This is a genomic window from Streptomyces sp. NPDC090445 (assembly GCF_044769385.1).
GTDB lineage: Bacteria > Actinomycetota > Actinomycetes > Streptomycetales > Streptomycetaceae > Streptomyces.
In genome coordinates this window covers 1-41,295 of record NZ_JBIVXV010000018.1, presented here as the reverse complement: position 1 = coordinate 41,295, position 41,295 = coordinate 1, and the positions used below count along the sequence as shown (strand labels likewise).

Sequence of the window (41,295 nt, the reverse complement as noted above, 5' to 3'; positions counted from 1 at the left end):
CGGCCCCCCCCCCCCCCCCCCCCCGCGCGCCCCCCCCCCCCCCGGGGCGGGGGGGGGGGGCCCGCCCCCCGGGGGGGGGGGGGGGGGGGCGGGGGCGCCGGCCCCCCCCCCCTGCCCGGCGGAGCCGGGTTTCTTGGGGCGCCGCCCCAGACCCTGCGCCTCAAACGCCGGCGGGGCTGAGAACACCTGCCCGGAGGCGGAGGCGGAGGCGGAGCCGGGTTTTCTGGGGCGTCGCCCCAGACCCCGCGCCTCAAACGCCGGCGGGGCTGGATTTTGCCGGACCCCGGCTTCGAAAGTGCGGAGCCCCGGTTGGGCAGACCCGGGCGGCCGGGTGGGGCAGGCCCGGGCGGCCGGGGCGGCCCGGCCCGGTCCCGGCGGCTGGGGCAGGCGGAGCCGACCCGGCGGCCGGGTCAGGTGGTCAGGGTCGGCGGGAGGGGGGCGGCGTGGAGGGCGGTCAGGCCGGAGACGGCACGGGTGAGGCACACGTACAGGCGGCGCAGCCCGGTCCGCTCGTCCGGTTCGCCCGCGACGATCGCGGCGGGCTCGTCCAGCACGACGTAGTCGTACTCCAGGCCCTTCGCGAGCGACGCCGGAACCAGCGTCAGCCGGGTCCGGGCGGTGGTCTCCTCGCCCGGTGACAGCCAGGCCAGCCCGGCCGCCTCCAGGGCCGAGGCGAGGTCCGGGATCCGGGCGTCGGCTGCGATCAGGCCGATCGATCCCTCCCGCTCCAGCGAGTCCCGGCAGGCGGCCACCACCGCGCCGGTCAGCTCCGCGGCCTCCGGCACCGGCGTCACCGCCAGCGACCCCGGGGTCTCGCGGACCGAGGAGACCGCCGCCAGCCCGGGGGAGATGGCCGGCAGCAGCCGGGAGGCGTACGCGATCACCTCGCGCGGCACGCGGAAGCCCGCCGTCAGCTCCTCCAGCGCCGCCTCCGGCTTGCCCAGGTGCCCGAGGGCCTCGGCCCAGTCGCGGGTCGCCCACGGCGTGGTGCCCTGTGCGAGGTCGCCCAGGACGGTCGCGGAGCCGGTGGTGCAGCGGCGGCCGACGGCCCGGTACTGCATGGGGGACAGGTCCTGGGCCTCGTCGAGGACGACATGGCCCAGCGAGGGCGTGCGCTCCACCAGGTCCGCGGCCTCGTCGATCAGGACCAGGTCGGCCGGCGACCACTTCGCCGACTTCGTGCTCCGCGCCGGCTTGGCCCACAGCAGGAGCTCCTGCTCCTCCGCCGAGAGGATCCCGTCCGCGTGCGCGGCGAGGAACTCCGCGTCGGACAGCAGCCGCAGTACCAGCTTCGCCGGGTCCACGGCCGGCCACACGGCCTTGACCAGGGCCTTCACGGCGGTGTTCCGTGCGACCGCGTCCTGCACCCGGTCGTCGGGCGCCTCGCCCGCCTGTTCCATCCGTACGAGCACGGCGTGCGCGACGCGCTGTGGCAGCGCGTCGCGGGCGGCCCCGTAGCGCATGTCCCGCTGCTGCAGCTCCGCCACGATCTCCTGGAGCTCGTACGCCGGGACCCGCCAGCGGCGCGAGCCGCGGACCACCATCAGGGGCTCGGCGGGCTCGCTGACGTGCGAGCGGACCGCGCGGCGCAGCACCTCGGCCATGCGGGCGTCGCCCTTGACGACGGCGGTGGCGGCGTCGTCGGCGCCGCGGACCTCCAGGCCGTCGCGGGTGACCAGGTCCTCGACGGTGGCCTGCTTGACCTCCAGCTCGCCCAGGGCGGGCAGGACCTGCTCGATGTACTGGAGGAAGGACCGGTTCGGGCCGATGACGAGGGTGCCGGTGCGGGCGAGCCGCTCGCGGTGCGCGTACAGCAGGTAGGCGACGCGGTGCAGGCCGACGGCGGTCTTCCCGGTGCCGGGGCCGCCCTGGACACAGACGGAACCGGACAGCCCGGAGCGGACGATCTCGTCCTGCTCGGGCTGGATCGTGGCCACGATGTCGCGCATCGGGCCGACGCGCGGCCGCTCGATCTCCTGCTGGAGCAGCTTGCTGACGGCGGCGGTCTCGGCGGGGTCGGAGAGGTGCTCGTCCTCGTACGCGGTGAGCTCGCCGCCGGTGTAGCCGAAGCGGCGGCGCAGGGCGACGTCCTGCGGGTCCTTCTTGGAGGCGCGGTAGAAGGGCTGGGAGACGGGGGCGCGCCAGTCGATGACCATGGGGTCGCCGTCGGCGTCGTGGACGTGGCGGCGGCCGATGTAGAACTGCTCGCCCTCGGCGCCCTCGGCGAGCTCCGCGCCGGGGGCGTGCAGGTAGTCGAGGCGGCCGAAGAAGAGGGGCGTGTGGGCGAGGTCGGCGAGGGCCTTGATGCGGTCGTCGATCTGGGCCTGGAGGACGATCGCGTTGACCCAGTTCGCGGTGACGTCGCGGATGTCGAGGGCCTCGACGTCCGCGCGCATGGCGCGCAGGGCGGCGCGGGAGGAGGCGAGGTGGGCCTGCTCGCGGGCGAGGGGGTGGCTTGCCTCGGCGGCCGGGGCGGGGGCCGACATCGGGGCGGGGGTTGACACCGTGGCGGGGGACGGGGCGGGGGCCGGTACCGGGGCGGCGGGGGCGGCGGGCTCGGGGGCGTGCGCGGGCACGGGACTGCCTCCAGCGGCTGGTCTGCGGGGTCGGTGGCGTGATCGGTTGCGCGGCCGGCGGGGCCACGCGTGCCCGCCGGTTCCGGCCGGTGGGCGCTCTCCCCGATACGGCGGCGGGAGGCGGCAAGAGCGGAGATTGTAGTCAGGGGTCCCGGGCGGCGCGAACGGTTTTCCCTGGCCTGCGGTTCCGGGCGGGAGGTTCCGGGTGGGCCGTCCGCCGTCCGGGTGTCGTACCCGGGGGTGTCAGACCTCAGGGTGGGCCGCGGGGGGCGGCATGGGACGTCAGTCGTAGGCGGGGGCCCTCGGGATTCCGCCCCGGGAGCGATGCGCGGGACGGGGTTGTGAACGCACCATGGAGACATGAGCACCGCAACCTTCATCCCGGTCCACGGTGGCCGCCCGAGCGGCGCCACTGCCACTTCCGACAACCGCCGCCACCACCACGTCGTCGGCAACGTCCTGCATGCCGTGAAGGTCTTCGTCGCGGCGGCCGTGAGCGTCGTCGTCCTCGGCGAGTACGGCGAGGACGCGGGCGTCATACGCCGCTGACCGGACGGCGGCGGCCGGCCCGGGCGCCGCCTCCGGAGCGCCGTCCGCCGCATCCGCCGTCCGAGCCGGTTCCGCTTCGGCGCATCCCGGCCCTCCGGCCCGGCAGCCTGCCGGGGCCGGCCCGCTGGCCGGATACCGGTGGGGCCCCGACGTTGATCCATTAGGGTCACGCCCGTGATCCGGCGTCTCCACCCCCTCCACCCTCTCCATCACCCGGCCTCGCCGTCGCCCCTGGCCGGCGTGCTGGTCACGGGCTCGCTGCTCGCCCTGGGCGTGCTGTGCATCGTGCTGCGCATTCCGGTTGCCGATGCGCTGGTCGAGGCCGTCACCGGGGTTTCGGGAACCGAGTGGCGTCCGCCCGCCGCCTACCCGCCCTTCGCCGGGATCCTGTTCACGCCGGCCGCGTGGCTGCCGCCCGGTGTCCTCAAGGCCGTCTTCGTGCTCGGCAACGCCGGCCTGCTCTCCCTGCTGATCCTGCTGTCCTGCCGCCTCGCGGGCCTGCGGCCGCGGCCCGGCCCGGTCCTGGCCGCCACCATTGCCGGGCTGTGGGTCGAGCCGCTGTTCCAGGGGCTGCTGCCGGGGCAGGTCAGCCTGGCGCTCGCCTGCCTGGTCCTGTGGGACCTGGGCCGCCGCGAGGCCGCCCTCGGCAAGGGGTTCGCCCTGGGCACGGCCGCCGGGATCACCCTGACCCCGGCGGTGTTCATCCCGTACCTGCTGCTGACCGGGCGGGTCCGGGCGGGGCTGACGGCGCTGGCCGCGTTCACCGGGACCGGGCTGCTGGGGCTGCTGGTGCTGCCGCGGGAATCCGCCGAGTTCTGGGATCACCTGCTGGGCGTGGCCGGCCCGGGCCTGCTGCTGTACTGGCCGCACCTGTGGGTCTGGGCCGTGCCCCTGCTCGCCTTCCTGACCCGGGCGATCCGCGCGCTCGTACCCGTACCGGCGGCCGCACGCGTACCGGCGGGCGGGCCCGTACAGGCGGGCGGGTCCGGCCGGGCGGGCGGGACCGCGCCCCGCGGCGTCCGCCCGCCCGCCCCGCCGCCGGTGCAGCCGGTGCCGGTGCAGCCGGTGCAGCCGCAGCCGGTTCAGTCGGCGGCGAGGAGCTCGTCGGCGTCCATGATCCGGTAGGCGTAGCCCTGCTCGGCCAGGAACCGCTGGCGGTGCGCGGCGAAGTCCTGGTCGATGGTGTCGCGTGCGACGACCGAGTAGAAGCGGGCCTCGTGGCCGTCCGCCTTCGGGCGCAGCACGCGGCCGAGGCGCTGGGCCTCCTCCTGGCGGGAGCCGAAGGTGCCGGACACCTGGATGGCGACGGTCGCCTCGGGCAGGTCGATGGAGAAGTTCGCCACCTTCGACACCACCAGCACGCTGATCTCGCCCTCGCGGAAGGCGTCGAAGAGCTTCTCCCGCTGCGCGTTGGAGGTCTCGCCCTTGATGACGGGCGCGTCCAGGTGCGCTCCGAGCTCGTCGAGCTGGTCGATGTACTGCCCGATGACGAGGGTCTGCTCGCCCAGGTGCTTGCGCACCAGGGCCTCGGTCACCTTCCGCTTGGTCGCCGTCGTCGCGCAGAAGCGGTACTTCTCCTCCGTCTCGGCGGTCGCGTACGCGAGCCGCTCCGACTCGGTGAGGTTCACCCGGACCTCGACGCAGTCCGCCGGGGCGATGTAGCCCTGCGCCTCGATCTCCTTCCACGGCGCGTCGAACCGCTTCGGCCCGATCAGCGAGAACACGTCGGACTCCCGGCCGTCCTCGCGGACCAGGGTGGCGGTCAGGCCGAGCCGGCGGCGGGCCTGCAGGTCGGCGGTGAACTTGAACACCGGCGCCGGCAGCAGGTGCACCTCGTCGTAGAGGATCAGGCCCCAGTCGCGGGAGTCGAAGAGCTCCAGGTGCGGGTAGACGCCCTTCCGCTTGGTGGTGAGGACCTGGTAGGTGGCGATGGTGACGGGCCGGATCTCCTTGCGGGTGCCGGAGTACTCGCCGATCTCGTCCTCGGTGAGCGAGGTCCGGCGGACCAGCTCGTGCTTCCACTGGCGGGCCGAGACCGTGTTGGTGACCAGGATCAGCGTGGTCGCCTTGGCCTTGGCCATGGCTCCCGCGCCGACGAGCGTCTTGCCGGCGCCGCAGGGCAGCACGACCACGCCCGAACCGCCGTGCCAGAAGCCCTCCACGGCCTGCTGCTGGTAGGGGCGCAGGGCCCAGCCGTCCTCCTCCAGCTCGATGGGGTGCGCCTCGCCGTCGACGTACCCGGCGAGGTCCTCGGCGGGCCAGCCCAGCTTGAGGAGGGTCTGCTTGATCTGGCCGCGCTCGGAGGGGTGCACGGCGACGGTGTCGGCGTCGATGCGGGCTCCGACGAGCGGGGCGATCCGCTTGGACTTCAGGACCTCCTCCAGCACCGGCCGGTCGGTGCTGGTCAGTACCAGGCCGTGCACGGGGTGCTTGGAGAGGGTGAGGCGGCCGTAGCGCGCCATGGTCTCGGCGACGTCGACGAGCAGGGCGTGCGGGACGGGGTAGCGGGAGTACTCGACGAGCGCGTCGACGACCTGCTCGGCGTCGTGCCCCGCGGCCCGGGCGTTCCACAGGCCGAGCGGGGTGATCCGGTAGGTGTGGATGTGCTCGGGCGCCCGCTCCAGCTCGGCGAAGGGCGCGATGGCGCGCCGCGCCGCCCCGGCGAGCTCGTGGTCGACCTCAAGGAGGAGGGTTTTGTCGCTCTGGACGATGAGAGGCCCGTTCACAGACGTCCCTTTCCGGCGTCGGGTGGCCGCCCGGTCGCGGACGGCCAAACCTCCAGTCTGCCGTATCGCTGCGCGGCCTGGGTGTGTCGCGGGCGGACGGGGGCGTGGGACACCCCGCCGGGCGCTCGTGGAATCCCGGGGGATTCGGTGGCGGCGAGTTCGGTCGTGGAACCGCGGGCCGGTGGGGGCTGGTCGCGCAGTTCCCCGCGCCCCTGCGGGGCGCGGTACCCGGCCCGTTTAGGGTCGGGGCATGAACGATCAAGGGGCTTTCGTACCCGATGACTTCGACGTGCCCCTGGAGCTGGCCGGGGAGGGATTCCGGCTGGAGCCGCTCGGGGAGCAGCACAACGAGCGGGACCTCGCCGCCTGGGGCGGCAGCATCGCGCACGTGCGGGCCACGCCCGGGTTCGAGGGGCGGGGGTGGCCGCCGCCGGAGGGGATGTCCGCCGAGGACAACCGGCGCGACCTGGCCCGGCACGCGCGGGACTTCGCGGCCCGGACCGGGTTCACGTACAGCGTCCTGGACGGGGACGACGTGATCGGCTGCGTGTACATCTACCCGGCGAAGGAGGGCGGCAGCCCGCGGCCGGTGCACGTCAGCTCCTGGGTGCGGGCGGACCGGGCGGCGCTGGACGGGCCGCTGTACGAGGCGGTGTCCCGCTGGCTCGCGGAGGTCTGGCCGTTCGAGCCGGAGCGGGTGGAGTACACGGCCCGCTGACCACGGGCGGGCGACGCGATACGGATGCAACGGCCGAAGGGGCCCGGCACGCTGTGGCGTGCCGGGCCCCTTCGGGGTGTCGTTGCGGTGCGGATCAGGCCTGGGAGACGGCCTTGCGGCGGCGGGCGCCGAGCCAGACCGCGGCGCCGCCCGTGGCGACCAGGGCCGCGGCGAGGGCGGAGTACAGGCCGGTGTTGGAGTTGGCGCCGGTGTTCGCGAGGGAGCCCGAGCCCGTGGTGGTGGTGCCGGTGGTGCCCCCGGCGGCCGCGGTCGTCGACGCGGAGGCCGACGGCGAGGCGGACGCGGAAGCGGAAGCCGAGGCGGACGGCGACGGGGAGGCGGACGTGGTCGGCGACGGCGACGGGGACGACGTGCCCTGCGCCGGGGCGAGGTCGATCTTCCCGCCCCGGATCCCGGTGAAGGGGTGGGTGTTGCCCTCGTTGAGGAAGACGTCCGTCGCCACGGTGAACGCGGTGGTCTTCGTCAGCTTCGACTTCGGGCCGAGCTTGATCTGGATGCGGGTGGAGCGCTCACCGGAGGCCGCGCCGAAGTTTTCCTTCGAGATGACCGGCAGGGTGAACTTGCCGGAGTCGGCCTTGGCGTCCTGCCACTTGCCGTCGACCTGAGCCCGCACCTGGAGGTCGGCCGAGTCGAGCTCCGGGGAGTCCAGCACCAGCCGGGAGCCAAGCGCGGTGTTGAACGTGCCCTCGCCGGTGGCGACGTACTTCACGTTCAGCTCGCGGCAGTCGGGCGCCGCGCTGCCCTCGCAGGTGCCGACGCTGGCGATCCAGGTCTTGAACTCGCCCACCTTGACGGCCGGGTCCTTCTTGAAGGTGAGGGAGGCCTTGCCGTCCTTCGCCAGCTCGGAGGCGGGCGCCGACGACGCGAGCAGTTCCAAGTCGCCGAGGTTGGTCGGGTAGCTCGCGCCGAGGCCGACGGTGACCTTCCAGGTCAGCTTACCGCCCGCCGGTACCTCGAAGCCGCCGGTCTTGCCCGTCGGGCGGAACACGCGCTCCCAGCTGCTGCCCTGCTGGACGGCGAAGGACTCCGATGCCGGGGTGTCGCCGACCGGCTCGACCTGGAAGGTCACGTCGTTCTGCTGGAGCGGGCTCGGGCCCTTGGGAATGCCGCTGATTGACGGGTGGAAGGCGCGGACCTTGTCCGAAGGGTTGTTCACCATCAGCTCGAAGGTCCCCGGCGTCCCGCCGGGCTTCAGCTGGCCGCTGGGCGTCGGGGCACTCATCGTGATCTTCAGAACGCCGTCGTCCTCGGCCGGGGCGGCGTACGCCGACAGCGGCATGAGGGCGGTGCCGGCGACGGCGGCGACCACGGCGGTGGCGGCAGCGGCGCGGACGGGGCGGCGGGCGGCGGTGCGAGCGGGCATGTGCGGATTTCCCCCAAGGAACCAAACGGGCAGGCGCTCCGTGCGGAACGGGCGCCGGCGGGAAGGCGACGGCGAAGTGCGCGCAACGGCCGCGGCAGAGTGCCGGGCCGGCCGGTGAGGCGGTGCGGGTGGTGCAGGTGGTGCGGGTGGTGCGCGGTCTCGTGTGCGGGCCGCTACTGCGAAGTACCGATCTTCACACAAGCTGTACAGGCGATGCATCCCTCATGTGTCACCGCTGTGCCACAGAACCCCGGGAGCCATTCCCCTCCCTCCCGACCTGCGCTAACAGGTATGAGAGGCTCCGCTTCCGGCCCGGCCCTGCGGCCGCCCGACGGCCGCCCGACTACGTCCCGAGGTGCGCCAACGAGCCCGCCGGATACGGCGTTTCCGCAGGCAGCAGGGCGCGCGCCGCGGCCTCGTCGCCGGCCCGCACCAGGGCGTGGATCTCCCGCGCCAGCGGCGTGACATCGCGGATGGAGACCGTCCACTCGTCGGCGTACGCCCGCGAGGCCGGCCCGGACAGGCCCAGCTGGAGCGAGCGGTACGGCAGCGGGTTCAGGTGCAGGTCCCGCTCGGGGTCCCACTGGACGCGGGCCGGGGAGTCGCGCAGGGACCGCTGCCAGCCCTCACGGTCGGCGTGCGTGCCCGGTTCGTAGTGCGACAGGCAGGCGCGGCGCAGGGCCTCGTCGAAGCCCTCGCGGGTGATCTCGACGGCGAGGACGGTTTCCTGGTCGGTCTTCGTGGCCCAGCCGCAGCGGTACATCATCCACAGGAACGACGGCTTGATCCAGGTCATGCGCTCCCGCTTCCAGGCGGGCGGGAACCGGCCGTCGCGTGCTGCCGGGAGGCCGAGGTGGGGTGCGTACGCCTGGTAGACGGTGATGGTGGTGTCGGTGTGGGCGGCGCGGATCTGCCGGTGGGGCGCCGTGTGCGCCTCCGGGGCCCGCGAGGGCGTGCTGTCGGACATGGAGTCAGCCTCTGTGAGGTGCAGCGCTGTTGGCCAGCGGATTTCGCGGGCCCGCGGTGCCACGGCGCTAGAGGTGCTCCTCCTCCAGCTCCGCGACGCCGGTGATCCGGTGCAGGGCGTACGTCCGCACCTCGTCGGCCGTGTGGTCGTAGCCGGTGACGAAGCCGCCCTCGACCCGCACCGGGGCGATGACCCGCTGGCTCGCCGCCCCCTCCGCGTTCACGTAGCCGATCCACACCGACGACCCCGTCAGCGCGGCCGCCTGCACCGTGGCCAGGGTCTCCGCGGCGCTGGTGCGCGGGAGTTCGCCCGGCGCGGGCGCCGCCGCGGACCCGCCCCCGGAGTCGCCCGCGGCCGCGCCCGCCGGCTCCTTGCGGACCGCCGTCGCCGCGTGGTCGCCCGCGCGGATCGCCCGTACGGCCGCCCCCAGCAGGGTTTCGTCCGGTACCGGCGGCCCCTCCGGCACCGGTACGGGCCTCGCGCGCGCCGGGGTGCGGTGGGCGTCGGCCCGGGCCACGAGCACGTCGCCGGTGTGGGATTCGGCGGCCGGGGCGTAGCCCATCGCCCGCAGCCCGTCGAGCAGGGCGGTCGGGTCGGCCTGCGCGGCCAGCACGGTCGGGGCGAGGCGGCGCAGGCCCAGCCCGGCGGACCGCTTGTCGGCCAGGATCTCGTTCAGCATGCCGTCGTCGTCGCAGCGCACGTACGAGGACGCGGCGCCGACCCGCAGGTGGCCGTGGCGCCGGGCCACGTCGTCGATCAGGTACGTCAGCGGCTGCGGGACCGGGGTGATGCTGTGCTCGCCGAGGAAGGCGTGCAGGTCGGCCGCGGTCCGCCCGGCGTCCAGGGCCCGCCGGACCGAGCCGGGCGTGAAGCGGTAGACGGTCGCCCCGCCCTTGGACTCGACCTCCGCCAGCACCGCCAGCACGTCGCCGAGCGGCCGGCGCAGCGGCCCGGGCGCCACCGCCGTCAGGTCGGCCTGCAGCAGCACGTGGTCGACGGGTTCGGGCAGCAGCGGGGCCAGCGGCGGCGCCGGGTCGCGGTGTTCGAGCAGGGCGCGGCCGGGCGCGGAGAGCGCGCCGCGGCCGGTGACGCCCAGCACCTCGGCCTCGGTGAGCGTGAACCGGGCCAGGCGGGCCCGCAGTTCGCTGGTGCCGCGGACGGGCCGCTCCCAGGCGAGCCGGTCGAGGAGGACCTCCGGGTCGGGGGCGCCGCCCTCGGGGAGCGCGGCGAGGAGTTCCAGGACCCGGCGGCGCACCTCGGGCGCGCCGGACCGGTCGAGGCCCGGGCCGAGGACGGCGAGGGTGCGGCCCTTCGGGTCCTGCTCGCCGACCGTGCCGGCGGTGCGGGTGGCCGGCAGCCAGGCGGTGGCGAGGGCCGACCAGCGTTCGGCGGGCGGGAGTTCGAGCCAGTCGTCGAAGGCGGGGGTGGGTGCGTACCGCTCGTCGGCCTCGCCGTCGCTGGCCAGCAGGCCGGCCGCGTAGGCGAGTTCGACCCAGAACGCGGCGGTCGGCTCGTCGGTGTCCAGGGCGGCCGCGGTCCGCTTGAGGTCGCGTACGGACAGTCCGCCCGCGCGCAGCACCGCAGGGCCGACGTGCTCCCAGGACTTCACCAGCTCCTCGACGGTGGCGAGGGCCGCCAGGGCCTGGCCGGCCGCGTTGGCGTCCACAAGCTGTGGACGGTGCTCGCGCTGTGCCGCCACCGGCGGAGCGAGCGGCTCCGGGGTGCGGTGCGCCAGACCGCCCCGCAGGTACAGGGCCACCTCGCGCGGCAGCACCACCGTCCGCGGCGACGCCGGCAGCAGCAGGCCGCGGTCCCGCAGCCAGCGCACGGGCGGCGCCGGGTCCGGGGTGACCTCCCCGTACGGCGGCCCCCACACCAGCCGGTCCAGCACCTGCCGGGCCTCCGGCGGAGCCGCCCCCAGCAGAGCCGCCATCCGCTCCGGATCGGTGAACAGGCCGGTCAGCGCGGCCACCGCCGACACCGGATCGTGGGTCGCGGGCAGCCCCGCCGCCGCGACGATCTCCTGGATCCGGGTCGGGGACATCCCGGCCGTGGCCTCGGCGACGGTCGGGCCCAGGCCGGTCGGCGAGGGGCGCGCGGCCGCCGGTGCCAGGAGCTCGCGGGCGGTGCGGACCAGGCGCAGCCGGTCGTCGTCGCCCCATACGAGGGCCTGGTCGCGCAGGGCGGTCACGGCGCGGGGGAGCTCGGCGCGGGTGCCGTTGTCCGCGGGGGCGGTCGGGGCTCCGGTGCCGCCCGGGTCGGGGGTGCCGGCCAGCAGGGACTCCAGCACCCCGTACGGGCACGGGTCGGGGGCCACCGCGAGGGCCTCCGCGGTCTGCAGCGCGAACCGGTCGAGCCGGTCCAGGGCGCGGACCACCGAAGCCCGTGTCCCGGCCCGGGTCGCCAGCTGCGTCACGTCCCCCGGCACGGGGCTCAGCAGATCCGGGCGGGCGTGCAGCAGGGCGGCGAGCGCCGCGTCGTCCCGGGCGCGCAGCGCCTCGGCGAGGGAGCGCGGGGCGCTGCTGCTTGCTGTGGCGCTGCTCGGCTCAGGCACGGTCGCCTCCTGGTCGTCGGCCGGTCCCCATCCGGCCAACGTTATCCGCTGCGCCCTCGGCGGCTCCACGGGCCGCACGCGCTACCTTTCGGGAGGGCGGTACGGGGCGGTACGGGAGGAGCCGGGCATGGGGATCGAGAGCGACCACCTCGTCTACGCATATCTGAGCCGTGTCGGCGACCTGGCGCAGCAGCGGCAGATGCCGTCCGGTGACCGGATGCGGCTGGTGGCGGGGCTGCGGGACGAGATCGACCGGCGGCGCGCCAAGTACGAGCCGGAGACGCCGGACGCGGTCCGCGGCATCCTGGAGCGGATCGGCACCCCGGAGGACGTCCTGGACGGCGCCGGCGCGCCCCCGGCGGAGACCGCGCAGCCGCAGGCGCAGGCGCAGGCGGGGGCGGGGGCGGGGGCGGTCCCGGCCCAGCGCGGCCCGCGCCGCCACCGGCCCGCGAAGGGCGCGGCGGGCGCGGACGAACCCGACTGGTGGCGGATCCCTGCGAGCCCGTACGGCGGCGGAGGGATGCGGGGCGGCGGGATGCGGGGCGGCGGGCCGCAGGTGGAGGGCTTCACGGGCGGCATCGAGATCCCGGAACTCCTCGCCCGCCCGGAGGACCTCGACGACGCGGCGACACCGAAAGCCCCGGGGGACACACCGGAGGCGGCCGCGAAGCAGCAGACCCTCGTCCGCTACCTGCGGGACCGCCGGCGCGCGCGGAGGCCCGACGCGGAAGCCCCGGCCGACGCCCCGGCGAAAGCTCCGGCGGCTGCGGCCCCCCGCGCGAGGCCGCACCTGTTCCTCCTCCTGGCCGCCGGCGTCCTGGTGGCCGGAGCCGTGGCCGGCTCGTGGCTGCTGCTGATCGGCGGCTGGGTGCTGGCGTACGCGTCCCGGGTGCTGGGGCCGACCGAGCGGAAGGCGGTCGTCTTCGGGGTGCCGGGGGCGGTGTTCGCCGGGGCCGTGGTCTGGCTGTGGGGCCGGCTGGACGGGCGCTGGGGCGCGCCGCTGACGGACGCGGGGCTGGGCGGCGTCTTCCAGGGCATGTGGCCCTGGCTGGCCCGAGCCGCGGCCCTGGCCTCGGCCGCCTACCTCGCCTGGCGCTCCCGCCGCCGCTGACCACCCCGCCGGGGCGGCCTGACGGGCACGAGGCGCGGGGCGGAGCCCCCGGAGCGGCGGGGAGTCCGAGTGCGGGGCGGGGGGATCCGGCCCCACGGGCGGGGCCGGGTGTTCGGCCGGGGTTCGGGGCGGGGTCGTGGGGGGTTCAGGTTCGGCGGGGGCGCGGTCGGCAGAATGGACGGTATGACCTTCGAGACCTCCGCGCCCGCTCCGGGCTCCGCCGCGCCGCTGACCGTCGGGTTCGATCTCGATATGACGCTCATCGACTCCCGTCCCGGCATCAAGGCCGCCTACCTGGCGCTGTCGGCGGAGACGGGGACGTTCATCGACGCCGACGAGGCGGTCACCCGGCTCGGGCCCCCGCTCGACCAGGAGCTCGCCCACTGGTTCCCGGAGTCGGAGATCGAGGCCATGGCCGACCGCTACCGGGCGCTCTACCCCGCGTACGCCATCGAGTCGACGCCGGCGATGCCCGGTGCCCGCGAGGCGATCGAGGCCGTCCAGGCGCTCGGCGGCCGGGCGATCGTCGTGACGGCCAAGCACGAGCCGAACGCCCGCCTCCACCTCGACCACCTCGGCATCCGCGCGGACGCGGTCGTCGGCTGGCTGTGGGCCGAGGCCAAGGCGGAGGCGCTGCGCGCGTACGGGGCGCAGGTCTACGTCGGGGACCACGTGGGCGACGTACGCGGCGCCCGGACCGCGGGCGCGCTGTCGGTGGCGGTGCCGACCGGTCCGTGCCCGGAGCCGCAGCTGCGGGAGGCGGGCGCGGACGTGGTGCTGCCGGACCTCACGGCCCTGCCGGACTGGCTGGCGGAGTACGTCCGGAGCGGGCGGACCACCGTGCCCGCGCAGGTGCGCTGACCCGGGCTCAGCGCTCCGACGGGGGTGTCGTCGCGCGGGCTGCCCTGCGCTGGGCGGCCGCGGAGCGGAGCACGCCGGCCGCGGAGATCGCGAAGCCGACGCCCATCAGCATGCACATGGCCCACGCGTACGACGGGAGCGGCTCGGTGTGGAGGAACAGCGGGGCCATGGTCGCCAGCGTGGCGACGGCGCCGAGGATGAAGACGATGCCACCGGCCCGCACGAGGCCGTCGCCGGCCCGCGGTTCGTCGGTGTGAGGAGTAACAGTCACCCGCCCAGGGTAGTTCCCTGGCCTGAGCAGCCGACAGCGAAGAACCGGCGAAGGACCGGGGATCGTCTTGTCGCCTGCCCACCGCCCACTAGCCTGGAGCCGGCGGGTCACCCATGACCCGCTGCGCTGTTGTCCGGAGCCGCTGCGGCGGCCGCCCGGACCCGACGAGCAAGGACAGAGGACAGACGTGCCCACCGGCAAGGTCAAGTGGTTCAACAGTGAGAAGGGCTTCGGCTTTCTCTCCCGAGACGACGGCGGCGACGTCTTCGTCCACTCGTCGGTACTCCCGGCGGGGGTCGACGCACTCAAGCCCGGCCAGCGCGTCGAATTCGGCGTCGTCGCAGGCCAGCGGGGGGACCAGGCCCTGTCGGTGACGGTGCTGGACCCGGCGCCGTCGGTGGCTGCCGCGCAGCGGCGCAAGCCGGACGAGCTGGCCTCGATCGTGCAGGACCTGACGACCCTGCTGGAGAACATCACCCCGATGCTGGAGCGCGGCCGCTACCCCGACAAGGTCCACGGCACGAAGATCGCCAACCTGCTGCGCGCGGTTGCCGACCAGCTCGACGTCTGACGTTCCGCAGCGTGTCACCGTGCCCCGCCGCTCTTCCGAGTCTTCCGAGTGGCGGGGCACCGTCGTTCCCGCGTCCGGTCTACGGGAAGGCCAGGGCGTCCGGTGCGATGGCCGGGACCAGGCCCTCCGCGGCCGCCCGCGTGAGCAGCCCGCGCACCGCCGCGTAGCCGTCGTCGCCGAGGTCGGCGGTGAACTCGTTCACGTACAGCCCGATGTGCTGGTCGGCGACGGCCGGGTCCAGCTCCTGCGCGTGCGCCCGTACGTACGGGCGGGAGGCCTCCGGGTCGTCCCAGGCCATCCGGACCGAGGTGCGGGCGGATTCGGCCAGCGCCCGCAGCGTCCCGGCGCCCAGCGACCGCCTGGCGATGATCGCGCCGAGCGGGATCGGCAGGCCGGTGGTGTCCTCCCAGTGCTCGCCCATGTCGGCGAGGCGGTGCAGCCCGTAGTCCCGGTAGGTGAACCGCGCCTCGTGGATGACGAGCCCCGCGTCCACCCGGCCGTCCCGCACCGCCGGCATGATCTCGTGGAACGGCAGCACGACGACCTTGCCGACGCCGTCCGGCAGCACGTCGGCGGCCCACAGCCGGAACAGCAGGTAGGCGGTGGAGCGCTCGCTGGGCACCGCGACCGTCCGCCCCGCCAGGTTCAGGCCCGGCTCCCGGGCGAGGACCAGCGGCCCGCAGCCCCGCCCCAGCGCCCCGCCGCAGGGCAGCAGCGCGTACTCCTCCAGCACCCACGGCAGGACCGCGTACGACACCTTCAGCACGTCCAGCTCGCCGCGCTCGGCCATGCCGTTGGTGAGGTCGATGTCGGCGAAGGTGACGTCGAGGGCGGGGGCCCCGGGCACTCGGCCGTGCGCCCACGCGTCGAAGACGAAGGTGTCGTTCGGGCAGGGCGAGTAGGCGATGGTGAGCGGGTGCTCCCCGTCAGGATGCGCGGCCGCGCTGCTCGGGTCGCTGCTCAGGTTGGTGCTCATGGCGTTCTCCCCAGTGGACGAGTACGGGCCCCAGCGCGCGGAATCCCGCGGTCAGGGCGGCCAGCGCGTCCCCGATGCGCCAGGCGGCCCGGTCCCGCGGCCCGACGGCATTGGACACGGCGCGGATCTCCAGGACGGGCAGCCCGTGCGCGGCGGCGGCCTCGGCGACCCCGAAGCCCTCCATGGCCTCGGCCCCGGCCTGCGGGTGCCGGGCGGCGAGCTCGGCGGCGCGGGCGGCGCTGCCGGTGACGGTGGAGACGGTCAGCACGGGCGCGAGCAGCGCCCCGGTGGCCTCGGCGGCGCGGGCGGCGAGCTCGGCCGGCGGCAGGTGGGCGGTACGGCCGAAGCCGAGCTCCTGCACGGTCCGGAAGCCGTCCGGGGTCTCGGCCCCGAGGTCGGCGGCGACGATCGCGTCGGCGATGACGAGGGAGCCGGGCGGGGCGGCGGGCTGGAAGCCCCCGCCGATGCCGGCGGAGACGACGAGCGTGTAGTCGGCCAGCGCGAGGGCGGTGGCCGTGGCGGCCGCGGCCGCGGCCGGGCCGACACCGGCGACGAGCACGTCGGCGGCGAGGCCGGGCAGATCACGGCGGGCGAGGAGGTAGCCCCCCGGGAGCGCGCGCGGCTCCGGCGTGGCGGGGTCCGGGTGGGGTATGAGTCCGGTGGCGACGGAGTCGGCCTCCGCCGCCACCGCGGTCACGATGAGCGCGCGCACGGTCGCCTGCGCGGGGTTACTTGAGCTTGACGTTGAAGGCCCAGACGGCGAGCGGCTTGCCGTCCGCGCTGACCTGGACGATGTTCAGCTTCTTCGAGGACGGGGCCTCGCCCTGGCCGCCGGTGGCGAAGATGTCGGCGCCGGGGAAGCTGCGGTAGGTGTTGGCGGACGGCTCGGTGATCGGCTGGCCGTCCAGGACCGCCTGCCAGCGGTTGCCGTCCTCGACGACCTCGGGCTCGACGCCCAGCCGCAGGGTGTCACCGCGGCCGTACTCGATGGTCTTGGCGTCCTTCGCCTCGGTCAGGCACTCCTGGACCTTTTCGATGGACAGCTCCGCGCTGTCCTGGCAGACGGCTTCGGCGGACACCGACGAGGTGCCGACCGTCACGGTCGCCAGCGGCGTCGGCTTGTCGCAGGCGGAGAGGACGAGGAGGCCGGCGGACACGGCTCCGAGGGCCGCGACGCGGCGGCGGCCCTTACCCGAGATAAGCGGTGCGGTCATGAGCCGAAGGCTATCGGGCCCATGGGCTCCCCCGCCGCACGGGGTCCCGCCGACCTGCGGCGCGCCGCCCCGCACCCACCCGCCCGACCCCCACCCGGCCCTCCGGGGTGCGACCCGCCCGGCTCCCGCCCCGCCTCGCGGTCGTGGCCCGCCCGGTCCCCGTCAGGCCACGCGGGGGCGGGGGGTGCCCGTGTGGTGGTGGCGGGGGGCCGACAGGAGGCCGCGTACGGCCATCGTCGTGCCCGCGGCGACGATCGCGGCGGCCACCGCCATCCCCAGCGCCCCGTCCAGCGGCAGCACGATGCCGATCGCGCCGCCCAGCACCCATGCCATCTGCAGCAGCGTCTCCGACCGGGCGAACGCCGAGGTCCGCACCGCCTCCGGCACGTCCCGCTGGATCATCGCGTCCAGCGACAGCTTCGCCAGCGCCTGGCAGAACCCGGCCGCGGTCCCCAGCACCGCCACCATCAGCCCGCTGAAGAACACCGCGGCGAGGATCGCGACCACGAGGGTCAGCGAGAGCACGGCCGCGATGATGCCCTCCGGGGCGCGCGCCTTCAACCACGCGCCCACCGCCGTTCCGCTTGCGTTCCCGATGCCCGCGCAGACGCCGACGATGCCCAGCGACACGGCGGCGCTCTGCCCGGCGAGCGGCTGCTCCCGCAGCAGGAACGCCAGGAAGAAGATCAGGAACCCGGACAGGCCGCGCATGGCCGCGTTGGCCAGCAGGCCGCACAGCACGGACCGGCTGACCGTGCGCAGCCCCGGCCGCTTCGAGTGCGGCTCGTGCGTGGACAGCCGGGCCCGCCGCTCGCCCTTGGCCTCGTCCACCTTGTGCGGCAGGGTGAACGCCGCGAACGTACCCCCGAGGAAGATCACGCAGGCCCCGTACAGCGGCCACTGCGGCCCGACCGTGTTCAGCCCGGCCGCGACCGGCGCCGCCGCACCCGTCGCGAGGAGTCCCGCCAGCGTGACCCGCGAGTTGGCCTTCACCAGGGAGAACGCCGGCGGCAGCAGCCGCGGCACCACCGCGCTGCGCACCACCCCGTACGCCTTGGACGCCACCAGCACGCCCAGCGCCTCCGGATACAGCTCGATGCCGCCCGTGGCCACCGCGCCCGACATCAGCAGCGCGAGCACCGCCCGCGCCAGCATCGCGGCGGCCATCGCGGCGCGCCGTCCGTGCGGCAGCCGGTCCAGCAGCGGCCCGATCACCGGCGCCAGCACGGCGAACGGGGCCATGGTGATGGCCAGGTAAAGGGCGACCCTGCCGCGTGCCTCGTCCGTGGGGACCGAGAAGAACACGGTGGACGCCAGCGCCACGGTGATCATCACATCGCCGGCGCCGTTGACGGCGTGCAGCTCGATCAGCTTGCCGAGGCCCGACTCGCCCGCCCCGTGCGCGTGCGTCGCCCGCCGGATCCCGCGCGCCGTACCCGTGACGGGAAGGTGCAGGGCACGCCCGACCGCCCGGCCGGCCCGTCTGGCCGGTCCCGAGCCGTCACGCGACGACCGTGCGGGTGCCACACTCGACATAGTGCCCCACACGCCTGCCCCGGTCCCGTCCCGGCGCGCTCCGGAACGCTCCCGGGACGGCCGTGACAGGAGCCCGGAACCGCGTTCCGGTTACGGTCGCGGCGCAGGGTTGTCCGCGAATCGGACCTTGCATGTGGGCGACGGGCGTCGGAGGAGGTAGCGTGCGTAGCGCGCCACCGGCGGTTGCTCTTGGCCGCGCGCCTCTTCGCGATCCCGCAGAATGGATTGCAGGTGGGTGTGCCCGAGGCCGATCGGGCGCGGACGTCGACGCGGCCCTCAGGTCCGCTCCGCTCGCGCCACGTACGGACAGGACCGACGGGTCGTTGTGGACGACAGTACGGACGGCGCACTCGTGAGACGGCGTAGGAGAGAACGAGACCTGTGAGTGCTGCGACGACGCGAAGCCGTACCCCCGACCGCCTGTGCGCCGAGGCGGTGGACCTCGCCCGCGAGGCGGCCGAGGAGCTTGCCGCGCCCGGAGCCGTGGGCGAGCACGTGGCCGTGATCACGGAGGGTGACCGCGTCGTCACGCACTTCTTCGAGTGCACCGACCTCGGCTACCGGGGCTGGCGGTGGGCCGTCACCGTCACCCGCGCCTCCCGCGCGAAGAACGTCACCCTCGACGAAACGGTGCTCCTGCCCGGCACCGACGCCCTCCTCGCCCCCGAGTGGGTGCCGTGGAGCGAGCGGCTGCGCCCCGGCGACCTCGGCCCCGGCGACCTGCTGCCCACCGACGCCGACGACCTGCGGCTGGAGCCCGGCTACTCCGGCGAGGACACCCCGCCGCCGAACTCCCCCGTCTCCCACGAGATGGCCGAGCTCGTCGAGGCCGAGGACGCCGACGTCACCGACCGCCGCACCGTCGTCCCCGCCCGCGGCTCGATCACCGCCGTCGCCGAGGAACTCGGCATGCGGCGCGCCCGCGTCCTGTCCCGCTACGGCCTCCACACCGCCGCCGACCGCTGGGACGAGGGGTACGGCGCCAAGACCCCGATGGCGCAGGCCGCGCCCGCCTCCTGCGTCTCCTGCGGCTTCCTCGTCGCGATCGGCGGCTCCCTCGGCCAGGCCTTCGGCATCTGCGCCAACGAGTTCGGCCCCGCCGACGGCCACCTGGTCTCCCTCTCGTACGGCTGCGGCGGCCACTCCGAGGCCGCGGTCATGCCGAAGCCGCTGCGGCCCGCACCGCCCGTCCTCGACTCCATGGCCGCGGACGAGTTCCCGCTGCGCCCCGCCCCCGACACCGGCTCGGTGCCCCCGGCAGACCTCCCCGCCGCGGACCTCGGACACTCGTAACCCCCGGCCCCGCCCGGGGCGCCCACGGCATCCCCTCTGGCGCACCGGCCCCCACGGCGTACCCTCGGCGCATGGGGGCATCGTGGGGAACGTGATCGTGGGGGACATGGCGGGGGACGAGGAACGCGGCATGGTCGGGCGCGAAGGCCGCGTCACCGGCACGGTCGGGCCCGGCCTCGTGGGCGAGGTCATCGTGCGGATCCGGGGCGGTGCCGAGCACTTCCTCGCGTACCCGGCACCCGGGACGCGCCGGCTGCCGGTCGGCACGATGGTCACGGTGGTCGAGTACCAGCCGCCGCGCACCGTGTACGTGATGGCGGCATACGGAAATTGAGCGCGCACCAGGGCAACGCCCTTTGCGGCTCTGTGTGACTCCGTATCAAGACGGCGACAACACCGCGCAGACCCCTTCTGCCCCGAGCCGGCGCGGGCGCACACTCGCACCCTCGGCAGTGCCGAACGGCACTGCGCCAAGGGGGGAGTTGCCGATGCACATCGGCGTCATCGCAGGAATCGCCCTCGCTGCCGTCCTTGCCCTGATCGGCCTGTTCAAGCTCATGTGGCGGGTGGCCGAACCCAACGAGGCACTGGTCATCTCCGGTTCGGCGCACAAGACCGAAGGCCTCGGCGACGGCATGGGGTTCCGGATCGTCACCGGGCGCGGAACACTGGTCGTTCCGGGCGTCCAGGCGGTGCGGAAACTGTCGCTCGACCTGAACGAGACGCAGCTGTCCGTGGACTGCGTCACCCACCAGGGCATCCCACTGCGGGTGAAAGGCGTGGTGATCTTCAAGATCGGCGACGACCTGGTGTCCATCGCCAACGCCGCACGCCGCTTCCTGGACCAGCAGAAGATCATGCCGGAGCGGGTCCACATCGTCTTCGCCGGCCATCTGCGCGCCATCGTCGGCGGGTTGACCGTCGAGGACATGATCCGCGACCGGGAGAAACTGACCGGGCAGACCCGGGCCGCCTGCGGAACGGAGATGGAGAAACTCGGCCTGATCGTCGACTCGCTGCAGATCCACGAGATCGAGGACCCGACCGGCTACATCAAGAACCTGGCCATGCCGCACGCCGCCGCCGTACAGCGGGACGCGCGCATCGCCCAGGCCGAGGCGAACCGGCTCGCGACCGAAGCCGAACAGACCGCCTCCGCGCGGATGGCAGAGGCCACCCGCGACAGCGAGATCCTGCAGGCCGGCTACCAGGCCGAACGGGACAAGGCCGCCGCCACCGCCCGGCAGGCCGGCCCGCTGTCGGAGGCAGCCGCCCGGCAGGAGGTCGTCGTCCAGGAGACACGCGTCGCAGAGCTGGAGGCGTACCGGCGCGAGCAGCAACTCCAGGCCGACGTCCGCAAGCCGGCCGACGCGGCGGCGTACGAGATGCGGACCCGCGCCGAAGCGGAACGCGACGCCCGCATCTCCGCGGCCCAGGCGCAGGCGCGGGAAACCGAACTGGCGGCGGCCGCGGAGGCCACACGGGTGACGACCGCGGCCAAGGCGGACGCGGCCGCGACCGAGGCGCGGGGCATGGCGGCGGCGAAGGCGACCCGGGTCACGGGTGAGGCGGAAGCCGCCGCGACGGAGGCGAAAGGCCTCGCGGAGGCGGCGTCCGCCCGGGCGAAAGGCCTCGCCGAGGCCGAGGGGATCAAGGCGCGGGCCGCCGCGCTGGCGGAGAACCAGGAGGCCGTCGTCGCCCAGCAGCTCGCCGAGAACTGGCCGGCGATCGTGCAGGCGGGCGCCGGAGCGTTCGAGAAGGTGGACCACATGGTCCTGCTGAACGGGGCCGAGGGCATGTCGGAGATGTTCACGAAGGCCCTGACCATGGGCGGCGCCGGGCTCGGCCTGGCCCGCCAGCTCCTGACCACGATGACCCCGCCCCCGCCGGCGGACCCGACCCCGCCGACCTCCGTCCCCATCGCCGACGCCTGACCCCGGGGCAGCCGCCCACCACTGCTCCGCCGCGGCCCGCAGCCGACCAGCGGCGGTCCGCGGGCAGAGCGGGACCGGCCCGGGCCGGGGCGGGGCCAACGGGCCGGGGCGGGGCCAACGGGCCGGGGCGGGGCCAACGGGCCGGGGCGGGGCCAACGGGGCCGCGGGCGGGCCCGGGGTGGGCCGGGCCGGCGGGACCCCCGGCGCGGGGGTGTGCCGGGGCGGTGGGGGTGTGTCTACGCTCAAGACATGAGGCTCTTCGCCGCCGTCATCCCACCCCCCACCGTCCTGGAAGAACTCCGCCGGGCCGTGGACCCCCTCCGCGACCGCCGCCTCCGCTGGACCGCGGAGCCGGCCTGGCACTTCACCCTCGCTTTCATGGGCGAGGTCCGCGACGAGCTCCTCCCGGACCTCCACGCCCGCCTGGCCCGCGCCGCGCACCGCACGGACGCGTTCCCGCTCCGCCTCCACGGCGTCGGCCATTTCGGCAACCGCACCCTGTGGACCGGCGCCGCCGGCGGGATCGACACGATGCGGCTGCTGGCCGAGCGGGCCGATGCGGCGGCCCGCCGGGCGGGCGTGCCGATGGAGGAGCACCGCCGGTACACCGCCCACCTCACGCTGGCCCGCGGCTACGGCACCACCCCGATGCGCCCGTATCTGGACGCCCTCGCCGGCTTCGAGGGCACGCCCTGGCAGGTCACGGAGCTCAGCCTGGTCCGCAGCAACCTGCCGGTGGGCGGGGTGCCGGGGGAGCGTCCCCGCTACGAGGTCGTCGGGGCCTGGCCCCTGGGCGGGGCTCCCGCCGACTGACCCCGCCGCCCGCTGCCGCCCCCTCCGTGCGGGGAGCGGCGGCGGTCGCGTTACGCTCGACGGGTGGATCCCAAGACCCGTAACCGTGTGATGGCCGGTGTGCTCGTGCTGATGTTCGTCGTCGTGGCCGTGGCGGCCGCCGTCGGTCAGTAGCCGGCGGCCCCGGCAGCGCCTCCGAGCGGCACGGGCGCGACGGTGCGCGCTGTCGTGTGAACGGGTGGCTTCGGGGGCGGCTCTTGCCTGGAGTGGGCTCGAAGCAGTTGGCTTGTGCCCCATGAAGTACACGCAGCTCGGACGCACCGGACTCAAGGTCAGCCGACTCGTCCTCGGCACGATGAACTTCGGTCCGCAGACAGACGAACCGACCAGTCACGCCATCCTGGATGCCGCGCTCGACGCAGGTCTGAACTTCGTGGACACGGCCAACGTGTATGGCTGGGGTGCGAACAAGGGCCGTACCGAGGAGATCATCGGTACCTGGTTCGCCCAGGGCGGCGGCCGGCGCGAGAAGACGGTCCTCGCCACCAAGGTCTACGCTTCCATGTCCCGTGAGGGCGACACCTGGCCCAACGAGGACCGGCTGTCGGCGCTGAACATCCGACGCGCCGTCGAGGCCAGCCTCAAGCGGCTCCAGACCGACTACATCGACCTCTACCAGTTCCACCACATCGACCGCCGGACCCCCTTCGAGGAGATCTGGCAGGCCGTCGACGTGCTGATCCAGCAGGGCAAGATCCTCTACGCGGGCTCGTCCAACTTCCCCGGCTACAAGATCGCCCAGGCCAACGAGACGGCCGCCCGCCGCGGCATGGTCGGCCTGGTCAGCGAGCAGTGCCTGTACAACCTCGCCGAGCGGCGCGCCGAGATGGAGGTCATCCCGGCGGCCCGGGAGTACGGCCTCGGGGTCATCCCCTGGTCCCCGCTCCACGGAGGCCTGCTCGGCGGCGTCATCAAGAAGGAGGTCGAGGGCGGCCGGCGCGCCGAGGGCCGCTCGGCGGACGCGCTGGCCAACAGCTCCGTACGGGCCCAGGTGCAGGCGTACGAGGACCTCCTCGACAAGCACGGCCTGGAGCCCGGCGAGACCGCCCTGGCCTGGCTGCTGACCCGGCCCGGCGTCACCGGCCCGATCGTCGGCCCGCGCACGGCCGGGCAGCTGGAGAGCGCGCTGCGCGCGCTGGAGCTGGAGCTGAGCGAGGAGGTGCTGGCCGGGCTGGACGAGGTCTTCCCCGGACCGGGGCCGTCCCCGGAGGCCTTCGCCTGGTGATCCGGCGGTGCATCGGCCGTCGCCCCTTCCCGTTCCCGTGGGGGCGGCGGCCCTCGCGTCACGTCACACAGGCGAAGGGCGTGCTGCGGGCGGGCCGTTAAGCCGGGCCCGCGGGGCGGTAGGGGCCGCCGATGCCCCAGGCCTGGTGCAGGACGGCCGCGAACTCCCCGGCCAGGCGGTGCTCGCCGGAGGCGTTGGGGTGGGTGCCGTCGTAGGTGTCGCGGTGGATGTCGTACGCGTCCGGGCGCGCTCCGAGCAGGATCGGCGAGGCGTCGGTGGACAGGTCGGCGACGGCCTTGGCGAGGAGCTCGTTGAACCGGGCGACCTCGGCGGCGAAGAACTCGTCCTCCTCGGCCCGGCTGTTCGGTATCACCGGCAGCAGGACCATCCGTATGCCGGGGCGGGCGGCGCGCGCCCCGGCGACGAAACGCCGCATGTTGGCGGCGGTTTCCTCGGCGCCGGTGTAGAAGCCGAGGTCGATGAGGCCGAGGGAGACGAGCAGGACGTCGGCCCGGTCGGCGGCGACGGCGGGGCCGATGACGGGCGCCATGTGCTGCCAGCCCTCGCCCCAGCCGGCGAGGTGGCGGCGGGCGCGTTCGGGGAAGCCGGGGTCGGCGTACGCGTGGCTGGTCGGCGTGTCCGTGTGGGTGTCGTACAGCTCGCAGCGCGGGCCGACGATCCGGTACGGGCCGCCGAGGGTGGCGTTGAGGTGCTGCCACATCCGGTAGCGCCAGGTGTAGTCGCCGGCGCGTCCGATGGTCATGGAGTCGCCGACGAACATGAAACGCATCCGGTCATCATCGCGGATCACACGCCGGACGCCCCTGTGACGCCGGACACGCGGGCCCCTTTGGCAGGCTGGGTGCATGCGCCTGTCGTTGCCGTCGTCATTCACTCCCGCTGCTGCCGCTGCTGCCGCCGTTCTCATCGCGCTGCTGCCGTCCGGCGCGGCTGCCGCGCCCACCCCCGCGCCGGCGCCCGCGCCCGCGCCGACCGGGTTCACCCTCACCGATCCGCGGATCAAGGAGTCGAGCGGGCTGGCGGCGAGCCGGAGCCATCCCGGCGTGTACTGGACGCACAACGACAGCGACGACGGCCCGTACGTGTACGCGGTGGACTCCGCGACCGGGAAGACCGTGGCGCGCTTGACGCTGACCGGCACCGGCAAACCGCGCGACGTCGAGGCGGTCTCGGTGGGGCCCGACGGGAAGGTGTACGTCGCCGACATCGGCGACAACCGCAACGGCACCTGGGACCACGTGTGGATCTACCGCTTCCCGGAGCCGAAGCAGCTGGCCGACGCCACGGTCGAGGCGGAGCAGTTCACGGTGAAGTACGCCGACGGGCCGCGCAACGCGGAGGCGCTGATGGTGCATCCGGTGACCGGCCGGGTGTACATCGCGAGCAAGAGCGAGGACAAGGGCGGGCTGTACGAGGGCCCGGAGCGGCTGACCGCGTCGGGGACGAACGTGTTCCGGCGGGTGGCGGACGTGCCGTGGGTGACGGACGGGGCGTTCTCGCCGGACGGCACCCGGCTCACGCTGCGCGGCTACTTCTTCGCGCGGACGTACCCGTGGAAGGACGGGCGGCCGGAAGGCGAGGGCGAGCGGGTGGACGCGCCCTGGCAGGGCCAGGCGGAGTCGGTGACGTACTCGCCGGACGGGTCGACGCTGCTGTTCGGGGCGGAGGGGGAGGGGAGCCGGGTGGTCGCGGTGCCGGTGAAGCCGGCGGCGGGGGGCCCGGCCGGGTCCCCCGGGCCGGCGGCCCCGAGCCCTCCGGCGGGTGCGGTGGCTGCCCCGCCGGGTGAGGGGGGCGGCGGTTTCACCAAGGGAGCGGCGGTCCTGGTGCTGGGCACGCTCGTGGTCCTGGCGGCCAAGCGTCTGCTCCGCCGCCGCCCTTCCTCCTGACGGCCCCGGGGCCGCCCGCCGACACCCGCCCGCGCAGTTCCCCGCGCCCCTGGAGGGGGCCGCCCCCCTCGGCGCGACGGGTGCGGGTCGCCTGTGGCTGTTCGCGCAGTTCCCCGCGCCCCTGGCGGGGCCGTCTCCCCGGCGCGACATGTGCGGGTCGCTTGTGGTTGGTCGCGCAGTTCCCCGCGCTACTGGGGGCATTGGCCGGCCCGAGGTGCGGAGGCCCCGGCTCTGTTGTGAGCTGCCGGGCCGGGGGCTCCCGCTCAGGGGCGCGGGGAACTGCGCGAGGCCGGAGTGGTGGCTAGGCGGCCCTGACCAGGGCGGGGCTGCCCGGCCGGGACGGGACGAAGGTCACTCCGTGGCGGCTGACGCTCAGCCGGAGGTTGCCGACCCGGGACAGGACCACCGCGATACCGGCTGCCGCGGCCAGCGACACGGCCCCGCCGGCGGCCATGCCGATCCGCGGTCCGTACGTGTCGGTGACCCAGCCGACCAGCGGTGCGCCGATCGGGGTGCCGCCGGTGAACACCATCATGTACAGGGCCATCACCCGGCCCCGCATCTCGGGGTCGGTGGCGGTCTGGACGCTCGCGTTGGAGGTGACGTTGACCGTCAGCCCGAACATCCCGATCGGCACGAGCAGCGCGGCGAACAGCCAGAAGCCGGGCGTGAACGCGGCCACGACCTCCAGGACGGAGAACAGGACCGCCGCCGCGACCAGCAGCCGCAGCCGCGAGGCCCCGCGCCGCGCCGCGAGCAGGGCTCCGGCCAGGGAGCCGGCCGCGAGCAGGGTGTTGAGGAACCCGTACGTGCCCGCGCCCCCGTGGAAGACGTCGCCGACGAAGGCCGACAGCCAGATCGGGAAGTTGAAGCCGAAGGTCCCGATGAACCCGACGAGCACGATCGGCCAGACCAGCTCGGGGCGTCCGGCGACGTAGCGCAGGCCCTCCCGCAGCTGGCCCTTGGCGCGCGGCTGCGGCCGGACCGGGTGCAGTTCGGCGGTCCGCATGAGCAGCAGGCCGGCGACGGGGGCGGCGAAGGACAGCCCGTTCAGCAGGAACGCCCAGCCGGAGCCGACGGCGGTGATCAGCACACCGGCGAGGGCCGGGCCGACCAGCCGCGCGGACTGGAAGTTGGCGGAGTTCAGGCTGACGGCGTTGGCGAGCTGTGCGGGGCCGACCATCTCGGAGACGAAGGTCTGCCGGGCGGGGTTGTCGACGACCGTGATGAGGCCGAGCAGGAGCGCGGCCACGTACACGTGCCAGACCTGGACGTGTCCGGCGAGGGTGAGCGCGGCCAGTGCGACGCCGGTCAGGCCCATCAGGCTCTGGGTGGCGATCAGCAGCGGCCGCTTCGGCAGCCGGTCGGCGAGGACGCCTCCGTAGAGGCCGAGGACCAGCATCGGCAGGAACTGCAGCGCGATGGTGATGCCGACGGCGGAGGCCGAGCCGGTGAGGGACAGGACCAGCCAGTCCTGGGCGATGCGCTGCATCCAGGTGCCGGTGTTCGAGACGGCCTGTCCCGTGGCGAAGAGCCGGTAGTTCCGGATCTTCAGCGAGCCGAACATCGAGTTCCGTGAGGTTCTCGGGGCCCGGCCCGCGGCGCGAGCGGTGCGAGCGGTGCCCGCAGTGCGCGTGGTGCTCGCGGTGCGCGTGGTAGGGGTGGGTGTATGGCCGGGTGCGGAGGATGCTCCGTTTCCCGTACTCAAGGGCGTTCGCCTCCTGGCGTGGTTCCTATAGGTGGGCGAGCTTTTCGAGGACGGGCGCGGCTGCGCGCAGCTTGGCCCATTCGTCCTCGGTGAGCCCGGCCGCGAGCCCGGCCAGGAAGGCGTTGCGCTTGCGGCGGCTCTCTTCGAGCATCGCCTCGGCTTCTTCCGTCTGGCTGACCACCTTCTGGCGGCGGTCGTCGGGGTGCGGTTCCAGCTTGACCAGTCCCTTTGCCTCCAGCAACGCGACGATGCGCGTCATGGACGGCGGCTGGACGTGCTCACGGCGGGCGAGTTCGCCCGGGGTGGCCCGGCCGCACCGGGCGAGGGTGCCGAGGACCGACATCTCGGTCGGGCTCAGCGATTCGTCGACGCGCTGGTGCTTCAGGCGTCGGCCCAGCCGCATGACGGCGGAGCGCAGGTCGTTCACGGCGGCGGCATCGTCGCCATGGGTGAGGTCAAGCATGTCTTTAGAATAACTCATTACTCTGGCTAAGTAACAACGGTTTATCGTCGGGCCCCGTCGCGGCCGCGTCGTGTCCCTGTCACGCCCGCATTGCGCCCGCATCGTGCTCGCGTCGCGCCGGCGTCACGCACGCGTCTCCCGACACTCGTACGCGTCACCCGACCATCACTCGTACGGGTGAGGAAGCCGGGAAAAGCGACACGCGGCCACGCCCTGTGCCAGGACTCTGTCCGCATGGGGACACAGGTGCTCAGCATGCGCATAGACGGGGAGCTGCTCGACCGCCTCCGTATCCACGCCGCCAAACGCGGAATGAGCGTCCAGGACTATGTCGTCCGGACGCTCATTCGCAGTGACTTCGACGAGCGCTTCAAGGCGGCCGTCGACGAGACGGAGAAGTTTTACGGGGTCACATGAGGCCCAGGGCGGGCATCGCGTAGTAGAAGAGGAACACCGCCGAGACCGCGTACATGGCCGCGGGGACCTCCCGGCCCCGGCCGGTCGCCAGCCGCAGCGCGCTGAAGGCGATGAAGCCGATGCCGATGCCGTTGGTGATCGAGTAGGTGAACGGCATCATCACCATGGCCAGGAAGGCCGGGACGGCGATGGTGAAGTCGCTCCAGTCGATGTCCTTCACCGAGCCCGCGAGGATCAGGAAGCCGACCGCCACCAGGGCGGGGGTGGCCGCCTGGGACGGGACCATCGTGGCGAGCGGGGTGAGGAACAGGGCCACGGCGAAGAGGCCGCCCGTGACCACGTTGGCCAGGCCCGTGCGGGCGCCCTCGCCGACGCCGGCCGTGGACTCCACGAAGCAGGTGGTGGCGGAGGAGGAGGTCGCGCCGCCGGAGGCGACGGCCAGGCCGTCCACGAGCAGGACCTTGTTGATGCCGGGGAAGGTGCCGTCCTTCTCGATCAGCTTGGCCTCGTCGCCGACGCCGAGGATCGTGCCCATCGCGTCGAAGAAGCAGGACAGCAGCACGGTGAAGACGAACAGGCAGCCGGTCAGCAGGCCGACCTTGCCGAAGCCGCCGAACAGGCTGACCTGGCCGACGAGCCCGAAGTCGGGAGCGGCCACCGGGTTGCCGGGCCACTCCGGGACGGTCAGGCCCCAGCCGGCGGCGGGCAGCTTCAGCACGGCCTGGACGACGGCGGCGACCACGGTCATGGCCACGATGGAGATCAGGATCGCGCCGGGCACCTTGCGGATCAGCAGGGCGAGGGTCAGCAGCACGCCGACGGCGAAGACCAGCACGGGCCAGCCGTGCAGCTGGCCGCCGGTGCCGAGCTGGAGCGGCACGGTGGTGTGTGCGGCGTCCGGGATGCGGGTGACGAAGCCCGAGTCGACCAGGCCGATCAGCATGATGAACAGGCCGATGCCGATCGCGATGCCCTTGCGCAGGCCGAGCGGGACGGCGTTCATGACCCGCTCGCGCAGGCCGGTCGCGACCAGCAGCATCACGACGAAGCCGGCCAGGACCACCATGCCCATGGCGTCGGGCCAGCTCATGCGCGGGGCCAGCTGGAGGGCGACGACGGTGTTGACGCCGAGGCCGGCCGCCAGGGCGATCGGGACGTTGCCGATGACACCCATGAGGAGGGTGGTGAAGGCGGCCGTCAGGACGGTGGCGGTCACCAGCTGGCCGCCGTCGAGCTGGTGGCCGTACATGTCCTTCGCGCTGCCCAGGATGATCGGGTTCAGCACGATGATGTAGGCCATCGCGAAGAACGTGGCGAAACCGCCGCGGACCTCGCGGGCGACGGTCGAGCCGCGCTCGGTGATCTTGAAGAAGCGGTCCAGGCCCGACTGGGGGCCGGGGGCCGGGGGCTGCGCGGCCGGCGTGGTGGCCGGGGCGGGGGCCGACGTGCTCATGCGGTCCTCGGAAGCGGGAGCATTGGGATGTGGGAGTGCGGTTCGTATGATCGAACGATCAAAATGGGTCTGGCCCAGAACCGTTTCAGTATGAACACATGAACGAAAGCCCGTCCATCTCCGCGCGTAGACCTTGAATTCCGCCGCCTAGACTTGTGGGCATGGCGAAATGGACTGCGCAACACGAGGCTCCCGAGCCCTTGGAGGGCCCGGTCGTCGCGACCATCACCGGTGGCACGATCGTGTGGTTCGCCCTGTTCCTCGTCCAGCTCCCCTTCTACGGGTGGTTCGCCGACCGGGACCTGCTGTGGTGGGTCTGGTGCTGCGCCGCCGGCGGCGGCCTCGGCCTGATCGGCATCTGGTACGTCCGCGGCCGCGACGCCGCACTCAAGCGCCACGCCGCCGAGGCGGCCGGGCAGGCCGAGGCCGCACCGCACGCCGGATAGGGCACCCCGCACGCCGGATAGGGCGTGCCGCACGCCGGATAGGCATGTCGACCAGAGGACGATTTCCCTCATCCCGAAGTCGGATCTTCCCCCTTCTCGGCGGGTGAATGGCAGATTCCGCCTTTACCGTCGAAAACATGACGCAGCGGGCGAAGATCGATTCGAACGGTCCCGAGCCGGGCGCCGGACAGGCCCCCGGACCCCCGGCCGGCCATCCGCCCGCACCCCCGTTCAGGCCCGGCGGGCTGACCACCGCCGAGGTGGCCGAGCGCGTCGCGCGCGGAGCCGTCAACGACGTCCCCGTCCGCTCGTCCCGCTCCACCGCCGACATCGTCCGCGCGAACGTCTTCACCCGCTTCAACGCGATCATCGGCGTCCTGTGGGTCGTCATGCTGATCGTCGCACCGCTCCAGGACAGCCTCTTCGGCTACGTGATCCTTGCGAACACCGGCATCGGCATCATCCAGGAGCTCCGCGCCAAGAAGACCCTCGACAGCCTCGCCGTCATCGGCGAGGCCAGACCCAGCGTCCGCCGCGACGGACGCACCGCCGAGGTCTCCACCTCCGAGATCGTCCTGGACGACGTCATCGAGCTCGGTCCGGGCGACAAGGTCGTCGTCGACGGGGTCGTCGGCGAGGCCGACGGCCTGGAGATCGACGAGTCCCTGCTGACCGGCGAGGCCGACCCGGTCCTCAAGAAGCCCGGCGACCCGGTGATGTCCGGGTCCTTCGTCGTCGCCGGCGGCGGCGCCTTCACCGCCACCAAGGTCGGCCGCGAGGCCTACGCCGCACAGCTCGCCGAGGAGGCCACCCGCTTCACGCTGGTCCACTCGGAGCTGCGCTCCGGCATCTCCACCATCCTCAAGTACGTCACCTGGATGATGATCCCGACCTCCATCGGCCTCATCGTCAGCCAGCTGGTCGTCAAGGACAACAACCTCAAGGACTCCATCGCCCGGACCGTCGGCGGCATCGTCCCGATGATCCCCGAGGGCCTCGTCCTGCTGACCTCCGTGGCCTTCGCGATCGGCGTGATCCGGCTCGGCCGCCAGCAGTGCCTCGTGCAGGAGCTGCCCGCCATCGAGGGCCTCGCCCGCGTCGACGTCGTCTGCCTCGACAAGACCGGCACTCTCACCGAGGGCGGCATGGACGTCACCGAGCTGCGCCCGCTCGGCGGCGCGGAGCCCCCGTACGTCCGGCAGGTCCTCGGCGCGCTCGGCGAGTCCGACCCGCGCCCCAACGCCAGCCTCCAGGCGATCATCGACGCCTACCCGGACAGCGCGGACTGGCGCTGCACCGAGTCGCTGCCGTTCTCCTCCGCCCGCAAGTACAGCGGGGCCAGCTTCAGCGAGGGCGACGGGGAGAGCTCCACCTGGCTGCTCGGCGCCCCCGACGTGCTCCTGCCGACCGGCGACCCGGCCCTCGACGAGATCAACGAGCTGAACGAGCAGGGCCTGCGCGTCCTGCTGCTCGCCCGCGCCGCCCGCGAGCTCGACGACGACGCCGTCGCCGCCGGCGCCCGGCCGACCGCGCTGGTCGTCCTGGAGCAGCGGCTGCGCGCCGACGCCGCGGACACCCTGCGCTACTTCGAGGAGCAGAACGTCCGCGCGAAGGTGATCTCCGGCGACAACGCGGTGTCGGTCGGCGCGGTCGCCGGCAAGCTGGGCCTGCCCGGCGCGGAGGAGACCGTCGACGCGCGCCGGCTGCCCGCCGAGCAGGACGGGATGGCCGAGGAACTCGTCCGGAGCACGGTCTTCGGGCGGGTCACCCCGCAGCAGAAGCGGGACATGGTCGGCGCGCTGCAGTCCCGCGGCCACACGGTCGCCATGACCGGGGACGGCGTCAACGACGTGCTCGCCCTGAAGGACGCCGACATCGGCGTCGCCATGGGCTCGGGCTCCGAGGCCACCCGGGCCGTCGCCCAGATCGTCCTGCTCGACAACAGCTTCGCCACCCTGCCGTCGGTGGTCGCCGAGGGCCGCCGCGTCATCGGCAACATCACGCGCGTCGCCACCCTCTTCCTGACCAAGACCGTGTACTCGGTGCTGCTGGCGATCCTGGTGGTCTGCTGGCAGGTGGAGTACCCGTTCCTGCCGCGGCACCTGACGCTGCTGTCGACGCTCACCATCGGCGTCCCGGCGTTCTTCCTGGCCCTCGCCCCGAACAAGGAGCGGGCCAGGCCGCACTTCGTGCGCCGCGTGATGCGGTACGCGATCCCGGGCGGGGTGGTCGCGGCGGTCGCCACCTTCGCCACGTACCTGGTCGCCCGCCACCACTACACGGGCGCGGACGCCCTGAACGCCGAGACGAGCGCGGCGACGCTGACGCTGTTCCTGACCTCCATGTGGGTCCTGGCGATCATCGCCCGCCCGTACACGTGGTGGCGGCTCGCCCTGGTCGCGACGATGGGCGGGGCCTTCCTGCTGGTCCTGGTCGTCCCCTGGCTGCAGGACTTCTTCCAGCTGAAGCTGGTGGGCGCGCAGATGCCGTGGGCGGCGGTCGGCATCGCCGTGGCGGCGGCCGCCCTGATCGAAGTCACCTTCCGCTGGGTGGACCGCCGCTTCCCGGCGTGACCGGGCCCTGGCCGGGGCCGGACCGGGGTCCGGCCGGCCGCGGCACGAAACCGCGGGCCGGTGGGGGCCGGTCGCGCAGTTCCCCGCGCCCCTGAGAGCCGGGCCCGCTCAGTCGAACCAGCGGTCCCGTGCGAGTTCCGCCGTGCGGGAGGGGTCCTCCAGGAGGGCCGCGACCTCGAAGCGGCGCGGCCACTGGCCCGCCGACCAGGCCAGGCCCGCCGCCACGCCCTCCAGGGTGGAGGCGTGCAGCACCCCGTCCCGGGTGAGCCGCCAGTCGAGCTCGACGCCGCCCGCCACCAGCTCCTCGTGCTCCAGGTACGTGTGCGGGGTCGCCGGGCCCAGCAGGATCCGTACGGCCTCCGGGACCTCGTGCTCCTCGCCCGGCGTGGTGACCTCCGCCGGGACCGTTTCCGACAGCCGGCGTACCTGCAGCAGGTCGGCCAGGTCGGCCGCGCGGGCCGGGGCCACCGGCAGCAGCGGCAGGCCGGCCGTCAGCGGCAGCAGGTCCGGGGCGTCGGCGATCACCGCGTCGGGGGCGTCGACGACGACGAGCTCCCCGTCCGCTACGGCGCGCAGCTCGTCCGGGAGCGTGACCTGCTCGGGGTCCAGGTAGGCCAGGGCCCCGTACAGGGCGTGCAGCTGCCGGTCGGTGACCGGCCGCTCGGGGTCGGCGAGCCGGCCCAGCAGCTCCGCGGCGCCGCCGGGCTCGTCGAGGAGCGCGGCCACGGAGGTGCGGACGCCGAGGGCCCGCAGGACCTGCTCGTCCTGGAAGCCGGTGGCGTCCGCCGAGGTGTACAGGCCGGCGAGCAGCGGGTCGGTGCCCGCCGCGCGCAGCCCGGCGGGGCGGCGGCCGTCGAGCACGGGGTGGTCGCGCAGCCACCAGGCGGTGTACGGGCGCACGGACCGGGTGGTGCCGTCGGGCAGCAGGATCCGCACCGGCTGGGTGAGGGCGTCCCGCAGCGGCGGCTGGGCCAGCATGGCCAGGGCCTGCGGCCAGCAGTCGTCGTCGACGAGGTCGAGGTCGCGGACGGCGACGATCTCGGTGGCGACGGGCGGCAGCGGGGTGTCGGGGAGCTGGTCCAGGACGTCCTCGCACCACACGTCGACGGCGTCGAGGAGGCCCACGTCGTCGGGCTCGGCGTAGTCGCCGTCGCGGGGTTCGAGCTCGTCCGGGTCGAGGACGACGTCGGTGGCGCGGACCAGCTGGAAGCCGGCGAGGACCCCGCAGGCGGTCAGCGGCTGGGCGCCCCACCGGGCGGCGAGGTCGGCGTCGACGTACGGCACCTCGTCCTCGCGGATCACGGCGGCCAGCGGGGAGCCGGGCAGCAGCAGCTCGCCGGCCGGGGCGAGCTCCCCGTCCTCGTCGGGCAGGGCCAGCGCGCCCAGCCACGGCTCCTCGCCCGGGGCCAGGTCGGCGTCGCGGACCAGGCCCAGGACGACCTCGGCGAGCTCGTCGGCGTCCAGGGCGGCCTCGTCCTCGTCCCAGACCTCGCCCGCGTCGAGGGAGGCCGCCACCGCGGCCCGTACCTGCGGGGTCGTCAGGATCGCGCGGGGCGTGGCCGGGAGGGCGCCGAGCTTCTCCAGCAGCGGGTGCGCCGCGTCGGGGTGGGCCACCTTCAGGCCCAGCCGGGCCAGGTCCTTCGGGGTGTCCGCCTCGGGCAGCAGCACGTGGCGGGGGCCGATGGTGGTGCGGCCGTCGGCGAGCGGCACGGGCAGGCCGGAGAGCCGGTCCGGGTCGACGCCGGCCAGGGTGTCGTAGAGCCGGTGCCACCACTCGGGGGTGCGCTCGATGCCGGCGATCCGCTCGATGGCGTCACCCAGCGGCAGCCGGCCCACCCCGAGGGTGCGCAGCTCGGGGCGGCGCTCCAGCCCGGCGGGCAGCAGGGTCGGGAGCACCTCGGCGAGGACGCGTACGGTGTCGGCACCCGCGCCCTCGACGACCTCGGCCTCGAAGGGGCGCAGCGCGGCCCGCTCCCCGGGCTCGGCGGTGTCCCCGGCGGGGGCGGCGGGGGCGAGGAAGGCGGTGCGGGGGAGCCGCTGGAGGACGGCGGTGCGCAGGGCCCCGTCGAGCAGGCCCTTGCCGAGCGGCCCGGGGACGAGGTCCACGAGCGCGGGGGCCACGGGCTCCCAGGCGGCCAGCAGTTCGGCGTACGCGTCGGCGGCGCGCTCGACGAGGAAGTCGGTCAGCGGCCCGGGCGCGGGGTGCCGGCGGGCGGTGTCCAGCGGCAGGGTCGCGATGAGCAGGGCGGGGATGCCGAGGGGTTCGTCGGTCGGGGTCGGGGCGTGGACGACGGGGGCGGTGGCGGGGCGTACGGGCGCGCCCGCGGTGTCGACGGGCACGGCCCAGGACACGGTCCAGGAGGGCCGCAGCCGCTCCTCGACGGGCCGGTCGGCGAGCAGGGCGGGCTCGATGGGGCCGGTGTGGCGGACGGTGCGCCAGCGGCGGGTCTGCCCGGCGGTGCCGGCGGTGCCGGGGGCGCCGGGGGCGGCGACGGTGCCGGGAGCGGCGAGCGTGTCGGCGGCGTCGCGGGAGTCCTCGATGACGGTGTACGGGCCCTCGGCGGTGCGGCGCAGCGTACGGGTGCCCCCGGCCGGGGTGTCGACGGTGATCTCGTGCAGGCCGGGCAGGGTGAGCAGCAGCGCGTCGTCGATGCCGGCCAGCAGCCGCTGCACCAGGTCCTCGGCGGCGGGGTCGCGCAGCGGGAGGACGACGACGGTGTCGTACCCCTCGGGCGCGGTGCCCTCGGCGGGCAGCGGCAGGCGCAGCAGGGGGACGTGGCCGTCGCGGCGGCGCAGTTCGTCGCCGAGGCCGGGGCTGAAGGCGGCGGCCTCCCGGGCCAGCTCGCGGGCCTCGGCGAGGGACCAGCGCACGCCGCCGTGCCGGCCGAGGACGGCGGGCTCGTCGGACACGGCGAGGACGGCGGCGAAGCCGACGCCGAAGCGGCCGACGGTGTCGCCGGAGGCGGTGGACTCCCGCTTGGCGGAGGCGCGCAGGGTGCTCAGCGACTCGACGCCGGTGGCGTCGAGCGGGGCGCCGGTGTTGGCGGCGGCGAGGACCGGCGGTTCGCCGTTCCCGGCGTGCAGGGTCAGCCGGAGCCGGCCGGGCACGCCCGCGCGGGCGGCGGCGTCGGCGGCGTTCTGGGCGAGTTCGACGACGAGCCGGTCGCGGTAGCCGCCGAGGGCCAGATCCTCCTCGGCGTTGGCGTCCTCGCGGAAGCGGGAAGGCCCCGCCGCCCAGGAATCGATGACCCCGCGCCGCAGCCGGGCCGTGCCGAAGGGGTCCGTGCCGTCCTGCGCCGCCGTCACTCGCACGCTCACGCCGCTTCCTCCAAGAATTGCCGAGGTCTTGAAGGTATCGCGTGCGGCGCCCGCCCTCTCCCGACACCGGGGGCAGGGCGGGCGCCGCACGGATCAGAGGCTACGGATCAGAGGTTCTCGATGACGTGGTCGATGCAGGCGGTGAGGGCCTGCACGTCCGCCGGGTCGACCGCCGGGAACATCGCGACGCGCAGCTGGTTGCGGCCGAGCTTGCGGTACGGCTCGGTGTCCACGATGCCGTTGGCGCGCAGCACCTTGGCGACGGCGGCCGCGTCGATGTCGTCCGAGAAGTCGATCGTGCCGATGACGGAGGACCGCTTCTCGGCGTCCACGACGAACGGGGTCGCGTACTTCGACGCCTCCGCCCAGCCGTACAGGGTGCGCGCGCTGGCCGCCGTACGGGCGGTGGCCCACTCCAGGCCGCCCTGGCCGTTGATCCACTCCAGCTGCTGGTTCAGCAGGAAGAGGGTGGACAGCGACGGGGTGTTGTACGTCTGGTTCTTCAGCGAGTTGTCGATCGCCGTCGGCAGCGAGAAGAACTCCGGGATGTGCCGGCCGGACGCGTGGACGCGCGCCGCCCGCTCCAGGGCCGCCGGGGAGAACGCCGCGAGCCACAGGCCGCCTTCGGAGGCGAAGGACTTCTGCGGGGCGAAGTAGTAGACGTCGGTCTCGGTGATGTCGACGGGCAGGCCGCCGGCGCCGGAGGTCGCGTCCACGAGTACGAGCGAGCCGGCGTCGGCGCCCGCGACGCGCTTGATCGGCGCCGCGACACCCGTCGAGGTCTCGTTGTGGGTGTACGCGTACACGTCCACGCCCGCCTCGGCGACCGGGTCGGGGTGCGTGCCCGGCTCGGAGGAGATCACGGAGGGCTCGTCCAGCCACGGTGCGAGCTTGGCGGCCTTGGCGAACTTCGACGAGAACTCGCCGAACGTGAGGTGCTGGGACTTCCGCTCGATGAGACCGGCGGTCGCGATGTCCCAGAAGGCGGTGGAGCCGCCGTTGCCCAGGACCACCTCGTAGCCCTCGGGCAGCGAGAACAGGTCGCGGATGCCCTGGCGGACGGAGCCGACCAGGTTCTTGACCGGGGCCTGGCGGTGGGAGGTGCCGAGCAGGGAGGTACCGGTGGCGGCGAGGGCGTCCAGCGCCTCGATCCGCACCTTGGAGGGGCCCGCGCCGAAGCGTCCGTCGGCGGGCTTGATGTCAGCGGGAATCTGGATCTCAGCCACGAGCGGAGCGTATCGGGTCGGGGACGCCGAGCCGGAGGCGCGTCCACCCGATGAGACGGACGTGACCGGTGGGAAGGTGGGCAGGTGAGTGACTCCGGGGACCTCGAACGGACATTGCGGGACGGACTGAGCGGGGAGGTGGACTTCGGGGCCGCCGCACGGGCGTTGGTGACGATGGACGCCTCCAACTACCGGCGCGTCCCGCTCGGCGTGGTCGCCCCGCGCGACACCGCCGACGTGGCGGCCGCCCTGCGGATCTGCGCCGCGGCCGGGGTGCCCGTCGTGCCGCGCGGCGGGGGCACCTCCATCGCCGGACAGGCCACGGGGACGGGCGTGGTGCTGGACCTGACCCGGCATATGGACGCCCTCGTGTCCGTGGACCCCGCGGCCCGCACGGCCGTCGTCCGGCCCGGCCTGGTGCTCGGCCGGCTTCGGGAGGCGGTGCGCCCGTACGGGCTGACCTTCGGGCCGGACCCGTCCACCCACTCCCGCTGCACCCTCGGCGGCATGATCGGCAACAACGCGTGCGGGGCCCACTCGGTGGCCTGGGGCACCACCGCGGACAACGTGGCCGAGCTGGAGGTCGTCGCGTACGGGGGAGCCCTGCACCGGATCGGCACCGGCTGGGCAGGGGCTCCGGCGGGGCTGCGCGAACTGGTCGCGGGGAACCTGGAGGTGCTGCGGACGGGGATGGCGGGCGGCGGGCCGGGGAGCGCGGGCGGCGTGGGCGGGCCCGGGGTTCCCGGTGGCTCCGGCGGTCCCGGCGGTCCCGGCGGTCCCGGCGGGCTCGGTGGCTCCGGCGGTCCCGGCTTCACGCGGCGGATCTCCGGCTACGGGGGCCTCGACGCACTGCTGCCCGAGCGCGGCGTGCAGCTCGCCCGGGCCTTCTGCGGGAGCGAGGGCACCCTCGGCGTGGTCACCGAAGCGGTGGTCCGCCTCGTGGAGCCGCCGCCCGCACCCGCGCTCGCGGTGCTCGGCTACGCCGACGAGGGCGCGGCCGCCGACGCCGCGGCCGGCCTGCTGCCGCACGGGCCGCTGACGGTCGAGGGCATGGCCGAGGACCTGGTGCCCGGCAGCGCGGCGGGCCTGCCGCGCGGCCGGGCCTGGCTGTTCGCGGAGGCCCGGGACGAGGAGGCGGCCCGGGCGCTCGTCCGGGCGGCCGACGCGCTGGACGCGGCGGTCGTCACCGACCCGGCGGCGCAGCGGGCCCTGTGGCGGATCCGCGAGGACGCGGCCGGCACCGCGACCCGGCTGCCCGGGGGCGCGATGGCCTGGCCCGGCTGGGAGGACTGCGCGGTGCCGCCGCACCGCCTGGGCGCGTACCTGCGGGAGTTCCGCGCCCTGCTCGCCGCACACGGGCTGCGGGGCACCCCGTACGGGCACTTCGGCGAGGGCTGCGTGCACGTGCGCATCGACTTCGACCTGGTCACACCGGCGGGCGTGGGACGCTACCGGGCCTTCTCGGCGGAACTCGCCGACCTGGTGGTCGCGCACGGCGGCTCGCTGTCCGGGGAGCACGGGGACGGGCAGGCGCGGGCCGAGCTGCTGCCGAGGATGTACGGGCCGCAGGTGATCGACCTGTTCGGCGCGTACAAGGACGTGTGGGACCCGCAGGGCGGCATGAACCCGGGGATCCTGGTCCGCCCGGCCCGCCTGGACGAGAACCTGCGCTTCGAGGTGCTGCCCCGGACCGGGCCGGCGGGGGAGTTCGCCGCGGAGGTCGCCCGCTGCGTCGGCGTCGCCAAGTGCCGGACGGCCCGGCCGGGCGGCCCGGCGGTGATGTGCCCCTCGTACCGGGTCACGGGCGAGGAACGGCACTCCACCCGCGGCCGGGCCCGGCTGCTGCACGAGATGCTGGCCGGGGAACTGCTGACCGACGGCTGGCGCTCCGCGGAGGTCGCCGAGGCGCTGGACCTGTGCCTGGGCTGCAAGGGCTGCCTCAGCGACTGCCCGGTGGGCGTGGACATGGCCACGTACAAGGCGGAGTTCCTGCACCGCCACTGGGCGGGCCGCATCCGGCCCCTGGCCCACTACACGCTGGGCGGCCTGCCGGACTGGCTACGGTTCCTCGACCGGCTGCGCCTGACCCGCGCGGCCGGCGCCCTCACCCGGCTCCCCGGCGCGGCCCGCCTGGCCGGCCTGGACCCGCGCCGCCGCCTCCCGGCCCCGGCCGCGCAGCCGTTCAGCCGCTGGTGGCGGGGCCGCCCGGCCGCCACCCCGCCACCGGCCGGGGCGGGGGCCCGGGTGCTGCTGTGGCCCGACACGTTCACCGAGTACCTGGCACCCGGGGCCGGGCGGGCGGCGGTCGAGGTCCTGGAGGCGGCAGCACTCCGGGTGGACCTGGCGGGCACGGGCACGGGCACAGGCACAGGTACGGGCACAGGTACGGGTACGGGCACGGCGGGCTCGGGGGACGGGCGGGGAGCCCGGACCGGGCGGCGGGTGTGCTGCGGGCTGACGTACCTGTCCACCGGCCGCCTCGACCGGGCCCGGGCCGTGCTGCGCCGCACCCTCGACGCGGTGGGCGACACCGGGGACCCCGTCGTCGTCCTCGAACCCAGCTGCGCCGCGGCCCTGCGCACCGACCTGCCCGCCCTGCTGCCCGACGACCCCCGCGCGGCCCGCCTCGCCGCAGCCGTCCGCACCTTCGCCGAGGCCCTGGAGGAGTACGCCCCGCACTGGCGGCCGCCCCGCCTGGACCGCCCGGCGGCCGGGCAGACCCACTGCCACCAGCACGCGGTCCTCGGCGACACGGCCGACCGGCGGCTGCGCGAGCGGGCCGGGCTGACCGGCGGGCTCAGCGGCGGCTGCTGCGGCCTCGCCGGGAACTTCGGCTTCGAGCCGGGCCATTACGAGGTGTCCGCGGCGTGCGCCGAGGAGCAGCTGCTGCCGTCGCTGCGCCGGGCCCCGGAGCAGGCGGTGGTGCTGGCGGACGGGTTCTCCTGCCGGACGCAGATCGCGGAGCTGGCCGGGGTCCGGGCCCGGCACCTGGCGGAAGTGCTGGCCGAGGCCCTGCGGGAGCGGCCTTGGCAGGTGTGAGGGAGCGTAAGGGGCTGTAAGGCAGCACAAGCTGCGACGGTCCTTACGTACGCCTTAGTCTGGCCATATGTCCGCACCACCCGCCAGCACCCCCACCCCCACCCCCACTCCCACCCCCACTCCCGAGTCCACCGCGCTGACGCGCCCGCCCACCGGGACGACCGGCCGCCGTGCGCTCCTCGGCCCGGTCTCGCTGGTGATCGCCGCCGGTATCTCGGTGCAGTTCGGGGCCGCCCTCGCAGTCATGATCATGCCGAGGGCGGGCGCGGCCGGTGTGGTCACGCTGCGGCTGGCGGCCGCCGCGCTCGTGCTGCTGGTCCTGTGCCGCCCGCGGATCCGCGGCTACTCGCGGAGCGACTGGGGCACCGTCGTGGCCTTCGGCGTGGCCATGGCCGGCATGAACGGGCTCTTCTACCAGGCCGTCGACCGGATCCCGCTCGGCCCGGCCGTCACCCTGGAAGTGCTCGGCCCGCTCGTGCTGTCGGTCGTCGTCTCGCGCCGGCTGGTGAACCTGCTGTGGGCGGTCCTCGCCCTGGCCGGAGTCGCCCTCCTGGCCGGACACGGCGGGGCCGGCTTCGGCGGCCTCGACCCGCTGGGCGCGGCCTTCGCGCTCGGAGCGGGCGCGATGTGGGCGGCGTACATCGTCTTCAGCGCCCGGACCGGCCGCCGCTTCCCGCAGGCGGACGGGCTGGCCCTGGCCATGGCGGTCGCCGCGGTCATCTCGCTGCCGCTGGGCGTGGCCGAGGCCGGCTCCGCACTCCTGGTCCCCGGGACGCTCGCGCTCGGCGCGGCCGTCGCGGTCCTGTCCTCCGTACTGCCGTACACCCTGGAACTGCTGGCGCTGCGCAGGCTTCCCGCGCCGACCTTCGCGATCCTGATGAGCCTGGAGCCGGCGATCGCGGCCACGGCGGGCTTCCTCGTCCTCGACCAGGCCCTCTCGACACAGGACGCCCTGGCCATCGCCCTGGTCATCGCGGCCAGCATGGGCGCAGTCCGCTCCCAAACCAAGCCCACCTGACCCTCCCTGCCCGCCCCACCCCGTCCTGACATCCTCCCCGCTGCGCATCGGCACTTCCTGCCGCACGTTCGGAGCCGAGGCCAGTCAAAGTCCGGCCATGCCGCACGTTCGGAGCCGAGGTCCGGCAACATCCAGCCCCGCCGGCGTTTGAGGCGCGGGTCCGGGCAGAGCCCGGTGCCCGGCGGAGCCGGGTTCCCGAGGCCCCGCCCGACCGCACGGCGCCGCCAGGCCCGGGGTACCGCCCGGCCGGGGGGGTGCCCCTATCTGTTTGGTCAACCCGTCAGGGTCGCTTCGTGGGGGTTAATCCTGGTTTCCGGGAACGTCCCGCGAAGCGGGACGTTCCCGGCGGATCGGGTGCGTGATGGGCAGCCCGGCTGCCGGCAGGCCGGGCCGTGGCTGTGCCGGTGGG

The 41,295-nt window shown here is 74.6% G+C and carries 33 protein-coding genes; 17 read left to right on the top strand and 16 right to left on the bottom strand.

Annotation, left to right across the window (positions count from 1 at the left end):
• Positions 1-410: 410 nt before the first annotated feature.
• The gene (locus tag ACIQUT_RS27590; protein ID WP_403566746.1) at positions 411-2,486 is read right to left on the bottom strand and encodes a HelD family protein; all 2,076 of its coding nucleotides are present in this window, start codon (positions 2,484-2,486) and stop codon (positions 411-413) included.
• Positions 2,487-2,936: 450 nt separating this feature from the next.
• On the opposite strand from ACIQUT_RS27590, the gene ACIQUT_RS27585 reads away from it, so the two are divergent.
• Both ACIQUT_RS27585 and ACIQUT_RS27580 read left to right on the top strand, forming a co-directional pair.
• On the top strand, positions 2,937-3,125 hold the full coding sequence (locus ACIQUT_RS27585) for a hypothetical protein (RefSeq protein ID WP_403566573.1): 189 nt from the start codon (positions 2,937-2,939) through the stop codon (positions 3,123-3,125).
• A gap of 174 nt (positions 3,126-3,299) precedes the next feature.
• A complete protein-coding gene (locus ACIQUT_RS27580) occupies positions 3,300-4,250 on the top strand; it encodes a glycosyltransferase family 87 protein (RefSeq protein WP_403566572.1) in 951 nt (316 codons plus the stop codon).
• Here the strand turns inward: ACIQUT_RS27580 and ACIQUT_RS27575 are convergent.
• The gene (locus ACIQUT_RS27575) at positions 4,208-5,851 is read right to left on the bottom strand and encodes a DNA repair helicase XPB (protein WP_403566570.1); all 1,644 of its coding nucleotides are present in this window, start codon (positions 5,849-5,851) and stop codon (positions 4,208-4,210) included. The two genes, ACIQUT_RS27580 and ACIQUT_RS27575, sit on opposite strands and share 43 nt — an antisense overlap.
• A 250-nt stretch (positions 5,852-6,101) precedes the next feature.
• Here ACIQUT_RS27575 and ACIQUT_RS27570 point away from each other — a divergent pair, with 250 nt between their 5' ends.
• The gene (locus ACIQUT_RS27570; RefSeq protein ID WP_403566569.1) at positions 6,102-6,569 is read left to right on the top strand and encodes an N-acetyltransferase; all 468 of its coding nucleotides are present in this window, start codon (positions 6,102-6,104) and stop codon (positions 6,567-6,569) included.
• A gap of 94 nt (positions 6,570-6,663) precedes the next feature.
• Here the strand turns inward: ACIQUT_RS27570 and ACIQUT_RS27565 are convergent, their stop codons facing one another.
• The 3 genes from ACIQUT_RS27565 to ACIQUT_RS27555 all read right to left on the bottom strand — a co-directional run bounded on the left by ACIQUT_RS27565 (position 6,664) and on the right by ACIQUT_RS27555 (position 11,474).
• Positions 6,664-7,953, bottom strand: coding sequence for a hypothetical protein (locus ACIQUT_RS27565; RefSeq protein ID WP_403566567.1), 1,290 nt, complete (start codon positions 7,951-7,953; stop codon positions 6,664-6,666).
• Between the two features lie 343 nt (positions 7,954-8,296).
• Entirely contained in the window at positions 8,297-8,920 is a 624-nt protein-coding gene (locus ACIQUT_RS27560; protein ID WP_403566565.1) for a DUF4291 domain-containing protein, read from the bottom strand.
• 67 nt (positions 8,921-8,987) lie between these two features.
• On the bottom strand, positions 8,988-11,474 hold the full coding sequence (locus tag ACIQUT_RS27555; protein ID WP_403566563.1) for a helicase C-terminal domain-containing protein: 2,487 nt from the start codon (positions 11,472-11,474) through the stop codon (positions 8,988-8,990).
• A 127-nt stretch (positions 11,475-11,601) separates the two neighbouring features.
• Here ACIQUT_RS27555 and ACIQUT_RS27550 point away from each other — a divergent pair, with 127 nt between their 5' ends.
• The gene (locus ACIQUT_RS27550; RefSeq protein WP_403566561.1) at positions 11,602-12,585 is read left to right on the top strand and encodes a hypothetical protein; all 984 of its coding nucleotides are present in this window, start codon (positions 11,602-11,604) and stop codon (positions 12,583-12,585) included.
• A 183-nt stretch (positions 12,586-12,768) separates the two neighbouring features.
• Complete coding sequence (locus tag ACIQUT_RS27545) at positions 12,769-13,446, top strand: HAD family hydrolase (RefSeq protein WP_403566560.1); 678 nt, start codon at positions 12,769-12,771, stop codon at positions 13,444-13,446.
• Between the two features lie 7 nt (positions 13,447-13,453).
• Here the strand turns inward: ACIQUT_RS27545 and ACIQUT_RS27540 are convergent, their stop codons facing one another.
• Positions 13,454-13,717: a hypothetical protein gene (locus ACIQUT_RS27540; protein ID WP_403566558.1), complete on the bottom strand. Its 264-nt coding sequence runs from the start codon at positions 13,715-13,717 to the stop codon at positions 13,454-13,456.
• Between the two features lie 187 nt (positions 13,718-13,904).
• Here ACIQUT_RS27540 and ACIQUT_RS27535 point away from each other — a divergent pair, with 187 nt between their 5' ends.
• Positions 13,905-14,288 (top strand): cold-shock protein, encoded by a 384-nt coding sequence (locus ACIQUT_RS27535; protein ID WP_179178196.1) that lies wholly within the window; start codon positions 13,905-13,907, stop codon positions 14,286-14,288.
• A gap of 79 nt (positions 14,289-14,367) precedes the next feature.
• Here the strand turns inward: ACIQUT_RS27535 and ACIQUT_RS27530 are convergent, their stop codons facing one another.
• From ACIQUT_RS27530 to ACIQUT_RS27515, 4 genes are all read right to left on the bottom strand, one after another.
• Positions 14,368-15,264: a 1,4-dihydroxy-6-naphthoate synthase gene (locus tag ACIQUT_RS27530; RefSeq protein ID WP_403566556.1), complete on the bottom strand. Its 897-nt coding sequence runs from the start codon at positions 15,262-15,264 to the stop codon at positions 14,368-14,370.
• Positions 15,215-15,976, bottom strand: a complete 762-nt coding sequence (locus tag ACIQUT_RS27525; protein WP_403566554.1) for a futalosine hydrolase — start codon at positions 15,974-15,976, stop codon at positions 15,215-15,217. The genes ACIQUT_RS27530 and ACIQUT_RS27525 overlap by 50 nt, the downstream gene beginning before the upstream one ends.
• 16 nt (positions 15,977-15,992) lie before the next feature.
• Positions 15,993-16,478: a DUF2771 domain-containing protein gene (locus tag ACIQUT_RS27520; protein ID WP_403566552.1), complete on the bottom strand. Its 486-nt coding sequence runs from the start codon at positions 16,476-16,478 to the stop codon at positions 15,993-15,995.
• 162 nt (positions 16,479-16,640) lie between these two features.
• Positions 16,641-18,014, bottom strand: coding sequence for an MFS transporter (locus tag ACIQUT_RS27515; protein ID WP_403566550.1), 1,374 nt, complete (start codon positions 18,012-18,014; stop codon positions 16,641-16,643).
• A gap of 381 nt (positions 18,015-18,395) precedes the next feature.
• Between ACIQUT_RS27515 and ACIQUT_RS27510 the strand changes: the two genes are divergently transcribed.
• The 5 genes from ACIQUT_RS27510 (at position 18,396) to ACIQUT_RS27490 (ending at position 23,318) form a co-directional block, all read left to right on the top strand.
• Positions 18,396-19,307, top strand: coding sequence for a DUF3027 domain-containing protein (locus tag ACIQUT_RS27510; protein WP_403566548.1), 912 nt, complete (start codon positions 18,396-18,398; stop codon positions 19,305-19,307).
• Between the two features lie 106 nt (positions 19,308-19,413).
• The gene (locus ACIQUT_RS27505) at positions 19,414-19,641 is read left to right on the top strand and encodes a hypothetical protein (protein WP_179178012.1); all 228 of its coding nucleotides are present in this window, start codon (positions 19,414-19,416) and stop codon (positions 19,639-19,641) included.
• Positions 19,642-19,789: 148 nt separating this feature from the next.
• Positions 19,790-21,241: a flotillin family protein gene (locus ACIQUT_RS27500; RefSeq protein ID WP_403566546.1), complete on the top strand. Its 1,452-nt coding sequence runs from the start codon at positions 19,790-19,792 to the stop codon at positions 21,239-21,241.
• Positions 21,242-21,490: 249 nt separating this feature from the next.
• Complete coding sequence (gene thpR, locus ACIQUT_RS27495) at positions 21,491-22,054, top strand: RNA 2',3'-cyclic phosphodiesterase (protein WP_403566544.1); 564 nt, start codon at positions 21,491-21,493, stop codon at positions 22,052-22,054.
• 274 nt (positions 22,055-22,328) lie between these two features.
• Positions 22,329-23,318 (top strand): aldo/keto reductase, encoded by a 990-nt coding sequence (locus ACIQUT_RS27490; RefSeq protein ID WP_403566542.1) that lies wholly within the window; start codon positions 22,329-22,331, stop codon positions 23,316-23,318.
• 97 nt (positions 23,319-23,415) lie between these two features.
• Here ACIQUT_RS27490 and ACIQUT_RS27485 read toward each other — a convergent pair whose 3' ends face one another.
• Positions 23,416-24,108 (bottom strand): GDSL-type esterase/lipase family protein, encoded by a 693-nt coding sequence (locus ACIQUT_RS27485; protein ID WP_403566540.1) that lies wholly within the window; start codon positions 24,106-24,108, stop codon positions 23,416-23,418.
• 76 nt (positions 24,109-24,184) lie between these two features.
• Between ACIQUT_RS27485 and ACIQUT_RS27480 the strand changes: the two genes are divergently transcribed.
• The gene (locus ACIQUT_RS27480; RefSeq protein ID WP_403566538.1) at positions 24,185-25,225 is read left to right on the top strand and encodes a WD40 repeat domain-containing protein; all 1,041 of its coding nucleotides are present in this window, start codon (positions 24,185-24,187) and stop codon (positions 25,223-25,225) included.
• A gap of 301 nt (positions 25,226-25,526) precedes the next feature.
• On the opposite strand, the gene ACIQUT_RS27475 is transcribed toward ACIQUT_RS27480, so the two are convergent.
• Together ACIQUT_RS27475 and ACIQUT_RS27470 are read right to left on the bottom strand one after the other, a co-directional pair.
• The gene (locus tag ACIQUT_RS27475; protein WP_403566537.1) at positions 25,527-26,933 is read right to left on the bottom strand and encodes an MFS transporter; all 1,407 of its coding nucleotides are present in this window, start codon (positions 26,931-26,933) and stop codon (positions 25,527-25,529) included.
• A gap of 25 nt (positions 26,934-26,958) precedes the next feature.
• On the bottom strand, positions 26,959-27,396 hold the full coding sequence (locus ACIQUT_RS27470; RefSeq protein WP_403566535.1) for a MarR family winged helix-turn-helix transcriptional regulator: 438 nt from the start codon (positions 27,394-27,396) through the stop codon (positions 26,959-26,961).
• Between the two features lie 234 nt (positions 27,397-27,630).
• Here ACIQUT_RS27470 and ACIQUT_RS27465 point away from each other — a divergent pair, with 234 nt between their 5' ends.
• On the top strand, positions 27,631-27,813 hold the full coding sequence (locus ACIQUT_RS27465; protein WP_403566533.1) for a ribbon-helix-helix protein, CopG family: 183 nt from the start codon (positions 27,631-27,633) through the stop codon (positions 27,811-27,813).
• Here ACIQUT_RS27465 and ACIQUT_RS27460 read toward each other — a convergent pair.
• Positions 27,806-29,266 (bottom strand): NCS2 family permease, encoded by a 1,461-nt coding sequence (locus ACIQUT_RS27460; RefSeq protein ID WP_403566531.1) that lies wholly within the window; start codon positions 29,264-29,266, stop codon positions 27,806-27,808. The genes ACIQUT_RS27465 and ACIQUT_RS27460 overlap by 8 nt on opposite strands.
• A gap of 161 nt (positions 29,267-29,427) precedes the next feature.
• On the opposite strand from ACIQUT_RS27460, the gene ACIQUT_RS27455 reads away from it, so the two are divergent.
• Positions 29,428-29,712: a DUF2530 domain-containing protein gene (locus ACIQUT_RS27455; protein WP_403566529.1), complete on the top strand. Its 285-nt coding sequence runs from the start codon at positions 29,428-29,430 to the stop codon at positions 29,710-29,712.
• Positions 29,713-29,849: 137 nt separating this feature from the next.
• A complete protein-coding gene (locus tag ACIQUT_RS27450; RefSeq protein ID WP_403566527.1) occupies positions 29,850-32,285 on the top strand; it encodes an HAD-IC family P-type ATPase in 2,436 nt (811 codons plus the stop codon).
• A gap of 108 nt (positions 32,286-32,393) precedes the next feature.
• Here ACIQUT_RS27450 and ACIQUT_RS27445 read toward each other — a convergent pair whose 3' ends face one another.
• On the bottom strand, positions 32,394-35,603 hold the full coding sequence (locus ACIQUT_RS27445; RefSeq protein WP_403566526.1) for a sacsin N-terminal ATP-binding-like domain-containing protein: 3,210 nt from the start codon (positions 35,601-35,603) through the stop codon (positions 32,394-32,396).
• Between the two features lie 107 nt (positions 35,604-35,710).
• Complete coding sequence (serC, locus tag ACIQUT_RS27440) at positions 35,711-36,829, bottom strand: phosphoserine transaminase (protein WP_403566525.1); 1,119 nt, start codon at positions 36,827-36,829, stop codon at positions 35,711-35,713.
• A gap of 174 nt (positions 36,830-37,003) precedes the next feature.
• Here serC and ACIQUT_RS27435 point away from each other — a divergent pair, with 174 nt between their 5' ends.
• A complete protein-coding gene (locus ACIQUT_RS27435) occupies positions 37,004-39,868 on the top strand; it encodes an FAD-binding and (Fe-S)-binding domain-containing protein (RefSeq protein WP_403566744.1) in 2,865 nt (954 codons plus the stop codon).
• A gap of 67 nt (positions 39,869-39,935) precedes the next feature.
• Positions 39,936-40,886 carry an EamA family transporter gene (locus ACIQUT_RS27430; RefSeq protein ID WP_403566524.1) on the top strand — a complete coding sequence of 317 codons (951 nt, stop codon included), beginning with the start codon at positions 39,936-39,938 and terminating at the stop codon, positions 40,884-40,886.
• Positions 40,887-41,295 lie beyond the last annotated feature (409 nt).

Coding starts and splice junctions, on each gene's coding strand:
- ACIQUT_RS27590 (WP_403566746.1), bottom strand. CDS start 2,486: ATGTCGGCCCCCGCCCCGGCCGCCGAGGCAAGCCACCCCCTCGCCCGC.
- ACIQUT_RS27585 (WP_403566573.1), top strand. CDS start 2,937: ATGAGCACCGCAACCTTCATCCCGGTCCACGGTGGCCGCCCGAGCGGC.
- ACIQUT_RS27570 (WP_403566569.1), top strand. CDS start 6,102: ATGAACGATCAAGGGGCTTTCGTACCCGATGACTTCGACGTGCCCCTG.
- ACIQUT_RS27565 (WP_403566567.1), bottom strand. CDS start 7,953: ATGCCCGCTCGCACCGCCGCCCGCCGCCCCGTCCGCGCCGCTGCCGCC.
- ACIQUT_RS27560 (WP_403566565.1), bottom strand. CDS start 8,920: ATGTCCGACAGCACGCCCTCGCGGGCCCCGGAGGCGCACACGGCGCCC.
- ACIQUT_RS27550 (WP_403566561.1), top strand. CDS start 11,602: ATGGGGATCGAGAGCGACCACCTCGTCTACGCATATCTGAGCCGTGTC.
- ACIQUT_RS27545 (WP_403566560.1), top strand. CDS start 12,769: ATGACCTTCGAGACCTCCGCGCCCGCTCCGGGCTCCGCCGCGCCGCTG.
- ACIQUT_RS27530 (WP_403566556.1), bottom strand. CDS start 15,264: ATGAGCACCAACCTGAGCAGCGACCCGAGCAGCGCGGCCGCGCATCCT.
- ACIQUT_RS27520 (WP_403566552.1), bottom strand. CDS start 16,478: ATGACCGCACCGCTTATCTCGGGTAAGGGCCGCCGCCGCGTCGCGGCC.
- ACIQUT_RS27515 (WP_403566550.1), bottom strand. CDS start 18,014: ATGTCGAGTGTGGCACCCGCACGGTCGTCGCGTGACGGCTCGGGACCG.
- ACIQUT_RS27505 (WP_179178012.1), top strand. CDS start 19,414: ATGGCGGGGGACGAGGAACGCGGCATGGTCGGGCGCGAAGGCCGCGTC.
- thpR (WP_403566544.1), top strand. CDS start 21,491: ATGAGGCTCTTCGCCGCCGTCATCCCACCCCCCACCGTCCTGGAAGAA.
- ACIQUT_RS27490 (WP_403566542.1), top strand. CDS start 22,329: ATGAAGTACACGCAGCTCGGACGCACCGGACTCAAGGTCAGCCGACTC.
- ACIQUT_RS27485 (WP_403566540.1), bottom strand. CDS start 24,108: ATGCGTTTCATGTTCGTCGGCGACTCCATGACCATCGGACGCGCCGGC.
- ACIQUT_RS27480 (WP_403566538.1), top strand. CDS start 24,185: ATGCGCCTGTCGTTGCCGTCGTCATTCACTCCCGCTGCTGCCGCTGCT.
- ACIQUT_RS27470 (WP_403566535.1), bottom strand. CDS start 27,396: ATGCTTGACCTCACCCATGGCGACGATGCCGCCGCCGTGAACGACCTG.
- ACIQUT_RS27465 (WP_403566533.1), top strand. CDS start 27,631: ATGGGGACACAGGTGCTCAGCATGCGCATAGACGGGGAGCTGCTCGAC.
- ACIQUT_RS27460 (WP_403566531.1), bottom strand. CDS start 29,266: ATGAGCACGTCGGCCCCCGCCCCGGCCACCACGCCGGCCGCGCAGCCC.
- ACIQUT_RS27455 (WP_403566529.1), top strand. CDS start 29,428: ATGGCGAAATGGACTGCGCAACACGAGGCTCCCGAGCCCTTGGAGGGC.
- ACIQUT_RS27450 (WP_403566527.1), top strand. CDS start 29,850: ATGACGCAGCGGGCGAAGATCGATTCGAACGGTCCCGAGCCGGGCGCC.
- ACIQUT_RS27435 (WP_403566744.1), top strand. CDS start 37,004: ATGGACGCCTCCAACTACCGGCGCGTCCCGCTCGGCGTGGTCGCCCCG.
- ACIQUT_RS27430 (WP_403566524.1), top strand. CDS start 39,936: ATGTCCGCACCACCCGCCAGCACCCCCACCCCCACCCCCACTCCCACC.